Below are 57,671 nucleotides of genomic sequence, written 5' to 3' on the forward strand. Positions count from 1 at the left end.
GGTGGTTATAGCATCGGGGCTCACCTCTTACCATTCCGAACAGAGAAGTTAAGCCCGTTAGCGCCAATGGTACTACAATCGTGGGAGAGTAGGTCGCCGCCTTCCTTGAAACCCTTCATTATATAATGAAGGGTTTTTTTATACCTGAAAATTAACTAGGTTGGTTATTTTTCGTTTTACATCTGATTCATAATAATCAGTTTCTATAATAATTTAGGGGAATTTTACGTTTTTTATTTGACACAAACTTTGAGTGTCTTAATAATGTTCAGAGTAAATAATTCAATTTTTAATTTTTATTATGAAAAATCAACTCTTAAACCTAGGAAAAAGATTAAGTAAAGAAGAGCAAAAAAAAGTTAGTGGAGGAATGCCACGACTAAAACCTTTCGGTCCTTGTGGAGAAACGGGAGGTATGATAGTAGCTAACCATCATTGTGCTTATGATAATTATGGGACTGTTCTTGTAAATGGTGTTTGTTGGGCTTGTTATTAAAAAGTAATTTTTGACCATTTAATATAAAACAGCTAAATAATAATTTATTAGGCTGTTTTATATTAAACTAGTTTCAGTATATGATTGTAGTGTTATGCATATCTGGGATCCTGAATATAATCTTGTTTAATAATTTTAATAATTTCTATACTTAGGAAATTAAACTCTTCTACTACTTTTCCATATATTCGATAAATCCCTTTTCCTCTAAGCCTGTATTTTTGTAATGTTTTAGGGAATAAAACAGTATCAAATACATTTCCAAATTGATCTAAGAATGTCCCGAAAACCATACGTTTTCCTGTAGATGTTTTTGTGTTTTTCATTGTAATTAGATAACCATAGATGTCTATGTACCTATTTATATATTCTTTTAAATGGATTGCACTGTTCTTGTTTTCAGGAATTGAAGTTAATAATTGATAATAGCCGCATAAAGGAAACCCAAAAGATTCAATTTGTTCGAATGCAATTTCTAATTTAGATGTTTTTAGTTGAGGGAGTGTATATTCTGTTCGTTTTCGATTGAATAACAGGATTTGATTTTGATCTTCTGGAAAGGTGTTATTTAATTTTATATGTGCTTCCCATAGTAATTCATGAATGTTTTTATTTGTAAATCGAAAGGCATCAATCTTTATAAGAATACTTAGCTGCTCAATACTTATATGTACTCGGTCGATAAAGTCGTCTAGCGAAGTAAATACACCATTTTGAGTTCGTTCTGATAAAATACTTTCTATAGTTTTATTATGTAGGTTTCTTAATATCATGATCCCTAAACATATTTTTTTACTTTTAATAGTATGTATGTATTCACTTGTGTTGATGCATGGTAGTAGTATTTGTGCTCCTAATATTTTGGCTTCGTGAAGATATATTTCTGGTCGATAGAAACCACCACCATTGTTTAGAGTGGCTACTATATATTCTATTGGAAAATAAGCTTTAAGAAATAAACTTTGGTAACTTTCTACAGCATAAGAAGCAGAATGTCCTTTAGGAAATGCGTACCCAGCAAAACTTGCTATTTGATCCCAAATCTCGAATATTAGTGATTCTTTATAACCTTCATTTCTACAATTAGTAATAAATTTTTGCTGTACTTCTTTAAATTCTTTCCTTGATCTGAATTTACCACTCATACCGCGTCGTAGTACATCGGCTTCATCTAATGTTAGTTTTGCAAAAAAATGTGCTACTTTGATTACATCTTCCTGATATACCATAATACCATGAGTATCTCCCATTAGGTCAAGCATAATTGGATGTGAATTTTTTCTTCTTTCTTGATCATGCTCTCGAAGAATATATTCACGCATCATTCCACTTTTTGCTACTCCAGGACGTATGATAGAACTAGCAGCTACTAATCCTAGATAATTATCTGTTTTTAGCTTACTCAAAAGCATTCTCATGGCTGGAGATTCTACATAAAAACATCCTAAGCATTTTGCTTCTCTTATTAGTGTATTGATTTTAGGATCTTTTTTTAGCTTAGTAATATCGTGGATATCAAAATTTGCACGTTCAGGTTGATTGTATTTGATGATGGCAATTGCATCTTTAATTTTTGCTAATCCTCTCTGTCCTAGGATATCAAATTTATATAACCCTAAATCTTCTGAAATGATCATATCGAATTGTACAGTAGGGAAACCTTTAGGAGGTATATCGGTAGCGGCATAATAATGTAAAGGCTTTTCGCTAATTAATATTCCGCTAGCATGAATACTAAGGTAATTAGGCATTCCTTGAATCAGATCACTATATATGATAACAAGTTTACTGATATCGTCTAATGTGTTTTTATTATAGTCTCCATTACTTAATTTATCAATTTCAAATTTAGGTAGCCCGAATACTTTCCCTAATTCTCTTACAGCTCCTTTATAATGAAAAGTTACATAGGCTCCTAATAAGGCTACATTGTTAAATTCTTTAAAAATAAATCGAGTGATATCTTGTCGGTCTTTCCAGGAAAAATCTATATCAAAATCAGGAGGACTTGTTCGATGTGTATTTATAAAACGTTCGAAGTAAAGGTCTAATTCAATGGGATCTACATCTGTGATTCTAAGTAGATAAGCTACAATGCTATTAGCCCCACTGCCACGACCTACATAATAATATCCTTTATTTCGAGCATAGGTAATGATCCTCCAGTTAATTAGAAAATAGGATACAAAATTCATTTTTGTGATAAGAGATAATTCTTTTTCCAACCGATCATGAACTTCTTGAGAAGGATTTGGATAACGATAAGGAAGTCCTTCTTCACATAATTTATATAATAATTTAGTATCACTTTTGATATTAGCTGTATACGTTTTTTGATTCAATGAAGGTTTATTTTTTGAAAAATCAAAAGTTATATTACAGGCTGATTGTATTGCTTCTGTATTTTTTAGTATAAAATCAAATTCTGAAAATTGAGATTTTATTTCGCGATCTGAAATCATTTTTTCAGAAAAGCATGCTTGTTGTTTTGTTGAGAGACGACTTAATAGAATATTATTATTGATCGCTCTTAATAAGCGATGTGCATTAAAATCTTTTTTATTCCTAAAAGTTACAGGTTGTAATATGACGAGTTTGTCTTTATGTTTATATATTTTAGAAAAACGAAGTTTATTTCTTTCTTTTAGCGATATCCCTACAAATTCGTTACTCTTAAAATTTGTTTTACCCGAAATATTAATGTGTTCTAATGGATATATAATAAACGCATTTTTGAATTCTGGGGCATTTTCAGGAAAACTAATTTGATTATTAGAATGATATGATAAAAAATCATTTAGTTCTTTATATCCTTCATTATTTCTTGCTAGACCAACATATATTGTGTTATTGTTGTTTCTAAAATCAATACCAACAATAGGTTTTATATTATAGTCTGTTGCTTTTCTAATAAAATTAAGGCAAGCAGAAGTGTTGTTAATATCAGTTAATGCAAGACAATTGACATCATTTTTTTTTGCCAATTCTAACAAATCTATTTCAGAAAAGGTTCCAAATCTTAGACTATAATATGAATGACAATTTAGATACATGGTTATTGTTTTCTATGTGCTAATACAATAGGAGGTTGTCCATTAAAAGGGTTTTGCATTCTGCCTATAGTTTTTGATCCCATTGCAGCAGCTCGGATAACACTTCTATCCCCATATCGATCGCGAATATGATCTAAAGCTTTATAAAGGTTAAGTTGTTTTTCACTGTCTTCAAAGAGATTGATCTGATAATTTCCACCAACTAAATGACTAAATCGTATACCTATTAGCCGTACTAATAGTCTTTTTTGATATAATTTTTCAAAGAGTTCCAAGATTTTTGGGATTAAAATATGATCTGCACTCGTATATGGTATTTTAAGTTGTTTAGAGTAGGTATTGAAATCTGAATATCTAATTTTTACAGTAATACAGGCAGAAAGTTTGTTTCCTCGGCGTAGTTGATATGATAAGTTTTCTGTCATTGCTATTAAAATGTTTCTTAGTTTGTACACATCTATAGTATCTCTATCAAATGTTCTTTCTGTAGAGATAGATTTCCGTTCAGAAAACCCAATTACTGGAGCATTATCTATCCCGTTAGCTCTTTTCCAAATAGTTAACCCGTTTACGCCTAGTACACTTTTCATAGCTTCTACAGGCATATCTTGTACAGTTTTAACATAACGAACCCCTAAACTTCTTAAAGTGTGATATGTTTTATCTCCAACCATAGGGATTTTTTTGACAGATAATGGAGCTAGAAAAGATTTTTCTGTGCCAAAGTCAATTTTTAATTGATTATTAGGTTTAGCTTCATTTGTAGCTACTTTAGATACTACTTTGTTTTGGGCAAATCCTAGAGATATGGGTAAACCAGTTTCTGAAATAATTTTTTGCCTAAGTTCTGACGCATATTTATATGCACCAAAAAATTTGTCCATTCCTGATAGGTCTGCATAAAATTCATCAATACTGGATTTTTCGAAGAGAGGAACTTTTTCTTTTATAATTTCTGTTACAACATCAGAGTATTTGCTGTATGTTCCAGCATTACCTTTTATGATAGTAGCTTCTGGGCATAATTCTTTTGCTATCTTCATAGACATTCCTGAATGTACACCAAACGTCCTAGTTTCATAACTGCAAGCAGCTACAACACCACGATCACTAGTGCCCCCAACTAGTAAAGGCTTGTTTTGTAATGTACTATCAATAAGACGTTCTACCGATACATAAAACGTGTCTAAATCAAGATGTAATATAGTTCTCAATAATCAATATTTTGGAATTATTCCAAATTTATGGAATTATTCCAAAATATTGATTGTAAAACTTTTCTATTTATTAACATTGGAGCAAAAAAAAACGGTACCTAAAATAAGATACCGTTTCAAAAAATTTTATTTTGGGGCTACAAAATAAAATTCAATTGTATTAATTTTCTGTATATCCAGCAAATTGCTGCATCGCACTTTTAGTAAGTTCTTTAGCTCTATTTATATAGAAACTTTTTGTATCACTTAGTGTTTCGTTTTGTAATTCGTTTTCACTTCTTAAGTAATCTTTTTGAGATTCAAAGATTGATTTATCATCAAAAGCGATGCTTAAATCTTGAAGAGCACTTTCTAACTTCTGTAATGCTTGCTCTGCTTTTACTTTTACTAATCCTTGTTCTTTTAATTCGGCAGCACGTTGTGCTTCAAATTCTGCTTGTGCTTTTTGTTGTTCTGCAATTTGTTGCTGTAACTTTTTTTGTTCGATTTCTAATTGACGCTTTTGCTCTTCTAACTCTTTTTGTTTTTGAGCTACCTCTTCAGAAGCAATTGCAATAGCTTCTTCTTCAGCACTAACGATATCTTCTGTATAATCACTATTGCCAAGATTAGCTTGACAGTCTGTTAATTGCTCTAATAATTTTGGACCTAGGTCTTTAGCTTGTTTCGCATAATACCTACTACGCTCATAAGTATCTTGATCTAAAGAGCTTACCATATTAGTTTTAGCTTCATATGCTGTTTCATTAGCTTCTTTACAGCCACATTCATCAGAAAGACTTTCTACTTTTTCAAATGCTTCTATAGCTTTGTCAGCATACTCTTGTGTATGAAATACGTTATTTGCACCGTGTGCTTTTTTAGAATGCGAATACGCATAGCTCGCTGCTGTTAATGCATCTTCATAGATGTCTTGAGCATTAATCTGAATAATAAAAAAAGATAGTAGTAAAATAGAAGCTAGTCTTTTCATTTTTTATGGGGCTTTTTAATGAACAGTACAAGTATACAATATTTTTTAAGTAACATCCAAAAATAAACGTCATTAATCGATGAAATACGCACTTTGTCTTGATTTTTATGGCTTAGCCATAAATAAAGTGATAGATGTCCTACTGTTACATGAGGTAATTTCACCATAATGACGTATTGATAACGAGGCTACTTATACTGTATTGTATACATGTTGATATTAATTATAATTTTAACGTTATAGCAAAGTTGTTATGTAAGTTTATTATGTATATTACGACAATATTTTCTATGAAAGAACTTATCATATCTTCGATTAATCATAACCTTAACAGTGCTATTGCTCTATTAGACGCAATAGATTCTAAAACTTACTGTGATACCACTATTGGTCCATATTATTCAAGTATAGGATCTCACATCAGGCATACATTAGATTTTTTTGATTGTATTATTAGTGGATTAGATACCAATGACATTGATCTTACTGCACGTAAAAGAGATGAAATATTATCTACCAATAAAGAAGCTGCAAAAAATCATATGTATTCACTTCAAGAAACATTATTGTCTTATGTTGATGCAAATACGGATTATCTGATTCATGTAACAGATAATATGGGACAAGGAAAAGTTACTGTAAGTTATACATTAGAAAGTATCTTAGCACACGCAAATAGTCATGCCGTACATCATTATGCTACGATAGGTTATATTCTTGATCAATTGGCAATAGAAATAAAAATACCTGGATTTGGTTATAATCCAACTACACCTGTAAATAAGCGAGAAGGAATCTAAGTATAAATCACTGTTTATTCTGCTTTTTGTATACAAGATCCCTACTTATATATTGTATCTATAGTTGTATGTATCTTTTATCTAGGACAAGCTTATCCGAATTAAAATTTATGTATATATTTGAGTATACTCTAAAACCTAGAATATGTTTTCTAAAGCTTGTGAATATGGAATTAAGGCTTCAATTTATATTGCACAACAATCTTTACAAAACAAATGTACCAATCTGAAGACCATAGCAAAGGAGATTGATTCTCCCGAAGCTTTCACAGCTAAAATTCTTCAACAATTAGTGAAAAGTAATATTTTAGATTCTATTAAAGGAGCCAGAGGAGGCTTTTTGATTAAGGCAATACAAGTAGATCAGATAATGTTAGAAGAAATTGTATACGCAATTGATGGAGATTCTATGTATAGCGGTTGTGGACTTGGACTAAAAGAATGCAATGTTCATAAACCTTGTCCTATACATGATAAGATGTTAATTGTTAGAAAAGAATTGAAACACATGTTATCCAATACAAACCTATTAGAATTAGCAATGGGTATAGAAGTAGGAGTAACATATTTGAGTCGATCATAAAACGTGATATAAGATTAGATGGAAAACTATATTTTACTTTTGATATTAAAATAAAAGATATTCAATACTCATAAGCCATATTAACCAACTTATTATGAACACACAAAAACTGTTATTTCTAATTTTCATTTTCTTAATTGGTTTAAATATTCAGTCGCAAACAGAAAAGGAATATTGTGAGGAATGGAAAAAACAGATTAAAACATTTCAAAGTATCGATAGCAAGTTGAAATATAATAAAGAAATACTTTCTAAAGTAGATAGTGTTTGTATGACAGAAATATATTTAAATTCAGCACATCTACTATATTTGGGCTTGCAAAAAACAGATTCTTCATTATATCTTTACGATAAGGCAATAAAATTAGCTAAAGACTTTAAAAAAGAAGATCTTTTGTCGGTAGCTTATACTAATAAGGCGTTGATTTTGACACAAGTCTTAAAGAATGACGAAGCTAATTCGTTACTTGAAAAGGCAAAACTACTACTACTAAATAAACCAAATGATAAATCTTGGGCTGTATATTTTGAGGCTCATTCGGAGATTTCAGATAATAATTCTGAATATGCAAAAGCTATAAAGTTTGCAGATTCTATGACCGAAATATCAATTATTGCCAAAGATACTTTTAGTTTATTTAGTAGCTACCATAATAAAGGATTATATAATTTCAGGTTGTCAAATTATGAGGAAGCGGTACTAAACTTATTGAAAGCACTAAATCTTCAAGAGAATAACGAGAATTTGATAGGGAGAGCACGTACTAACTATCTTTTAGGATTTGGTTATTTAAAATGGGGACATATAGAAACAGCAAAAAAATACTTAAAAAAAGGTATTGCAGAGGCTGAAGAAAAACAAGATAAATTTACGCTATTACTTAGTTACCCATATCTTGCTGAATGCTATAGACGATTGAATGAAAATAATGAAGCTCTAAGCAGTATCAATTATGGTATTAAATTAGCTAATAATAGTAATAATAGTAATCGAATTGCAAGAGCATATACTGAAAAAGGATGGCTTTATTTAGATAATCTAAAGCAATATGATAAATCTGAGGTGTATTTTAAGAAAGCCTATGATGCTGCTAAAAAATCCAATGATGATTTCTATTTACATTTGTCTTTACAGGGATTAATAGAATTGTATTTAAAGAAACAAGAGTATGAAAATGTAAAAAAATATTTACCCAATTTTAGGAAAGTAACTAATAGGATGAATATATTAATTAATACTCAAGAATTACATAAAATCTATAGTGTTTATTATGAAGAAACTCGACAACCTAGTTTAGCACTAAAACATTTAAAAAAGTATCATGCGATAAAGGATTCTATCACAAATGTTGAAGTATCGACTAAAGTGGTGGATCTCGAGAAAAAATATGATACAAAAAAGAAAGAACTTGAAATAGTGCATCTTAATGAAGAAAAAAAGGAACAAGAACAAATTGCAAAACAAGCCAAAGCACAACAAAATTTATATCTATTGGCAGCAGGGTTTTTATTGTTCTTATTAGGAACTGGAGCTTGGGCTTTTAGAAAATTAAGAAAACAACAACAAGAACTTGCATCTACAAATCAAGTAAAGAATCATCTTTTTTCAATTATAGCGCACGATCTAAGAGGTATGATTATACCTTTTCAGCGATCAGGTAAAATACTAAAATATCATATCGATAAAGGAGATTATGAAAAAACAATAGCACTTTCTCAAGCATTAGAACAAAATTCTGAAAGACTTTCTGATACATTAAATAATCTTCTGAATTGGTCTCTGGAACAAATGGAAGGATATAATATAAATCCTGAATCCATATCTGTAGAGAAAGAACTACAAGGAATTATTGAAGGATATAAAGAACAAGCTGCATATAAACACATAAAAATTGATTTGCAATATGAGGAAAATATATTCATTGATTTTGATAAGGGAGCTTTTCATGTAATTTTTAGAAACCTAATTAGCAATGCCTTAAAATATACGGAGAAAGGAAATATTCGAATAGAATTTACCAATAATAATACGATGTTTTTTTGTTCAGTGATCGATACTGGAATTGGTATTTCTTCGGATCAATTACAAAATATTTTTAGTTTAGATGAAAAAAAAATCAACTGTAGGTACACATGGTGAAAAAGGAACAGGGCTGGGACTTAACCTTGTATATCGTTTTATAAAAATGTATAATGGAACTATTAATGTCTCTTCAGAAAAACGAATTGGCACGCGTTTTGACTTAAGCATCCCCATAACCATATCGTTGGCTAAAGAAAAAGGGGCAATTTCTGAGTCTTTGTCAGCGTAAAATATACACAGGTCATGAATATATATATAGTAGAAGATGATATATTTCATCTAGAAGATATTAAGATAACTATAGAAGAACTAGGACACTTTTGTGTGGGGAGTTCTGATGATCCTTTTGAAGCACAAGAGCAGATAGGAATTCTAAAACCAGATGCTGTTATTTTGGATATTCATCTTAATGGTAAAGAATCTGGTATAGAGCTTGGGGAGAAAATTAAAACATTCTATAAAATCCCCGTGTTTTTCGCTACTTCTGATAATGACAAAGATATAATGAGTAAAGCTGCAGATATTAAACCTGCAGCATACCTTACAAAGCCAGTTAAGAAAGATGATTTGCAAGCTGCTTTGATTTTATCAGATAAGCAGGATACTTCTTTAATTAAAAGTAATCAAGAAGAGTCTGAAGATATATTTGTAAAAAGTGGAAACAAATTAGTTAAAGTAAATTTAGATACGATATTGTTTGCACATACGGATTCAAAAAATTATTGTTCTATAGTGACCACAGATAACAAAAAGCTTTCTGTAAGATATTCTATTTTAAAACTTAGTAAACGACTAGAAAGTTTAGAGTTTGTACAGACACATAGATCTTATATCATAAATTGGAATAAAATTGATTCTTTACATGAGTATGATCAGACCATACAGATACAAGAACATCATATCCCAATTGGGCGTACTTTTAAAGAAGAAATCTATAGAAGATTAAAAGTAATCTGACGAAAACCTACTAAATAAAGCTGGTTGTTAATGGTGATGTTTTTGTAGATTGATTGATCGTATCAGTAAGAGCTATCCTCATAAGATAGTATGTATTAGTTGTGGTTGGAGGTGGAGGAAGAATTATTATTGAGCTACCAATAATATGTTTAAATTTATTTAATTAAGTGGTTTTTATCGTATCTAAACCTAGTTTATTTTTAGCTCTTTATCTCCATAGTTAATGATAGATATAATAACATTTTAGAAAGAAGATTATCTATTTTATAAAATAAAAAAACTAGATATCACTTCCCATAGCTCCTGTTTTGGTAGAAGTTATAGTAGTACATGTATAAGTATGACAAGTAAAAGATTGGACATTTATAGGAACACTTGTGGGAACGGGATTACCACCCATTATTGCTCTGGGATTATTTAACTTCGCAACCTTTATTTTATCCAAACTGAGTTTTTTCTTATTTTTCATGAGACGAGTATTTTGTGTTTTATAGTTAAACTTACATATTAGGTTATTTATTATACGTTAGTTATAGTATCGAGGTTTTATTTATTAGATGTCACTACCCATAGCTTTTGTTTTGGTCGAATGACTGGTGCCAAAAGGATCTGTAGGGCAATCTAAACTAGTTCTTGTTGGTGGAGGAATTGTGCCGGTATTAAATCCGCCTATAATGTTTTGAGGATTGTTTAATCTGGCAATTTTTAACTTATCTAAACTGAGTTTTTTTCTATTTTTCATTAAACGTTTTTTTGGTTGTTTTTATAACAAAAAAATATTTTGAAACAATTTTATTTTCTATACCTAATCTAATAGTCTAGTCCAGTATATTAAAATGTTTGTAGTAAAAAAATACCCATTAGATACCACTACCCATAGCTTTTGTTTTGGTAGAATGATCACCACTAGTTTTTTTAAGACATTTTTCACTACTTGTTGGCGGAGGAATTGTACCAGTATTATATCCACCTATAATGTTTTGAAGATTGTTTAATCTGGCAATTTTTAACTTATCTAAACCTAGTTTATTTTTAGCTCTTTTTTTCATTTGAATACTTTATTGTTTGTGTGTGTGACAATCTACAATTTTAGAGGCAACTATACACAGAAAGATGCTTGAAATTTATAAATTTCAAGAGCTAAATAACTCTTTTACTTATTGAAAATCATTTTTTTAGGTGTTTTATAAAGTACGATGGATATATCCCAGTTTTTTTATGAAAAGCAGAAGAAAACGATTGTGCATTTTTAAAACCAACTTCTTCGGCAATCGCTTGTATCGTATAAGACCTAAGAGATTTATTGGTGGTTAGTTGATCTACAGCAAAGTCAATTCTTAAATTATTAAGATAATTAGCAAAATTCACATTTTTATAGACATTAATAATTTTGGACAAATATGCACTATTGGTATTTAATTCTTTTGCTAATGAGTTGAGCGTATAATGTTTTTTTGCAAATTGATTTTTATCTTCAAAATCGAGTAATTTTTCCAACACGGTTTCTATTACTTCAGTAGGAATATCAATATCCTCTTTTTTAAGAAGATCATCATTAATAGTATGTATAAGTTCCGCTTTTTGCGCCTTCTGATTCTTTTGTTGTTCAAGCAATTTTTGAAAGCGTTTTTTGCTCACATAGCTTTTTCTAAATCCATAGATGGTGATTAGAATCAGAATAATAGAAATTACAACGAGTATGGTTATCGTATTATCTTTTAGGAATTTATCTTGCTCCAATTGTTGTATTAACTGTTCTTTTTCTGAAACAAGTTCAGCTGCATCGAATTTTCTAGTTATATTTTTAGTTAAATATATTTGATTCGCATGGCGGATACTGTCCAATCTTAATGCAGTATTTATATATTCTATCTGTAATTGATAGTCGTCTTTTGATTTAGCATAAGCTTTCAAATGAGCATAAGCATCTCTAACTTCAGGAATAACATCTTCTGTTTTTCTAAGGATAGTGTCCACTTTTTTAAAATACTGTATACTTTTTTCGTTTTCTCCAAGCGCTTTATAACAGCGAGCGATATAATAATCACATGTAGCTACTCTAGTTTCTGTAGGATCGAATTTTTTGATAAGATCTTTTCCTTTTTGTAAGCTATCAATTGCTTTGGTATAATTTTTTAATAAATATTGATGTATACCAGAAGTAACGATGATATAAGAATAGGTAGTTGAATCTTTTATCTTTAAAGTACCCTTAATCCCTTTATCTATAGTTGTAGAGGCGAGATTTATTTTTTTTGTATAGACATAAGCATCGGCAAGCGCATAAAGTGCTAAATTATAACTTCTTGGATTTTTATGAATAGGGTTTTGTTCTACAAAATTCAAGTAATCATTAAAAATTACTTGCGCTTCTTCTCGGTCACCAGCCAGGTTTTTTAGTAATCCAATATTAAATTTAGCTTCCAGAAGTGTCTTGGTGTTATTTTTTTCTTTGGCAGATTTAGATGCTTTTATATATAGTTCTAATGCTGCGATATAATCACCAAATTCGTATTTTACGTTGCCTTTTTCTAAGTAAGCTGTTGCTGGGTATCGATGATATCCTTTTTTTTTAGTAATCCTGATAATACTATCAGAATAAGCCTCTTTATCTTTTGGTTTTAGAATAGAAAAGAAATGATATGCGTTCGCTATGTTTAAGGTATCCTGCTGATTAAGAGAGCTACTAAGATGTTCCTGTACAATTTTAATCCTTAAAGAGTTTTCTTTTTCTTTTCGAAGAAGTCCCCTCATTTCTTCAAAATTATCTTGTGCAATCATTTGATAATTAGATGTCGACAGAATAATTGCAGATAGTATAAGTAAATACTTCATCATCATTAACGGGGTACTTTTATGTTTAATAACTTACAATATAGAATTGTACGCATATAATTATGTACGAATGTAAAGATTTAATAGGAATCAAAATAATTAATTTCCTTAATTTATATGTACTTGATATTTATAAATTTCAACTCTTAATTTATAAATATCAATAATATACTCTTGTAATATACTGTATGTCTGAATTAGATTTGGTAAAGTAAATATTATAAAAAAGAGAAGTATGGAACCATTTAAAGTAGAAGAAAAAAGTAGTACGTATTTGGATAAAATGAATATTGACCTTAACGATCTTAAAAATACATCACTAAGTAATTTAGATACTTCTCTTAAAATACAAAAGCAAATAATAAGACATACTTCTGATGGTATTATTATTGGATTTTATATTAAATCCAAGCATGCTGGTTTGGGTTTAAGCAATAAGGTGAATTCATTGTATAAAACTCCAGCTTTATTTTCTTCTTTACAGGAAGCGCAAGAAGAAATTGATGATACAAATATCAAAGATCGATCAACAACCTTATTTATTAAGTGCGGTAATAAACTAATTAAAGTGGCTGTGGATACCATTCTTTATGCGCATACAGATTCTAAAAACTATTGTTCGATTATTACTTCTGATGGGAAAAAACTTTCTGTGAGATATTCTATTACCAGTTTACTTAAAGCATTAGGTCGTAGTTTCTTCACGCAAACACATCGATCTTATATTATAAATTGGCAAAAGATAGATTCTTTTCATGAATATGATCAAACCATAGAAATACAGGGATATCATATTCCAGTAGGAAGAACTTACAAAGAAGATTTATACAAAAAAATGAAGGTTATATAAATAAAAAAAGGAGACATAGAACACGATGGTTCTTTGTCTCCTTTTTAACACAAACAAACTTCCCTTTTTAATCTATTTTGTTTATTTCTTTTTTTTCAATCTATACTTCTTGGATATAGAAAACGATAAAGTTTCCTATTGCTTCACTACTTTATAATCAATTTAATTCCTACACCAACATAAGGAGTAAATTCACCAGCTTCGCTATTAACATGATATAATTCATTCGCTTTTATATGTATGGCAATAACTGGGGAGATGAAAATATCAGCATCCAATCCTACATATGCACCGTAGATAATAGTATTGGTTTCTATTTCTAATTGTAAGTCGTTACCTAAATCTTTATTACCATTATTAATACTTTCATATCCAATAATTCCTCCTGCACCTAACGCTAATCCAAATTTTCTGGAATTGTTTCTTATAACGTCAAAAAAGTAACCAGGATTAAAAGAATAAGAATGTACAGGTATATCGATATTTTGTTGTTCTAATTTTGCAAAAATTCCTAATGCATTGAATTGGATGTAATCAAATTCATTAACCTTATAATCTACAGCTAATGCACCACCAAAACCATCTTGAACAATCCCTCCAGTAAGAGAAAGTGCCACTTTATGGCTTTGAGCAGATGAGATATTAGTATAAAAGAAAAAGAAAACCAACGCTAATACTTTATAAAGTGTTTGCTTTTGTCTGTGCACTATCATATACATCCTGAATACTTTTAATTAAACTTTGTTTTGCTTTTTTGATGGTATATATAAGAACGAATTAAATGTTTATTATAACGCAAAATGATGCTATGAGGATTTTTGTGTGTATTATATGGATAAGTGTATTGTTTTGCGGGTTTTTTGTTCTGGTCAAGACTTAAAAATATTGAAAGAAGAGATATCCATTCATTCATCCACAAAATACAGCCATTAGACCACTTACCAATCTAAATGAGGTTTTTTTCATACATATTTGTTCTGTAAATAGAATGTGTATTTAGATATGTGATTTATGAAAAATTTGTATTTAAAAGTTTTTGTGTTGTGTACAACCGTATTAATTTCATGTTCCAAGGAAATAGATGAAGATGTTATTGTTAGTGTTGCTGAAGACAATTTTGAAGATGTAAACAATGTATTATTAAAAATATTGGAAGACAACCCTAATACTACTTTAAACTGGGATGGTAATCTTGATAATATTAGTAGTTGGGAAGGACTTGTTATAGAAAATAATAAGCTAATAGAGTTGGATATCGAAAACAAAGGAATCATTGTACTTACGCCAACAATTAATTTATTAACTGATCTAAAGGTATTGAAGCTTAGAGGAAATGAACTTACTAGTATTCCTGATGAGTTATTTGATTTAGAAAGTTTAGAACAATTATCAATATCTGGAGCTAATGCTAATGTGCAATCTGATGTGTTTTTATCGGGTTTATTTTCTTTATCTAATTTAAAAGAACTTACAATAGCTCGATTCGAAATTAACGAAATTCAAGGTATAGGGATTTTGACCAAAATGGAGAAATTAATACTTGAAGGCCTTCCATTGGATGCGCTACCTAATGATATAGGTCAGCTTTCGCTTTTAAAAGAAATACAAATTATTAATGGTAATTTTTTTGAAGTCCCTGAAAGTTTCTTTGCGTTAAATAATCTAGAAACGATTGCATTAAATAACAATGAAAACCTTACTACTTTACCTGAAGGTTTTAATTCATTTGAAAGATTAGCTTCATTAACAATTACAGGAAGTAAGGGAATTCAAACTTTTAATAACAGTATTTTTGAAATAAGCACGCTTAGGGAGTTAGATTTATCGAATAATAACATTGGATTTTTGACAATTGAAGATGGTATTATTCCAGATGGAATAGGTATGTTGGCTCAACTAATAGATTTGAATTTAGAAAATAATCATATTAATACAATTAGCCCAAGAACAGGAGATTTAATTAACCTTAAAACGATCAATTTTAGTAACAATAATATCATAGATATTCCCAAAGAGTTAGGAGCACTTACGATTTTGGATGTTCTGGATGTATCTGGAAACCTTCAACTTAACGAGATTCCAGAAGAGGTCTGTAAACTTGAAGATTTAGGAACTACAATTATTAGTGAAGGAGAATGTGGAGATTTAAGAGTTAGTTCTGAATATAGTTTTAATACAACAGAAGTAGGTACTACTTCTCTAATGTTTATAGATGTTGCTTTGAATGCCGTAATAGATCCTATTTTTATCGATGGAGATGGTCCTTTTGATTTGGATTTTGGAGAGATAGGTTTTGAGATTCATGAAGTAAACATTACGGATGTACTAACACGAGAAGATACAGTGGATCAAGTGCTAGTGATTCAAAGTGCAACTCAACAATTTATTAATGGTACTAATACGTTACTATTCGAAATGGTATCACCTTCTATTCCTAATAAAGATTTACCAGAAGGCAGAACATATAGAGTTCGATTATTTAATACAGAATCCAGTACAGTAAAAACATATTTGCCAGCATATGAACTTTCCGTTTTATAAATAATATTCAATTTTATATCATCAGTCAATTATTAAGAAACCCTCATCGATTATAAGTACGATGAGGGTTTTACATTTGTTATTTCCTAATAAGAGAATATAACGAGACGTTTTCTTCTAGTCACAGTTTCTATATGGACATAAAAATTGCATGTCAGAAGTTACTCCGCAATCACATCCGTTAACAGCATAGCCTCCATTAACAGTTTTCTGAATTTCTTTTTTAAGAATTTTTACTCCTTCTATATTTAAAAAGTTATTTTTCATTGTGTAAAATTTTAAGTTTTATAAGTGAATTTATATTATCTCAACGTACATAATTTACCAAATGGTGAGCTTGGAAAAGAAACACATTGATAATTATAACTAGCCGTAAGATCTACACAATCTCGATCATTATGACATGGTAAAAACAATCCGCCGTTAATAGTTTTTTGTTGCGCTTTAGTTAAGGCGGTTCCTAAGCTTGATAAGTTGTTTATCATGATGTAAAAATTTAAGTTAGTTTATTACACGATGTAATAAGTATACTTAAGGTATTACTTGGTAATAGAATAATGTATATATAGTGGGTTTTTGGTCAAAAATTGTGGATCAACTACAGATTGACGTGGAGGTTTATAATGGGTAATAGTCCGTAAATCAGGATTAAGCAATGGAATTTCTAATGCATAGAGCTTACTAAATACTAAAGAGACTATTGTCGTTAGTAGCTGGTTTTGATTTTTTAACTGTATTAGGAGTTGTTTTGATCTTGGATGGAGTAGGAGTTCTATTTTTATTTTCTGAATCCCCTAGTTGAGCTCCCATTACTAAAGAAGGCTCTTTATCTTTTTTTGGATTGGATGAACCTGTTGAAATTGTTGATTTAGGAAGGTTTGTGTCAGAAAGATCGTCAGGATCCTCGCCTTTTAACATCATGTCATCTTCTTTTTTAAATTGAAGCATTTCGTCTAGAGTAAAATGACGTATAGGTACATCGATAAAACCAGGTATATGATCTACATTTCCTTTTTCATAAATTTCTTTAATAATCGCAATACTTTGGTCCTCTGTAGCATAACCTTGTTTATGAATTTTATTAAGTTCTACGGGGCAATCTATTTTCCATTGATCGATTCCTTTCCAGTTAAAAGATATTATATATTTTTTGATGTCTGATTTATATAATTTTATTTCAGAGTCGTGATGTTCAGATAATCCTTGGAAACATTTCAGAATTTCGTTATCATCAACTTTTTTATCAATAATATCGATACACTGTAAACTGTCTATAATTGCTGCTCTCATAGTTTGATATGATTATATAATACTAAAATCAGAATTTGCTGTTTTTTTGTGGAGTTTTATATCGAACTCCGCACTTGATTTTTTATGCGGATTGTTTAAAACTATAAGAGATAACCCGTTTTTTCTCCTTAATTTAAGTAAGCGACCTCTACCCATTAAAACATGTTCAATATTATCAAAATCTATAGGAATCAATTTATACCCTTTGTCAATTAATAAGGTAATATCTTCAATTTTGCATTTTTCATGTTGCTCATTGGTAAGGTATAAAGTTTCTTTTAACAGTCTGTTTTTATCTTCATTAAGCTTAATAAATTGTGGAATCTGTTTATTATTGATAATTGTTTCCAGGTTTTTGAAGAACTTAAATCCTTGAGTTAATAAAGATTGAGGGTTTTGTTTTAGTAAGTTTACTGATTCTGTCCATCCTAACGCTTCGAACGGCAGTATTTTATCCTTATAGACGCCTAGAAGTTCATAACTAGGTAGCCCTTCTAGAGTTTTGACATCTTTAATGTTCAAAGGATTTTCCTCATCTATAGCATTTGGGGTCTTTAGTTCTAATAATCGAAAACTGTTTTTATTGTTAGTTTTGCTTTTTACAGAAAGTTGTAGATGAACGAATGAACTTTCTAATAATGTTTCTTTTCTAAAAGAAGGTGTTATCACAGCCTTTATTTCAAACTCACTTTGTTTGAGAATCAATTGATTAATGGGTATTGTAATTGATAACCCCTGATTTTGTGTTGATAATGGTTTAAACTCAAATAGTATTACATCATTGCACCAAATTTCTGCATTACAATTATTGACGTTAATACTTAAAGTATATATGGGTTGTGTTATGTTCATATATTGGTTTTTATAAAAAAATGAATTAAAATCCTCCACCAGTTATATAACCAGATGATTTTTTATCGGTTAAATAGATCTTAGTTGAGTTAGATACTCCCTCAAAAATTTCTATATCAGCATATTTAGTACTTAGATCTACATCTATAAGATAATCTCCTTTAGTGTCTTTATCTCCATCTATTAAACTTTCATCATTTCCAAATCCGAAAAAATCTTTGATACTATCCACTGCTTCTGCTACAACACCAGTTAGTTTCCAACCTTGAATTTGATAGGTAATAGATCCAGTAAGTTGCATTCCATCAAATTTAGAGTTAAGAGATAGATATATGCTATCTTCGAAATGCAAGGCCGTACTCGCGCTAATTCCTGTAGTTAATGCATTTGTACTTTTGAATACATATTTAAACCCCATTGACGTTGTATTAAGATTTCCTTCCAGCAGTACTTTAACTGATCCAGCACCGCCGCCTTCGATAACAGTATTTTGATTTTCTCCTAAAATTTTTCTGCTTCCTTTAATAAAAAAATGAGCTTTAGCAACAATATTTGCTTTAACAAAGTCTTCTACTCTAGGAAATGGAATAAATTTATCTTCCATATTCAGGTAGTATAGCGCTTTTTTATAAGCTTCTTCAGCTGCGGTGATAAGACCATCAATAAATAGTAATAAAGGGTGTTTTTTTGCAGCTTTAATTAGATCAATTTCTAATTCAAAAGATAACAACTTAGATTGTATCTCAATTTCTCCACTATAGCCTATACCAAAGAAGGGATCGTTGGTTTTTTCTTCTAAACTTCCAGAAGCTTTTACTTCTAAAGTAGGAGGGTCAAATTTAGCAGATACACCTAAATATTTTTTTAAGGGTTTTTGTTTTTTCCCTTTACCGCCATCTCCAATTTCTGTTACTTTCTTAGTGAATTTTGTTAAAATATCTAACGTAGAAAATAATTTTTGAGAGGAATCTTGAATTTTTTTAAAGTTAAATTTTTTAGAAAGATTATGAGATTGTGCTTTATTATCATAAAAAGCTCCAACCGCTATAACTAGATCTGCTCCTTTATTTTCATATTTTAAATCTTTTTGGTTTGGCTTTAAAGAGGCATTTCTTCTATCAAGGCGTGATGCTATATCGGCATATTTATTAAATACGGATTCCTCATGTCCTGTATGTTCAAGGGTTAAAGGATCTTTAGATGAAAGAGATATTAATAAATGCCATTCTGCATCAATATATGCTTTAGCTTGTATTGCTTTAGAAAAATCACATAATTCTATAGGAATATTGTATTCAATAGGTTTCATAGCCCTATATCCCAAAACCATTAAATCAATAAAATCACCAAATAACCCTTCTACTTGATTTGGGTTGTGAAATATTAATACATCCGCTTTATTGTTATTTAGTTGAAGCGTGGAGGCCATACCATCTCTGTAATATTCTTTTGGTTTTTCATGTCCTTGAGTACAGCTACTGCAATCAAGACCTTCAAATTTTAGTGTTAGTTTTTTCTTATTTTTAGTTGTCCCAGCAATAAATATTATTGGGTCGGGTAAGCTTCCTGAAAAAGCAGTTTCGCTCGCATAATTATTCTTAGATAATGTGTATTCGTATGTGTCATTTTTTATGATCTTAATTTCAGTAAGGCTACACTCATCTTCTTTTTTGTCATCATTCGCTTCTTCTGGAGGATTTTCTGGTTTGGTAGGAGGCGGGTTAACAAGAACAGTAGTGTTGGTTTCATTTTCTTCCTTTTTCTCTTCTTCTTTTACATCAGGAGCGTGGGTAATTACATCTCCTGCCGTAAATCCTCCAGCCATAAAACTAGCTCCTTTAAGAGAATCATTTAGGCGAGACATATTCTTGCCTAGTTGGCCCATTACATTTTTATACTTATTAGCGAGCTTCCCTAAATGTTTGGCTGCAATTCCATCAATAAAAGCATTAAAATCTCCTAAAACATCCAAAGCAGCGGCACTTTTATCAATATCTTCCTGAAGTTCACTTGATTCCTTTTGATATTTCTGCATACCTTCTAAGTATCCAATTTCTTTCAGAACTTCATCAATTTCAGCTTGTACTTTGGTATTTAATTCTCCAGTCTCTTCTCCTATAACTGCATTGAGCTCTTCTGTAGAATATTGCCTTGGCTTTTCACTTATAATTCCTGGTGTATCTAAAATAGAAGTTTCTGGTGTATCAAGCATTCTATTTTTAAACTGTGTGCGTTTTTCATTATCTAGTAAATTGGGCAAATTTTCCAGAGCAGCTAAAGCTTTTAGTTGTTCTTTTTTATCATCCGAACTTCCAAGAGATTCGCCATGTTCTTTAAGTATATCATTTGCAGTACTATAATTTCCTTCTACACCTTTAATTGCATTGTCTTTTTCTGTTTCCCAATTATCTTGTATTTGACCGAATCGGTTTTCTGGAAGCGGTATAGAATCATCTATTTCTGAAGGTTTTTGATTTTCTGCGGTAAGGTGACGAGTAGAGGAGTCTTTATCTTCGATTACTTCAAAACTTCTGGGAGTTGTTCCTCCTTCAGAAGATGTTTCAAGTGCATTAATATCTTCATTTATACCGTCTAAAAACTCATTAGCACTTTCTTTATTAGCTTGATCAAAAAAATCTTGATTGTATTTTAATTCTTCTTCTTTACTCTCTTCTTCAGAATCTAAAGGAACTGCCACTAGTACTGGAGATTCTTCAAGTGGTGTGACAGTATCTCCTTCTGGTAAACTATTATCTTTTACCGTCATTAAATCCTGAAGATCTTGTTTTTCTCCAGTGATTAATTGTGTGAGTTCTTTACGTAGATTTTCTAATCGAACGTTTACATTTCCAACTGCAACATCTAGCTCTGCTTTTTTTTGATCGATACCATCTACAAGATTACTAGCATTAGATACCACTCCTTGAAATGATTCATTTTGTATAAAACTTGTTGCTTCTTTTGCAACTCCTGCAATATCTCCAACAGTATCTTTTGCAGCTTGCGCTACTTCGGTTACTTTTTTACTTGCATAATTAGCAGCTTTATTGACCTTGTCTTGTGCTTTATCGACTACATTTTCTGGAGGAGGAGGTGTATCTGTTTTTTTTACAATTTTTATAATGCCTATTCCTAATTGCGCAGTACATTTTAAGGTGCTTTGTTCAATTAAAGGTTTTTGTTTTGTGGCACTTATAGTATCTCTTGGGTTTATCCAGCCTCCTTGAGGCACTAATGTACATACCTTATTTAAGTTCAGAGAACAACTTGCAAAAGGAACAATACTAGATGGCAAAGCATCTTTTTCTGTTACTATCGGTTGTTTTTTTAAATATATGGTTGGATTAATCGCTATCAACGATGACTCCTTAGGACACCCAGTACAGGTAATTTTACTATTACTTGGAATAAAATGCTCTTCTGCCATAATACTACTTTTTTTTCATAAGCTTACTAATTTGTTTCAGCTGATATAAGTCATTTACTTTTACTCCTAACATTATGGTTGCTTTATCCACTTGATTATTTTGATCCAGATCAAGAACTTCTAAATAAGATGCATTAAAGTTTAAAGCATATTCGTGAACTCCGTAGGAACGTATAAAGAGTTCGCTAGCTGATTCTTTATCAAAACGAGCATAATCGATTGCTCCTGATCTCATGAACTGTTTGCCTTTGGTGTCTTTATTAATACCTGTGATAGTGGTTTCAATACGTAATGGAAGTTTCTCTAAATCAAAAAAATTATCAAAGTCTTTTTGTTGTTCAATGGTAATTTCTTCCATTATATTCTGATTATAAATAGGCGAAAACAGAGCACTATAGATTTCAGATTTTTTAATCATACTTACAAAGGATTCATTATCCTCGATAAGTGTATCAATTCCTAGCAGGAATTTTTTAATGTCAGGTATTAAGTGCTTAAACTTTTTTTTGATTCGTTTTGCCAAATCATACCATTCCTCAGCAATCTGACCTCTATTGAGGATTGTAATGATTTCTCCATAATCATTAGTGTATAATGTTATGTTTTTATACAGAAACGCTAACGCTTCTTCAAGCCCGAACATATCATCTATATTACTCTGAGACCTATTATTTATTTTTATATTATATAAATAACCTAAATGATCTTTTTTTACAAAGGTCTTTTCTATGGTAGCGGTAATTTTGTTTTTAGTAGTTTCTTCAGGCGAAATTATCTGTTGCACCATTCCGAAATCATAAGTAATGGTATCTATACTTTCTGAAAGAGATAAACTTTGTTGTTGTAAGGTGACAGACATAGTTTTAATTTATTTCAACTTTACCACCAAGAACTTTTACCTTAGCTCCATTAATTAGATTTTTGGCTGCACCAGTAATATTTAAAACTCCTGCTGTAACAATAGTCATAATTGCACCACTTTGTATATTGGTCATAATCATTCCAGTTATGGATACACGTTTCCCAAAAATAGTGGCACTTTTATCACCTTTAATAGAAGCTTTGGATCCGGCTTTAGCTTTTAGATCTGTACCTGCTTCCATACTTAGATTAGTTCCTGCGCTGGAACTCATATCTTTTGCTGCTGTAGAAGCAATGTTATTCCCCGCATTTACAGTAAGATCATTGCTAGCTTCTATAGCAATATCTGTAGAAGAGAAGGTGATTTTATTAGGAGCATTGATAGTAATTTCTCCGTTTCCACCCATCACAATAGTATTTCCACTAGGATCAGCTATAGTAACACTACCGTCTGCATCATTCAATGTTACTTGATTGCCACTACGTGTTTTGATTGCTTTAAGGTGATTATTACCGCTTTTAAAACTTTCTGGTACAGAAGAAGCGTTCGTGACACTACCTTGAACAATTGGTGATTCTGCATTCCCTCCTTCATGTCCAACGATAACTTCATCACCTTTTTCTGGAACAAAATACATCCCTTGTCCAGGACCACCTGCAAGACTTGCTTGTCTGATCCACGGAGAGGTTTCTCCAGTTTCTTTTTGCCAGGCATATTGTATTTTTACACGACCCATACCTTCAGGATCCACGTTGTCTACCACAACTGCCGTTTGTGATTTACTTTTTGGAAATGCTTTAATCGAAGTTTTTGGATAAATTTCGGTATCTGCTGTTACTGCCTCAAAAGTATTCTCATATCTTCCGCTTTCACCACAGTTATGAGTTACTTTGGTAATTCTGTAATTGCCATAAGAAGAAGAAACATCTCCATCTATGGTAATGACACTACCTACCATTATACTAGGATTACTACTTTTTCCTTGTACTTTTACCTGATTAATTTCATTAGCTTTCTTTTGTAATAGTACTTGATCGTCGATCCTAGATTTCATTTGAGTATCATCATGCGCACTTACAAAAACCTGAGTTTCTTTTTGAAATAACTGATTGCTTTTTTGACTAATTGTAGATATAACCCCTTTAGAACTAGAAGTTAATTCTTTGGTTTTTACTTCGTGAAAAGCATCAGATAAGTAATCATTGGTAAAGTATTTAAAATTATTAGGAATGGTTTCCAGTTGCATGGATAACTCAAAGAGATCATATCCATATCGAAGCTTTACAGGATCTTTATTTTCAGGTTTTCCAAATACCAATTGAGTTCCGTTATAGTAAAACCATTCACCGTATTGAGCAGCTAATCTACTAGTGTATTGAAAAGCACTTTCTTCTTGCTGTACGCTATAGTGTATGGGAGTTAGTTTTTTTGGAGAAAAATTAAATTGTAAAATTCCTTTATCGTATCCACTAAACGTCTTTTCCAAAATTTCTGATATTCCTAGATCTTTATGAGAAGCATAATGAGGGCCATCATCTGCAATGATACTACAGCTCTTTCCGTGGATATGTATAAGATCACCAGTCTTTTGATAGAATCCTTTTACTGTGTTAATAGATGTAACGACACCTTTGAACTCTAATATTTCATCATTAGAAAAACCATTAACAGCTTGTATTTTCAATAAAAAGACAGCTCCTAAAAAATTAATGCTTTCTCCAGAAATGTCTTCAGTAACAGTTTCTAAAACATCTTTTCTACAAACAAGTTCGAAACTGTGATGCGCATCTATTTCTTGATGTAGAGATAAACTTTTAAATGCAGGTATAGATTCACCTCCGATATATATTTGTACTTGAGTATCTGCAGCCATAATCTCATTAGAATTTTAAAACCAAGTTTAAAATACGAAGTATAGAAGGTATTAGTTGTCAAATGAGGACGAATGGTAATTTGATAAGGATGTTTGTAGTAAATTTTGTGGTATTAGAGATAAAACTAATTGCTAGTATATGTGTTTAAGATAGTATATAAAGGTGTTTAATACATTATTAATTTCGATAACTGAAAAAGAACACTACTCCATTTAGATAAGTAGTTTGTCAACAAAATCCTCTCAAATCTCCACACTTATATATTATTAGAGAATAAGAAATTTATGTTTATACCAGATTTAACAATTCATTTTAAATTAGAAAGCAATGAAAATTAAGAACAATCTTTTAAAAAATTTAGGAAAAGTTACATTGGTATTATCTGTAATGTTGATTTCGTCTTGTGGTGACGATGATGCTCAGGATTTATTAAATGATGTGGCTTGTGAAAACCAAACTACAGCATCAAGATTAAGTGTAGAAGGTGCAATTATTGCATATGATGCTAATCAGAATCAAGCAACTTGTGAATCTCTTAGACAACTTATTGAAGCGTATAGAGATTTTGAATGTATTCCTGATGATGTATTTGCGGCCGAATATGATGCTTTGCCTGCTGATTGTGCTGATGCAGGGAATTAATGTATCAATTCTCAAATTAAATATTCAAAAACGCTAATTATATATTGGCAATTTTTCTATCGTAAAGAACAATAAAGTTATTTGAATATCTCTAGGGAAAAGAGTGGTTTTGGGGAAAACCACTCTTTTTTAATGTAACCTTATAAGGTTCTTATTTTTTAAGATTATATATAATTACAAAGACATGAAACATCAACTCATATACAATACAATCCTTTTATCATTTTTTTTCATAATGGTTGTAGGATGTGGTAGTAAAAAATCATTAAAAGCTGAAGTAATAAAACCTCCTTTAGTTTCTCTGGATTCATCTGTGAAAAAAATTGGTATTCTCAATAGAAGTATCCCTTCTGATCAGAATATAGGATTGGATCAAGTAGACAAGATATTATCAATTGAAGGAGAGAAACTTGATAAAGAAGGAGCTGAACAGGCCATAGTTGCTTTAAAAACAGCCCTTCTACAAAATCCAAGGTTTACAGAAGTGATCATTATACCTATAACATTGAAAGAAAATCCTGGAGGAGGAGTTTTTCCTTCTTCGCTAAGCTGGGATCAGGTAGATGATCTATGTACAAAGAATCAAGTAGATGCTATTTTTAGTTTGGCAGTATATGATACAGATGCTAAGGCTGCATATACTGTTAATGAGACTCAGGTAGAAGGTCCTTTGGGGATCAAAATTCCAGCTATTGAACATATAGTAGATATAGAAACTAAAATTAAGACAGGATGGCGTATTTATGATCCTATAAAGAAAAGAATCAGCGATCAACTTACGGTAAATCAAAAAACCAAATCAAAAGGTAAAGGAATTAATCCGATCAAAGCGATAGAAGCGGTAACAAATAGAAAACAATCGGTCTTACAAATAAGCCAAAAAATCGGTAGCGATTATGCATTAAGGTTATTGCCATACAAGGATCACGTATATCGTAATTACTATGTGAAAGCAACTCCTAATTTCGAAATTGCTAAACGAAAAGTAGAAACAGGACAATGGGAAGGTGCTGCTCAACTTTGGGAGAAAGAAACATCGAATCTAGATCCAGAAATTGCAGGACAAGCTTGTTTTAACATGGCTTTTTATAATGAAATCAAAGGAGATTATACCAAAGCCATTGAATGGGCAACAAAATCATATACTGATTATGAAAATAAAAATGCTCTGAGATATATTGATGATCTAAATGAAAGAATAGAGAATCAAAAGATATTAGGTAAAAACTAAGTTGTATTGTTTTTTTCATCCTTTACGAATAGAACAGTAAAACAACTTTAGATACAACACCGCCTAATTTTAATAGTTGTATAAAAATAAATCCCCAAAATAATAACAGTATACCACATAATAGTGTTGTTTGTCCTCAAACAATAAAGGTCACATTCCAATTACTATATATTGAAATGTTGTTGCTGAATTTTTAATTTTTTAAAATATGAAATCTCTGTTTACATTACTTCTGGTTATTTTATCGCAGTCCCTTTTTTCGCAAAGTGGAAGTGTTTTTTATATGGTAAATGGAATTCCACCAGGAGCTTCAAGTATAGATATATTTGTTGATTTTCAAGTCGATAATTTCCCAGATAATGAGGCTCTTGGATCAGTCTTTTTTTCTGTTGAAGAGATTGATGAAGTAAATATTTCTTCACCTATCTATACAGGAACGGTGCTAGGATTTATTGAATTCGTTTTAGAAGAAGGGCAAAGTACATTTTCTGAAACAATTAATCTTAATCCAGGAATTACTTTAACGGATGAATTACCGACAGGAAGAGTATATAGAATTGTTGCAGAAGGAGGTGTCATACAGGATATTAATACCTTTGAAAATTTAGGTGTTATGAGTGCATTGCCTCTATATCAAAAATTAGATGTTGGTGGTAATATTTTTGATTCCAGAATCAATGTGTCTTTTATAGAGAAACCCAAAGAAGTAATTCTTAATGATAACTTTATTATTAAAACTGAGATCAATACAGGTACTTTACCTGAATTTGATTTTGGAGAAATACGTTTTCAGATTCATGAAGTAGATGAGGCAGATGTGTATACATTGGAAGATGTTCCGAATCAAACGTTTATTAGTCAAAGTTCTGCTATTGTGATCAATTCTAGTGGTACTGTTAATCATGACTTTACCTTAGCGGCACCCTCAGTGTTAACCAATAATTTACCATCTGGCAGGGTATATAGAGTTAGAGTTTTAAATACAGGAACTACTAAAACGTATCCTTTCCCTTATAAATTAACCGTATCAACAACATTGACTGTTGATGATTTTAATACAAGCTCTCAAAAGATTGCTTTTTATCCTAATCCAGCCATTGATAGAATCATAATAGATACGAATATTGATACTGATAGTTATAGGGTATATAGTCTATCAGGAAAAATGATAAAAGAAGAAAAAGCAATGGGGACTTTAGAAGTTGGAGATTTAACTACAGGGATTTACTTTTTGGTTACAGATAGTGGTACAACAAAATTTATAAAAAAATAAAGTTATTTTTTCTTTCCAAACATAGAATCCATAATTGTTTTTAACCCTCTAAATGCCATGAATATCGCAAAAGCAGCTCCTATCAATCCTAGAATTAAAATAGGAATATAATATGGATGATCTTGATTCTTAAATGCTGAATGTATAATTACAGGACTAATAAACATAAAAATAAGTGCAATCGCCATTCGTTGTACTCCTTTACCCAATAATTCTTTGTCTGTTCTTTTAGGCTCCATAGTTTTGTATTGCATTACGAACACTACCGTGTTTTTCTAATAATTCCGCGGCTAATGCTCGTTCGATTTTTAATTCTTCCATAATCATTCTGGTCCCTCGATCTACTAGTTTGTTATTGCTAAGCTGCATATCAACCATTTTGTTTCCTTGTACTTTTCCCAGTTGTATCATGGTTGAAGTTGAGATCATGTTTAGTACTAATTTTTGAGCAGTACCTGCTTTCATACGAGAGCTACCAGTAACAAATTCAGGACCAACAGTTACTACAATAGGAAATTGTGCAGTAGAGGCTAATGGACTACCTTCATTACAGGTAATACATCCAGTTATAATATTAGATTCATTACATTTTTTTAATGCTCCTATTACATAAGGCGTAGTTCCAGAAGCGGCTATACCAATCACAACATCTTTTTCCGAAATCTTATAATCTTCAAGATCCTTCCAGCCTTGTGTGGTGCTATCTTCCGCAAACTCAACTGCTTTTCTAATAGCTGGATCTCCACCAGCTATTAAACCAATAACCAGCTCATGAGAAACTCCAAAAGTAGGAGGACACTCACTGGCATCCACAACACCTAATCGACCACTAGTTCCTGCACCCATATAAAAAAGTCTACCACCATTTTTTAGTTTTTCAACGATTTGAGTTACTAATGACTCAATTTGAGGGATAGATTTTGCTACTGCTTCGGGTACGGTTGTATCTTCCTTATTGATGTTGGATAATAATTCAGAAATGGTCATCTTTTCCAGATGATCATAGTTAGAAGCTTGTTCTGTTATTTTGGTAAACGCCATGCTTCAAAAGTACTGATTTTCCTGATTACTCTTGAATAGTAAATTGAAAACGATTTGCTTCTGATAGATTAAAGTATCCTAAAGCAAAATTATCTGGATTTGTAGTATTGATAATGTTTCCTCTAATCTGGGCAGGAGGCGTCTGAAAAGGGTTTCCACCATCTTGCTCACTTTGTTCTATTAAGAGGTTCGAATAGTTATAGTATCGTTCGTCTATACCAAGAATTTTAATAGTCACTTCTTCACCGCCAATCATATCTTCATAAAAATAAGAGAAATTAAAAGCTTCTCCTTGGTAAAATCTATCTTCACTTGGTAAGTATAGATTAAAATCAAAGTCAAATAAATAAAAATTCTCCCTATTACCATCATCTGTAAAGAAAACGATCACTTCGGTTTCATCTCCATCAAATAAGGTGCCTTCTCCTTGTTCTATGTTATCAATAGCAACTGTTGGAATAAGTTGCGCTGTTGCTTTATAAGTTTCACCCTCGTAAATAACGGTAAGTTCATAATCAACATTAAATTCGGGAATAATACTTATATTTTCTGGAATAAAAAATCCAAGTTCTCCCGATTCAACAAAATTGATGATAGAGTTATCAGAAAGGTTAGTTACGAATACAGTTGCATTACTTACTGTAGGGACATTGTCATCAAAAAATGGAGCAGATAATGTAAGCCGTACTCCACCCAAAGCATCTATTGGATTTTCATCTAAATAAATCTCAAAAGATGCATCTATTACTAATCTAGGCTCTCCATTAGGAACCTCTACATCAATAACATCTTCACAGCTGGTACATATGCTAATTCCGATAATGATATATAGTAACTTTTTCATTGTTTTAAAATTTAAAATTATAGGTAACCGCAGGGACAATTCCAAAAATAGAAGTTCTTATCGCTTCATTAACAAATGTTTCCGTATTTTGAGTAAAGGTAATAGAGGCTGCATTTCTACGATTATATACATTATAGATACTAAAAACCCATTCTCCCTGCCATTTTCTGTTTTTGTTCTTTCTTGGTGTTAATGTTGCCGAAAGATCCATACGATGATATGCTGGTAGACGTTGGCCATTACGTAAGCCATCAAAAATGGGGACTACCAACCCTTGAAATTCAAACTGTCCTGATGGGTAATTGGTAGGTTGTCCTGTTTGAAACAGGAAATTAGCATTAAATTTCCACTTTTTATTCAATTCATAACTTCCATTAAAAGAAATATCATGAGTCTTATCGTAGGGAGTATTATACCATTCTCCATTGTTAATACCAATTTCTGTAGGTGTTCTTCCTGGTGTACGTTGTTCTGATTTAGATAAGGTATATGCTAACCATCCTTTAAATTTCCCTTTATTTTTTCGGATTAAAAGTTCTAAACCATACGCTCTGGCTTCACCATTAAGTATTTCTTGTTCGATAGCATCATTTGCTATAAGTTCAGCTCCATCTATATAATCAATACGGTTTTCGATATCTTTATAAAACACTTCTGTTTCTATTGAGTACGCGTCATCCTTAATGCTTTTAAAGAATCCTAATGCATATTGGTTTAATAACTGTGGTTTTATATATTTTCCGCTTGGTGTCCATACATCTAATGGAGTAGGAGAGCTTGTATTTGATAATAAATGTAGGTATTGCGCCATTCTGTTATAACTAGCTTTTATTGAAGTATTATCGTTAAAAACATAGGCTAATGCTACTCTTGGTTCTAGATTGGTGAAATTCTTTATTTGATCACTTCTACTAATTCTTTCTGTACCGATTGGATCTGCAGCTTCATAGATTTGCAATTCCTCATTAAATAATAAGGGATTATCATTCTCATAAATATTTAGTTCATCTTGTCCTAACCTAGTAAAGTTACTGAGGCGAACACCATATTGCAATGATAAATTATTAGAGATTTTATGCTCTGCATCGATATAAACTCCTAGTTCATTGGCATATTTATCAATTAGTTTATCCCGTATAATTCCTGAATCTTCGCTATTAGGTTTGATTTCACCTGGATTGAATCGATAATAGATGTCATTGATCCCATAATTAAGCTGAAAATTATCACTGAGATAATGTTTTAGATCATACTTTAAGTTAAAGTTTCTGATGCCAGAATCCCATTCAAAACCTACAAAATCAAGCTCTAAACCATAAAAATAATCAGAATATATCAATGATAGATTAGAGAATAATTTGTCTGAGAATAAATGATTCCATCGTAAGTTTAAAACTGTATTTCCATAGGTGTTTCTAAAACTTTCACTGATAGAGAAAACGTCTCTACCAAAATACCCTGATAAAAAGAGACTGTTATTCTCGTTAATTTTATAGTTTAATTTAGTGTTGAGGTCATAAAAATAAGCTACGTTATCATTACCATCATCCAATAAAGGTAAGAAAAGGTGTGCATAAGACGCACGACCTCCAACCAGAAATGCTCCTTTGTTTTTTACAATAGGTCCTTCGGCTAATAACCTACTAGCTACTACTCCCAGACCTCCACTAAGATGGTATTCTTTGCTATTTCCTTCTTTTTGATAAATATCTAAAACAGAAGATACACGACCACCATATTTTGCAGGAATTCCTCCTTTGTAAAGTTTAATATCTTTTATAGCATCTGGGTTAAAAACTGAAAAGAATCCAAAAAGATGAGAAGAGTTAAAGATGGTTGCTTCATCCAATAAAATTAGATTTTGATCAGCAGCTCCACCACGAACATTAAACCCAGAAGCACCTTCACCACTACTGGTTACACCAGGTAACAAAATTATGGATTTAATAACATCTGCTTCTCCTAGGACTACTGGTATTTGTTTGATGGTTCCTGCAGTTAGTTTATTAAGACTCATCTGTGGGGTCTTAATATTGACTTTTTCCACGTTTTCAGTAATAATTACTTCATCTAACATTTCGGAAGCTTCAGTTAACTGAAAATTCAATTTCTTATCTTCATCTAAGATGATCTCTTGAACGATGTCTTGAAAACCTAAATAACTAATCTGAAGCTTATAGTTTCCTTTTGGTAAAGTAATAGAGTAAAATCCGTATTCGTTGGTGACTACTCCTTTTCCCATTTCTGGAAAAAGGACATTGACACCAATCAATGTTTCATTACTGGATTGCTCTGTTATGGTGCCACTTATGGTAAATTTTTCCTGAGATATAGCAGATGAGTATACCAGTATGCAAAGCACTACCAGTACTGTTTTAAGAGAGATGTGGTTTTTCAAAAGAAAATGTTTTTCTATAACGCTAATAGAATAGACGTATTAATCTACAATATGTTACGAATTATAGTTTATTATTTCTACTATATTAAAGATTTTAATTAAGATTTCCAGCAAAAACTAACGGGAAACCATTCTCCGGAGTATACAGGATAACTATTTGAGGATTTAACACTGGATTTGCGTTTAAGATATACTTGGTTGTTTTCTGAAAATACATAGTTAGTATCAATTTTTTTGGTTTCTATAATAACTTTAGTTTTCATTTGGGGCTTTGGTAACATTTTTTTCTTGTATTTAATGATAACAACTTTTGTGCCTAAAATTTTATATGCTGGTTTTTTTGATATATAAATCACATAATCCTTTGATTTTTTTCCAAAGGATTATGTTTTATCTATTTGATCAATAGTTTATTATGTTATTTTTTTATAGTTTCAAGAATTTGTTCTTCAGTTTCGCCATCTGGACTACCAGATTCGATAAAAAAGATAAAACTAGCTTTTGTGTTATTTTCGGTAAAGTTCACCTTAAACTCTACAAATATGTCTGGTTGTATTACATCGTCGATTATTGCATTGATTTTATAATTTGATTCATCTACTTTCTCCCATTTGGACATTGCTTCATATGAGTTACAAGTTTCATCGATATCCTTATATTTTCCTTTACTAATAGTATTGCCATTGTTTATAAATGTAATAGATTCACTGTTGCAATCTAGTGATTCTTCCATACCATTGATGGTTATTTTGGTTACTTGCCAAGTGCCTATAATTGGTTCTGAGCTGATAGTGGGATCGGTTATTTCTATAATTATATTGTCATCATCAGACGAACAAGAAGTTTGACTTATTAGGATCAGGACAAAGATTAAAATTAACTTTTTCATTGTGTTTAAAATTTAGTTATTGAATTTTATGTGATATATACTTAGATTTTTCTTTTTAGAATTCGCAGTTGATTGTTACTTATAAATTAAATAGTATGTAAGCGTTAGCTTTTATAGTTTGTAACCTACACCAACTTTTATGAGATGTATATTTGTATTGAATGAGATATCTGGCAAATTATCTTGCGCACCGAGTTTTACAAAATCATATTGAAATTGAACAAAAAACTTTTTATAGATATCATATGCAACCCCAAAGTTTAAGTTAAACCCACTTTGAGTGTCAGTGGATTCGGTGGTATCTGTTCCTGATACATCAAAAAACATGATTGTGTATCCAATACCCACCGAAGGGCGCAATTTTTCAATTGATTCTATGTTTAGTTCTCCAAACAACCTTGGCTGTATGGTGTATGCTGTAGTTTTGAAAATATCAGACTTGTTATTGATTAATATTCCACCATTCAGAGAAGCTCCTATTTTTACAGGACTTAAGTTAACGAACTTATAATCTACACCTGCATCAATAATTCCAGTATAACTTTCTCCGATAAAATTGTCACCTAAAGGGATAGGGTAGTTGAGTTCAAAACTAATTTTTGAGTCTTGAGAAAGTAATTTGAAGCTAATAGTTAATAGTACTATACATAAGATGTTTTTTTTCATGATTACAAAATTTAAGTTAATTGTTAATTAAGGGTATTTTAAGGCAATACTTAGCCTGATCAATAGGTGTTCTCTATTGATTATTGATTATGTCGCTTGAAGCGTATTATGTTATTTGGTAAACTGTTTGGTTAATTGATCGGAGCTTTTTTCTTATATCGATTCTTGCCAAGGTTAAAAACTCCAATCTTAGCTCCGATATTTATAGAAAATCCATTAATATTATCCAGAATATTAGGTATTGGGTCAATTGGGGATGAAAATCGGTATTTTATACCTGCTTCAAATTGTAAGTATTTAGAAAGATTATACAATATGTTAATACCAGGTTCTATAATCAATGTTATATCGGTACTTTTGATTAATGGTCCAGAAGCTTGTACGTATCCAGGTCCCATTAAAAGTGGAAAAGAAAAATTAAATCTTGATGTCCTCAGTACTATGTTTTCTACATGGAGACCTCCGTAAATAACCAATAAGTCAAAATCTCCCCCAAAAGAACGATCTACCGAACTTAGGCCAGAGTATAAAGCTCTTGCAGTAATTCCTAACTCCATCTTTTTATTAGCAACATATGCTAATTTAACTCCTGCATTGGTTGTTTCATTTTTTTTAATTTGACCATATCCAATATCTACACCAAGATAAATACCGTGCAGTATGTTTTTTCTGTCATTAAACTCAATATAATCCGATGTTTCAGTTTCTTGCGAATATCCTATGCTCATTGATATAAACATAAATAACGTCAGTAAGATAGTTGATGCTTTCATTTAGTTTTCTTTTCTATTATGTATTGACAACTAATTTTTTTAAGGGTTGCTTATAAATTATCTTTTTTTCGGTTTTATAATTGTAATTATCGCTCTTGTAGAATAATAATACCTTTTTCACCCTTAATATTTATTTTTCCTTTGTTATTTTCAGATCCGTAAGAAGCTTCTATGTTTCTTAATCTTTTTATCCTATTTATCATTGTGTTTTTTATGTTTTTAAAGGATTTAGGGATTCTCAATAACCCTTGTTCCAGCGATGCATTAAAATCAAAATTAAGTCCCGATATATTGATATTTACCTCCGAAGATTTTTGATTTACGATAATGTTCGTATCAGATTTTGAAATTTTTTTAATTTGTAAATCAGCTACTTCCATTGTAATATTTATGGCTTGTTGTACCTGAAGGAGTTTAACATTAGAGAACTTAAGTTCTCCAGTTATCGTTTTTAATTTTTCAATGGTAACTTTATCTTTATTTGAATATACTTCAAGCTCAGCAACATTTTTAATAGTTATAGTAGATCCACTACTATTTATCTTTAAATCTTTAGAATTTTCCAGGTCAAATTCGCTATTTTTTAATTCTACATTACCATTTGTTATAGATTTGGTTCTTAGTTTACCAAATTTCATTTTGATATTAGCATTGGTAATATCATTATTGATCCAGGTATCTCCATGTTGTAGATTTAACTTTAATTTTCCGTTCCAATCATTAATAATAATATCACCAAATTTATTAGTTACTTGAATTTTTGAATTAATAGGTAAATTGATGGTGTAGTTTATTTGAATATTTCCTTTACCAACATCTAATGGATTAGTTTTGCTAAGCATTCTAGAAAAGAAACCACTGCTTTTTTCTTCAATGTTAGAAAAAATATTGACAAGGCCACCTGATGAGGTTATCGATGGTTTAATCCTATCCAGAAGATCTTTGGCATCAGCTTTCTCTTTTTTGTTAACCAGAATATCAATAGTAATTTCTATTTCTTGTTGGTTCCAACCATTAATTGTAATATTTCCGTATTTGTTATCCAACTGAAGCTCTCCCGAGTTTGTAAACTCATATGATTGCTTTATTGTTTTGGATACTTTTTGCTGAGCGCTTAATGTGTATCCAAAACCGAAAACAGATAGGATGAGTAGTTTATAAAATATATCCTTCATTATCATCAGTTTTTTTTGAATCATTGATTTGCTCCAATAGATTTTCTATTAACTCGATTCTTTTTTTATAGTTGTTTACGATGGCTTCTAATATGTACTCATTGTTGAAATTATTCTCCATTTCCTTTTTTAAAAGCTCATATTCTTTATCTAGTTCATCCATGAATGACAGGAACTCTTCTTTGTCACTTGCTAATAACTTGTCGTTATTATTAACCAATTGCACTTGAAAGGATACCAAACCTTTATAATAGCTGTCTATATCCATTAATTCTTGATTAGCAACGTTACTTGATTGATTTGAAGCAGTGAAAATGCTAGCTAAAGAAAAGACTCCAATCAAAATAATTATGGTAGCAGCTATTTTAATCATTGGTGATTGCCAAAGCTTTACAGTTTTTACTTTAGAAACAGGGTTAAGTTCTGATTCGATGTGTTCCCAGAGCTTATTTTTATCTACTGTATGTTCGTCAAATAGATGTCTGTTTTTACTTATATGTTTTTCAAAATCATCCATGGTATTATATTGTCTTTATAATCTGAATTAGTTTTTTCTTAGCTCTATGATATTGAGATTTTGATGTGGAGCTAGAAATTTTTAGTATCTCCGAAATCTCAACATGATCATATCCTTCAATTAGATATAGATTAATAATTTGTTTATACCCATCAGGAAGCAGCGCAATTCCTTTTTTTATTTTTTCGATATCGGTTATTGGAACTGGTATACTTGTTTCTTCGCTAAGATGATATTCTTGATCTTGAAGCGGAGTGATTGGTATTTTTTTTAATTTCAAATGATTAATACTTTTATTAATGACTATTCTTTTGAGCCAGGAACCAAAAGTACTTTCATACCTGAAAGAAGGTAAATTTCTAAAAGCTTCTACAAAACTCTCCTGCGTTACATCTTCTGCATCCTCTTTTATACCAATCATACGCATACTTACATTGTACATAGCATTCACATATAGCTCATATAGCTGATATTGAGAATTTCTATCACCAGACTTGCTTTTTTCTACAAGGTCTTTATGTGTATAAAGAATATTGGTTTCCAATTATTAATTCTTGGTTGTAAGTTTCTTTTAAAGTTACTCTTCTTTTCTAGTTATTACTATTGACAACTCAAAAAGTAAAGGGTTGCATCTAAGGTTTTTTTAGGATTCATAAAAAAAGCCTGTAGAAATATATCTACAGGCTTTTAGGATTTTTAGTATCGGTTTACTATTATTTATGCACCAATAATTTTATTTAATGTTTCACTAGGTCTCATTGCATTAGCAACTTTAGTAACATTTGGCCAGTAATAACCACCCATATCTACTGTACTTCCTTGAGCATCTATCAACTCTTGTAAAATCTTAGTTTCATTATCAGCAAGTTCTTTTGCTAATCCACTAAACTCCGACTGAAGATCAGCATCCTTATTTTGAGCAGCCAATTCTTTTGCCCAATATAATGCTAAATAGAAATGACTACCTCTATTATCTAATTCGTTTACTTTTCTGGATGGAGATTTTTTATTTTCTAAAAACTCTTCAGTAGCTTTATCTAATGCTTCAGCAATTATTAAAGCTTTTTGGTTGTTATTTACCTCTCCTAAGTGTTCTAAAGATATTGCAAGTGCTAAAAACTCTCCAAGAGAATCCCATCGAAGGTGTCCTTCTTTATTAAATTGTTGTACATGCTTAGGAGCTGATCCACCAGCACCAGTTTCAAATAAACCTCCACCATTCATTAATGGAACGATTGATAACATCTTTGCACTGGTTCCAAGTTCAAGAATAGGGAAGAGGTCAGTATTATAATCACGTAGTACATTTCCAGTTACAGAAATAGTGTCTTTACCATCTTTTATTCTTTCTAAAGAAAATTTAGTAGCTTCTATTGGAGACAGGATTCTGATATCTAATCCATCAGTATCGTGTTCTGGCAGGTATTTGTTTACTTTTTCAATAAGACTGGCATCATGAGCTCTATTTTTATCTAACCAGAATACAGCAGGTGTGTTGGTTGCACGAGCTCTACTTACAGCAAGCTTTACCCAATCTTTTACTGGTGCATCTTTGGTTTGACACATTCTCCAGATATCTCCCTCTTCTACAGCATGTTCAATTAAAACAGTACCAGAAGCATCTACAACGCGAACAGATCCATTTCCTTTAATTTCAAAAGTTTTATCGTGTGATCCGTATTCTTCAGCTTTTTTAGCCATCAGTCCTACGTTTGGAACTGTACCCATGGTTGTTGGATCAAAAGCTCCATGTTTTTTGCAAAAATCGATAGTCTCTTGATATATCCCTGCATAACTACTATCTGGTATAACTGCTTTGGTATCCTGAGTATTACCATTTGCATCCCACATCTGACCAGAAGTTCTAATCATTGCTGGCATAGAAGCATCGATAATCACATCACTAGGAACATGAAGATTTGTAATTCCTTCATCAGAATTTACCATAGCTAATTGTGGACCGTTTTCATAACAAGCTTTAATATCTGCTTCTATTTCGGATCTTTTAGCAGCATCTGGTAATTTTTTTAACTTGTTTACAAGATCACCAAAACCATTATTTACTTCAACACCTATTTCTTCTAATATTTCACCGTGTTTTTGGAAAACATCTTTAAAAAAGACTTCTACAGCATGCCCAAAGATAATAGGGTCAGATACTTTCATCATAGTTGCTTTCATATGTAATGAAAACAATACATTCTTATCCTTAGCATCTGCAATTTGCTGTTCTAGAAAGGAAATCAAAGCCTTTTTGCTCATAACAGAAGCATCAATGATCTCGCTAGCAAGTAATGTAGTCTTTTCTTTTAAAACAGTAGTGTTTCCGCTATGGTCAATAAACTCAATCCTAACATCACCAGCTTTAGATACAGTAACAGATTTTTCATTAGAACGAAAATCTCCACTAGCCATAGTTGCTACATGGGTTTTAGAATCACTGCTCCAAGCACCCATAGAGTGAGGATTTTTTCTTGCATATTGCTTTACTGGTTTAGGAGCTCTACGATCAGAATTACCTTCTCTTAACACTGGATTTACAGCACTACCTTTAATTTTATCATATCTGCCTTTAATTTCTTTTTCGGCATCATTTTCTGGTTCTTCAGGATAATTAGGAATATTAAAACCTTGTAATTGTAATTCAGCAATTGCTGCTTTCAATTGAGGAATTGAAGCACTAATATTAGGAAGTTTGATGATATTAGCTTCTGGTTTTAGCGCAAGCTCACCAAGTTCTGCAAGTGCATTTGCTTGTTTTTGTTTATCAGTAAGATTCTCTGGGAAAATTGCTAAAATTCTTGCTGCAAGAGATATATCTTTGGTCTCTACTTCTATATTGGCAGCTTTTGTGAATTTTTCGACAATTGGTAAAAAAGAATATGTAGCTAATGCAGGTGCTTCATCAGTTTTTGTGTAAACAATTTTTGAGGATTCAATTCCCATATTTTTTTGATTTTGGATAAGATATCTTTTTTGGGATTACAAGCAGGATATCTTATGTATTATACTATGTATTAAGGAAATAATTAGTCGTTTAACTTTTCTTGGACAAACAATATTAATCCTTGTTTTTAATCTGGCGGAATATTTTGCGTATTGCAATATTATTTGCTGTAAGATTTTCCGAGCGCGAAGATACGAATATAGGGCAGTAAATGCAACCTGTATGATGTTAGTTTTGCGTTAAAGCGATTGAATTAGAAATCTTTAAAAAAGAAAGGGAAGAAAAAATGGTAGTCGCAAAAAACTGAACTTGATTTGAGAATAATTTTACAAAATGAAAAGCCATATCATAATACGAATACCTTGATATGGCTTTTGTGCAGAAATAAGAATAATGTCAGCTGTTTTACCCGCTGTGAAATAATAACTTTCGTTAATTTATACCAAAATTGTTATTTCTGTTTTTGAGTAGATTTAAATTGATCTAAGAAAATACCGATGTTAACCTAAATACTACTCGGGTGACTATTGCGAACGCTTGTGTTTCTAAATTACTTTTGTAATTTTTCAGTTTTTCATCCGAATAGTCTAATGCCTCTTAAAATTAAAAAAGTGTCAAAACTTAATTTTTTCCTTTGAATTTCATTTTGAAATGATTTTAAAGAGAACCCTTAAAGTGATTTCAATGATGTACTCAAAAAAATAACTTTCGTTTTATATTTATCCTAATTTTAAGATGGTTTATGTAAATGTTCAAAGAACGTGTTTAGAAAATAATATAATCAGGGAATCCTTGTGTCATCTCTTTGAGTAATTATATAATTTCTTTAATAAAAATAACAAAAATACATCAAGCAGTCAATTTTTTGTATAGTTTTAGTTATCAACTGGTTATAAACCATAGTTATTAACTTTTGTTCATAAAAAAAGGTTGCCCTTTGGCAACCTTTTATATGGTAAAAGAAGTAAGAAATTAGCTTCTTTTTTCTTTAATACGAGCTTTCTTACCAGTAAGTTCTCTAAAGTAGAATATACGTGCTCTACGAACTTTACCTCTTTTGTTAACTTCGATTTTCTGAAGTGCAGGTAAGTTTACTGGGAAAATACGTTCTACACCTACTGTTCCAGACATTTTTCTGATTGTAAAAGTTTCACTAGAACCAGAACCTCTTCTTTGGATAACAACTCCTCTAAAGAACTGTGTACGTGTTTTGTTTCCTTCTTTAATTTCGTAATATACTGTGATTGTATCACCTGCTGAAAACTCAGGTAAATCTTTTCTTGTAACAAATTCGTCTTGTACGAATTTTACTAAATCTTCCATTTTTGAGATAGTTTACTTATGTTTATTAAAGCAACATGCACGATTCTCGCCAGAGGTTATTTCAATTAGGCTGCAAAAATAATTATTATTTAATGATTTGCAAGTATTTATAGTATTAATTATTCATTTTCATTTAGTAAATCGGGTCTTCTTTCCTTAGTTCTTTGGTAAGCTTGTTCTTCTCGCCATGCTTCAATTTTTGGAAAATTTCCAGATGTAAGTACTTCTGGTACCTTCCATCCTTTATATTCGGCAGGTCTTGTATATATAGGAGGTGCTAATAGATCATCCTGAAATGAATCAGTAAGTGCAGAAGTTTCGTTGCCTAATACACCAGGAATTAACCGTATAATCGCATCACAAACAATTAAGGCACCAAGTTCTCCTCCTGACAACACATAATCTCCAACAGATATTTCTTTTGTGATAAAATGGTCTCGAACTCTTTGATCTACACCTTTATAATGACCGCAAAGAATGATTAAGTTTCCTTTTAATGATAGTTGATTAGCGATTCCTTGATTTAAAGTTTCCCCATCTGGTGTCATGTAGATAACTTCGTCATATTCTCTTTCTGCTTTTAATCCCGAAATACATTTGTCGATAGGTTCTACCATCATTACCATACCTGCACCACCACCAAATTGATAATCATCTACTTGTTTGTAGTTATCAGTTGTGTAGTCTCTTAAGTTATGTAAATGTACTTCTACAAGTCCTTTTTCTATAGATCGCTTCATAATTGAAGCTTCAAAAGGGCTTTTAAGAATATCCGGTACAACGGTTATTATGTCTATTCGCATCTTGTATAGTTAAGAGCTGCAAAGATGCAAAAGAATATAGTAAAAATCCAGATAATTATAATTACTTGGCTCCAGCTTTACGTTGTTTGTTTATTTCATCCTGAAGTTTACGCATTACTTTTTGTTCTCTTTCTAATGCTCTACGTCTGTGATCTTCAAATTCAGCTTCAGTTTCTGCTAAAGCCTTTTTGGCTTGTATTGTAACAGAATTACTATTCTTGAATTTAAAAACAAAGAACGCTAATAATGCTAAAAGTGCTCCAACGATTGTCCACATCATAGTTTTGTAACTACCTTTTGTAAAAGATATTCCTAAAAATGACATGCTATCTTTTTCTTCTGTAACCGAAGTGAGGTTTTCATTGGTTTTTGCCAGAGATGCTTCTAGATTAGCTATAGAAGTCTGCTGTTGTGTGATTTTTTGATTAGAACTAGTTAATTTAGATTCAAGGGTTTTTAAAGAATCAATCGTGTTCGCTTTCAATTTATTTAACCAAACTCGTTTTACAACTTTGTATTCTTGGTACTTTCCAGATTTTTTTATCACAACATCAAATTGGTTTTCAATGTTTTCTTGTTGCAATGCCTGTTCTGCAGTAAGGTTCTCTTCTTGTGCCTGAATGGTTTCAAAGATAGGGAATAGAGCTATTAAAACTAATAGGTACTTTGGTAATTTCATGTGTGAATTTTTGATGTTTTTAATGGTCATATGAAGCCTTCTGAGTACTGTGATATCTCTTATTTAATATGGTTTAAGAAATATTTACGGGTCGTATTGGTTTCATTCTCGTTTTACGTTAGTCTTTAATTAACTTTAACGGTAATAAATATACGATATTGTAGATAATTTAAAAGATTTAATGCTCATATCTTACATCTGCATTCTTTGTGTTTTGTTTTTTGTTAGATAGATGATTGCTTTCTATATGTGGTTACTTACTTGGAAATTTCAACCTTTTATTTTGATTCATAATATTAGTGAAGTATAGTTGCTTTTGATATATAGGTATGTATTGTATGACTAGATGAGAGATAAAAGTAAAAAGTCGCTACATAACATATCGACTTTTTTGGATTATTTATGTACTTATTGATTTCTAGTAATAAGTGAAACGTCTTACCTTGGCAATATATTTAGATAATCTTATTACCTGGTGACTATATCCATATTCATTATCATACCAAACATAAAGAACAGCATTATTACCTTTAGCATCCACAATAGTTGCATTGCTATCGTAAATTGATGGTGCAGAAGAACCAACAATATCACTAGAAACTAATTCGTTGTCTAAAGAGTATTTAATTTGTTCTACTAGATTTCCTTCTAAAGCATATTTCTTGATAATCGCATTCATACTTTCTTTAGAGGTGTTCTTATCTAAGTTAAGATTAAGAATTGCTAAAGATCCGTTAGGTACAGGTACTCTAATTGCATTAGAAGTTAATTTTCCTTCAAAACTAGGTAATGCTTTTGAAACTGCTTTTCCTGCTCCAGTTTCTGTAATAACCATATTTAAGGCAGCAGCGCGACCTCTACGGTATTTTTTATGCATATTATCTACTAAGTTCTGGTCATTTGTATATGCGTGAATTGTTTCTAAATGTCCATTTACAACTCCAAAACTTTCGTCTACTGCTTGCAAGATTGGTGTAATTGCATTGGTAGTACAAGATGCAGCAGAAAATATGTTTACTTTATCAGGATCGTGTTCTTTGTGATTTACACCGTGAACGATGTTAGGAACTCCTTTTCCTGGTGCTGTAAGTAAGACTTTGTCTATACCCTTAGCAACCAGATGTCTGCTTAATGCTTCTTTGTCTCTAAACGCTCCAGTATTATCTATTAATAAAGCATTGTCAATTCCAAAAGAAGTATAATCAATATCCTCTGGGTTATTAGCACTAATTACTTTTACTGTTGTTCCATTGATGATTAACGCACTGTTTGCAATATCGGTTTCAACCAAGCCTGCAAAATCTCCATGAACAGAATCATTTCTTAATAAAGAAGCTCTTTTTTCTAAAATATCTTCTGTAATAGCTCCTCTGGTCACAATCGCTCTTAATCGCAATTGGCTTCCTTTCCCAGTAATGGTCATTAATTCTCTTGCAACAAGTCGTCCAATACGTCCAAAACCATATAGAACAACATCTTTAGGAGAAATGTTTTTAAATTCTTTAGCATCCTTTAGTTTGTTCATTACAAAACCAGTTGCAGAATCAAACTCATTGCCTGCTAAGTGATATTCATAGGTAAGTTTACCTATATCTAATTTAGCAGGAGGTAAGTCCATTAATTTAATGGCTTGCGCTATTTCTACTGAGTCAAAAATCGAAATTGGTTTTTGAACAAACTCACCTGCGTATTCATGTAAGTTAAGAATTTCACTTACATTTTTATCAATTAACTGATTACGAAATAATACAAGTTCGATAGAATTGTCGTACCATAAATCGCTTACAGTTTTAATAAAAGCCACAGTAGCGCGGCGTCTGTCTGCCTGAAAGGCAAGTTCTTTTTCATAAACTTCGTTAGAGCTCATAATGTGTTGTGTTTTACAATCTTGAAATTTCGCGCAAAAGTATGAATTTCAATCGTTTTCGTAAAGCCTTTTTTAATAAAAAAATCCTATTATTTTATTAAATAATAGGATTGTTGATTTTATATGATGTTTTAATTAATCCTGAAAAACAAATTCACGTTTTTCTCCATTCTGATCAATCAAGCTAATAGTGATATCTTCGTCAACATATTTGCTTTCTATAATCTGTTTTACTTCTAAAACATTTTTCACTTTTTTGCCATCAATTTCGCTTATAATTAACCCTTCTAGATTATATCGCTTCATTTTGGGATTTAGTGCTTTACTGATAACAACTCCATGATCCAGGTTGAATTGTTTTAGATATTTGATATTAGGATTGGCAACTTCGACACCTACATCTTTAATCTCATATCGTTGAATCACATATTTTGATAAAGTAACGGGTAAACTTAATTCTCTATTTTGTCTTATTACTTTAACATTGATAATATCATTTGGACTTTTGCTGTTAACATACCCAGTAAGATCAGAAAACTTTCGAATTGGTAAGCCGTCAATTTCACTAATTACATCTCCTTTCTTTAGACCAGCTTTTTTTGCACCACTATCCTCTTCAACTTTTTTAATTAAGACTCCTTGGGATACTGATATATCAAATTCCTTTATGGTTTTTTCATTAATAATTCCTCCTTGTATTCCTAAAATACCACGTTGAACATCTCCAAACTCCAGAATGTCTTCTACTATTTTACGGGCATTGTTAGAAGGGACTGCAAAGGCATACCCTACATAAGTACCTGTTTGAGATGTAATAGCAGTATTTATTCCAATCAGTTCTCCTTTAGTATTTACCAATGCGCCACCACTATTTCCTGGATTGATTGCAGCATCGGTTTGTATAAATGATTGGTTGTTTCCGTCATATTCATTAAGGTCTCTTGATTTAGCACTTATGATACCAGCAGTAACCGTAGAAGTTAGGTTAAATGGATTACCAACCGCTAATACCCATTCTCCGATTTTTGCAGTGTTAGAATCACCAAAAGGTATATAACTTAGTTTTTCGTTTGTATCAATCTTAAGTAATGCAATATCATATTGTGCTGCAGTTCCGATTACTTCTGCTTTATATGATTTGTTATTGTTTAGGGTTACTTCTAGATCAGTCGCACCATCAATTACATGGTTGTTCGTTACGATATATCCGTCTTCAGTAATGATTACTCCAGAACCTGCTCCTTGAATTCTTCTTTCGGTAGTGCCACCATTTCTAAAATACTCCATCAGGTTTCTAGGAGTTTTACTAATTCCATATTGTTTTACGTGAACAACAGCATTTAATGTCTTCTCTGCGGCTAACGTAAAATCTACGCCAGAATTTGCAGGATTTAGATTAGAGTTATTATATGCAGTAGGAATTATACTTGTTTGAGGTGTGACTTCAGTTTTGGTAATAACAACAGTATCTGGTTCTAAAAAAACCTTATACGCTCCTAACGTTATTATACCTGCTAAAATAGCGACAACCAATAAGCTTAAAAATCTTTTCATCTTCTTTTCTTTTTTCGTTTAATTTGACTAGTACTATATGTATAGACTGTGTATAACTATTAAAATTACAATTATAGTATTATTTTTTTTGATATTTAACGCACCATTAACAGTGATATTATGTTGGCATTCTTTGTACCTTTGCCCTTATATAATTGAATAAAAATAATGAACATTACTTTTTACAAATACCAAGGAACGGGTAATGATTTTGTAATCATTGATAATAGGCAGTCAATTTTGTCCAAAAATAATACCAAACTTTTTGCGAAGCTTTGTGATAGAAAATTTGGGATAGGAGCAGATGGGTTGATGTTGCTAGAGCTTCCTGAAAATGAAGAAGATGATTTTACAATGGTGTATTTTAATGCTGATGGAAATGAGAGTTCTATGTGTGGTAATGGAGGGAGATGTTTAGTGGCATTTGCGGCATTTCTTGGGGTTATAGAGGATAAGGCAACTTTCACTGCTATTGATGGAAAGCATAATGCAGTAATTAAAGACAAGCTTGTTTATTTGCAGATGCAAGATGTTTCGATAATAGAACATCATGATTCACATTTATTTTTAGATACAGGTTCTCCGCATCATGTAACTATGGTAGATGATTTAATGAGCTATGATGTTGTGAATGTTGGGCGCCAAATTAGAAACGGAGCACCTTATTTCGAAACTGGAAGTAATGTTAATTTTGTGGAGAAAGAAAAGAATGATGTTTTTGCTGTTAGAACGTATGAACGAGGAGTAGAGGATGAAACGTTATCTTGCGGAACGGGAGTTACGGCAGTGGCATTGTCAATGTATTCTAACAGATTGACGGATAAAGAAGAGATAAGTGTTAAAACTCCTGGAGGAACTTTAAAAGTGACTTTTAAAAAAACTGAGAAAGGGTATACGGATATATTTCTAATAGGCCCTGCAGAACAAGTATTTAAAGGAGAAATAGAATGTTAACGCTTAAAGGTGAACATATTTATCTGCGTGCTCTTGAGCCAGAAGATCTTGATTTTGTTTATGTCATTGAAAATGATGAAAGCATTTGGGAAATGAGTACTACACAGACTCCATATTCAAGATTTTTAATTAAGCAATATTTAGAAAATGCACATCAGGATATTTATGAAGCAAAACAATTAAGGCTTGTTATATGTGCTAATGATGGTGCTGCGCTAGGATTGATTGATTTGTTTGATTTTAATCCTATTCATAATAGAGTAGGAGTTGGAATCCTTATTGCTGAAAAAGAATCTCGTGGAAAAGGATACGGAAAAGAGGCACTGAAACTTATAATAAATTACGGAAAAACACATCTTCGCTTGCATCAATTATATGCTAATATTGCAGAAGATAATTTTGCAAGTGTAAAATTGTTTGAAGGACAAGGATTTCAGAAAATAGGAATAAAAAAAGAATGGAACCTTGTTGCAGGTAAGTACAAGGACGAACTTTTATATCAACTTATATATGTACATTAAAAGAATTTTATTGATAATAGCTCTAATAGGTTTAATAGGGGGTGGTGTGTTTGCATATTATGTGTATCAAGCTGTTTTTTCTCCAAACACTAATTTTGAAACTGAAACAGTTACTATATATATACCTTCTGGAACAACATATCCAGAATTAAGAAAAATAATTCATCCTTTAGTAAAGAATTCTTCGAGTTTTGATAAGATTGCTGCTAAAAAGGGGTATGCTAAAAAGGTGAAAGCAGGGAGGTATATTATAAAAAAAGGTTTAAATAATAATGAACTTGTTGATTTGTTGAGAAGTAAGAATACTCCGATTCAATTGAGTTATAATAATCAAGAAAGGTTAGAAAACCTGGCAGGCAGGGTTGCTCAGCAAATAGAAGCAGATAGTTTGTCATTACTTAAGGCTTTTAAAGATGATGCGTTTATAAATGCTCATGGTTTTACAATTGATAATGCTTTGTCCATGTATGTTCCTAATAAGTATGAATTTTTTTGGAATACATCTGCCAAACAATTTAGAGATCGAATGTGGAAAGAATATAATCGTTTCTGGAATGATCGTAGAAAAGAAAAAGCAAAGGGCATCGGTCTTACTTTAAATCAGGTTGTTATTGTTGCTTCTATAGTGCAGAAAGAAACGGCAAAGGTAGACGAACGACCTAGAGTAGCGGGTGTGTATCTGAATCGATACAAAAATGGATGGAAGCTGGATGCAGACCCTACTGTCATTTATGCAATTAAGAAACATAGAGGTGATTGGAACGCAGTTATTAAAAGAGTTTTATATAAAGATCTTGAACTTGATAGTCCATATAATACATATAAATATAAAAACTTACCTCCAGGACCAATTACAATGCCAGATATATCTTCTATTGATGCAGTTCTAAATTACGAAAAGCATGAATACTACTTCTTTGTGTCTAATGTAGAGAATTTTGGATATCATAAATTTGCAAAGACCATTGCGCAACATAATAGGAACAAAAAACAGTACGTAAATTGGATCAATAAACAAGGGATAAAACGATAAGAATAGCAAGGCTGATTTTGTAGGAGAAAAATGATTTTTTTTCTTGACTCTGTCCAATTTATCTAAAATTTATTAACAATAACGTTTGATTTTTTGTGAATTACTCTCAAAGTAGGCTGTTCATTTTTTATCGATAAAAGTTCCTTATTTGATGTTTAAGTGCGTTTTTTGAGTCCTTTTTTAGGTTTTTTTGCTTTTTTTTAAGATGTTTTTTTGTGTAAATAGCTGTTTTTCAGTGTTGTAAATAAATTAACGCTTTGTTCTTTATATCTTATAAAAAAATTGTATATTTGCACCGCAAAAATTTAAGTAGAGGGGAACATCTTTTAGGTGTCTACTTAGAAATTTTTTATATGATAAAGAGGATAATTGGATTATCAGTAATTCTTACAATTGGAGGGGTTGTATTAGTAAGTTTTACGCCAAAAAACCACATAGATTTAAGCTCATACAGTACTGAGGGGTTGGATTTGTATTATATTGCTCCTAACTTTAACGAGATAGAAGATAATATACCTGAAAATTTCATATCACCAGAACTCGGCAAATCATATGTAGGTTTTAAAGAAGCTGTTGCTTTTAAAGAATCTCGTGGAGATTATGGTGTGGTGAATCAATTTGGGTATCTGGGGAAGTACCAGTTTGGTATGGGTACACTTGCTTTAATTGGTATTAAAAATAAAAACACCTTTCTAAATAGCCCAGAACTACAAGAAAAAGCTTTTTATGCGAATCTTTCTAGAAACAAGTGGATTTTAAGAAGGGATCTTAAGTGGTTTGTTGGTAAGAGGATGAACGGTGTTTTGGTTACTGAATCTGGTGTATTGGCAGCTGCACATCTTGCAGGCCCTGGATCTGTTAAAAAATATCTTCGTAGTGGAGGTGTTGAGGGTTTTGCAGATGCATTCGGTACAACAATTCGTTATTATATGAAACGATTTTCAGGGTACGACACTTCTTATGTAATTCCTGAAAGAAAAGCTAAAGCCGAATCTGCATTTTAATAATCTCTCTGGATAATAAAGATTGTAGGTTTTTTATGTAAATCTGTTGCAGTATTTTTCCATTCTTCGATCGTTTTAGTGACGATGTATTCTGTTGTTAATGTGATATCGCTGGCAATACATAATCTCGTATTAGGGTTAAGAATTGCAATAAGATCTGCAAGCATTTTATCATTTCTATAGGGAGTCTCTATAAATAGTTGAGCTTGATTTTTTTCTAAAGAATTTTTCTCAAGACTTTTAATAGTGGATTTTCTTTCACTTTTGTCGATTGGTAAATAACCATTAAAGCAAAAATTCTGTCCATTCATACCACTACTCATCATTGCAAGTAATATAGAAGAAGGACCTACTAAAGGAGTTACTTGTATTCCTTTTTCATGAGCGAGCCTTACTACTTCTGCACCTGGATCTGCAATGCCAGGACAACCTGCATCAGATAATAGTCCGATAGACTGACCATTAAGGCAAGGAGTCAGGTAGTTTGGTATTTCTGAAGCATCTGTGTATTTGTTTACAGAATGTATGATAAGTGAACGCTGTGATTTGCTAGGACTCACCTTTTTTATAAATCTTCTAGCAGGTTTTTCGTTTTCAACAATGTAGTGGTTTACTTGTTCTAAAACCTTTTTTATAGATATAGGTAGTACTTCTAGAGGGACATCGTCACCTAGTCTAGTTGGTATTAAGTATAGTTTTCCTTTTGGATCTAGGGGTTTGGACTCCATAGTTTATTTGATCACTAATTTTTGGTTAAGTTCGTTTTGATTTATGTCTTTTATCTTAAAAATGTATAATCCTGCTGGTAATGAGCTGATGTCGTATGTACGCATGCTTTCTTGGTTAAGTAGTTTTTGTTGAACTACCTTGCCTTTTAGATCATATATTGCAATACTACTAATTTTTTTGCTAAAGTCAATATTGATATAGGTGTCAGCAGGGTTTGGATATAAGGTAGCTGAGTTTGATTGGTTTTCTGTGATTCCTAATACATTGCTATCAACTATTTGGTAGATTGTTCCATTGTCTCTTCCAGCAATGTATAATTCGTTGTTTATATCTTCTCCAAAAGCAGCAAATCCAGCATTGTTGATTCCTGTAAAATATGTTATTGTTCCACCGCTGTTTTCAATCATTCCAATCTCATTGCTACAGTAATCCGCAAATAAGTACTTTCCTTGTATGTCTGAAAATTTAGTCCCTCGGTATACATAACCTCCAGTAATAGAACATTTAAAAGCTCCGCTTGTGGTATGTGTGTATTCTGAAACGGGGAAAGTAAGGTCGTTATTGTTGGCAGGGCAGTTTCCTGTGCTGTTAAAGCTTATGGATCCTTCGAAACATCTCCAGCCATAATTTATTTCTTTAGGATTTCCGGATACTTTATTGATTTCTTCAATGTTTGTTTGACCTACATCTGCAATCCATAAATCATCTGTTTGGCTATCAAAGGAAAATTTCCAAGGATTACGTAATCCATATGCCCAAATTTCGTCAGCTCCATTAGTCCCAACAAATGGATTATCGGATGGGGTATAAGGAGGCGCAATATCTACATCTAGGCGAAGTATCTTGCCGAGAAGAAGGTTTATGTTTTGCGCACGATCTCCTGGATCCCCTCCATCACCACCATCACCACTTCCGATGTATAATTTATTATCAGGTCCAAAAATTATGTTGCCTCCATTGTGATTTGTAAAAGGTTGAGAGAATTCTAGGATTTTTAGCTCTGTAGTGTTGTCACCTAAATCACTATTGGTGGCGTCTCGCTCAAATCTTGATATTACAGAATTACCATTAGGAGCGATATAATACACATAGAAAAAACGATTATTAGAATAATTAGGGTGGAAAGCGAGTCCTAAAAGTCCTTGCTCGTTTTGTCTATTGGGTTCTTGTATGATTAGGTTAGAAAGATCTAAAAAAGGAGTGGCATTTGTAGTGCCGTTAGTGTTTAGGATTTTTATTAATCCCCCTTGTTCTACTATGAATAACCTGCTATCTCCAGCATTGGTTATTGTTAAAGGTCTGGTAAAACCTGTTGCGAAAGATTCGAGACTTATACTTTGGCAATTTCCAGAGTAGTATAGGAAGGATATACAAAAAATGATGATTTTTTTCATGAAATTGTATATTTAAGTGGGTTAATGGTTATTAAATATACAAAAACTTTGTTTTTTAACTCTTGATAGTTTTCTTATAGCTTTCTTGCTATAGTATCACAAGCGCTTTGTAGCATTTTAAAAACGTCTTCAAAACCTTGTTCGCCACCGTAATATGGATCTGGAACATCTAGTCCTGCGTTTGGTTGTAGCTCGTCTAAAATGAGCTTTACCTTTTGCTTGTCGGTTTCGTTTCTAGAAAGTTGGATAATATTGTTGTAGTTAGAATTATCCATAGGGTAAATGAAATCGTAGGTGTCAAAGTCACTAATTTTAAATTGAGCGGCTCTTTGGTTGGTGATATCTATATCATATTTTTTAGCGATTTCTATGGATCTTCTGTCTGGTTTTTCTCCAATATGATAACTGCTAGTTCCGCAGGAGTCTACCTGGAACCTTTCTGGGTCAAGTTTAGATTGTAAAATTCCTTCTGCTAATGGTGACCTGCAAATGTTTCCGAGGCAAACCATTAGTATCTTGACAGTCATTTTAATATAGAGTTATAGGGTAAGTTTTTTGCCAAGATCTTCAACATACTTTCTAAACTGCTTGTCGGTAGAAGAAAGGTTGTCTACTGTTTTACAGGCATGTAATACTGTAGCGTGATCTCTTTTTCCTATTTGTGTGCCAATACTTGCTAGTGAAGCTTTGGTTAGCTTTTTTGCAAAGAACATTGCTAATTGACGAGCTTGTACGATATGACGTTTACGTGTTTTGGATTGAAGTGTTTCTACATCCATTTGGAAATAATCGCTTACAACTTTTTGGATGTAATCAATAGATACTTCACGTTTGGTGTTTTTAACGTAATTATCCACAATTGCTTTTGCAAGATCAATTGTAATATCCTTTTTGTTGAAAGAGGAGTGTGCTATTAAAGAAATAATAGCTCCTTCTAACTCGCGGATATTTGTTTTAATGTTATTAGCTAAAAACTCTACAATATCTTCTGGCATCTCAACACCATCACGATACAGTTTGTTTTTTATGATTGAAATTCTAGTTTCGAAATCTGGTTGATGCAATTCTGCAGATAGTCCCCATTTGAAACGAGAAAGTAATCTTTGTTCTATGTCTTGCATATCAACAGGTGCCTTGTCACTTGTTAAGATTACTTGTTTGCCGTTTTGATGCAAATGGTTAAATATATGGAAGAAAACATCTTGTGTTCCTGCTTTTCCTGATAATAGCTGAATATCGTCTACAATTAATACATCTATAATTTGATAAAAATGTATGAAATCATTTCGGTTATTCTTTTTTACAGATTCTATATATTGTTGCGTGAATTTTTCTGCAGATATATATAATACGGTTTTCTCAGGATAATTGTCTTTTATATTTACACCTATCGCATGAGCTAAGTGTGTCTTTCCTAATCCAACTCCTCCAAATATTAAAAGTGGGTTAAAAGAAGTCCCTCCAGGTTTGTTGGCTACTGCCATACCAGCAGATCGAGCCAATCTATTAGAATCTCCTTCTAAGAAATTTTCAAAATTATAACTTGGATTTAATTGAGATTCAATTTTTACATTTCGAATCCCAGGAATCACAAATGGGTTTTTAAGTTCTGGATTTTTACTTTTGATAGGAACATCTACTTCTTGAGAGCTTACCGCGGTTCTATTAGAGCTTGGTATCTTTTCAGTAAATGGTTTTTTGTTACCGTAGGTGTTTTCCATCTTAATGATGTACACTAATTTGGCAGTTTCTCCTAATTCTCGAGTAAGGGATACTTTAAGAAGATTTACATAATGTTCTTCTAGCCACTCATAGAAAAATTTACTAGGTACTTGAATGCTTAATGCGCTATCCGTAAGCTTTACAGCTTTAATAGGTTCAAACCAGGTTTTAAAAGCTTGAGGGGTAATGTTGTCCTCTATAAAAGACAGGCAATTATCCCAAACTGATTGCGCAGTTATATTCATTAGAGTGGTTAGATTACTTTTATTTGGTTATTAAAGGAAAATTGTTGAAAATATTCCTACTTCTTTTGTTTGACAAATATGTGAACAAAAAATGTAAAAAAAAAACGATTTAGGGGTTGAATTTTAATTATTTTTTTCGCATACTTTAATAAATGTAATTTTACATAATTTATAGTTTTTTAAGTTAAAATATGTCAATCATTTCTGAAACTTCAATAAAAGTTAGATATTCCGAAACAGATCAAATGGGAGTCGTTCATCACGGTAATTATGCGCAATATTTAGAGTTATCCCGAATCGACTGGCTATCCAGATTAGGTGTTTCTTATAAATCTATGGAAGAAAGCGGTATTATGCTTCCCGTTTTTAAAATAGATTTTAAATTTAAGCAATCTGCTTTCTTTGACGATGAATTAACTGTTAAAACTTCGCTTAAGAAAATTCCTGCTGCGCGAATTGTTTTTGATTATGAAATTTATAATCAAAAACAAGAATTATTAACAATAGCTTCTACAACATTAGTTTTTGTTGATTCAGAAACCAGAAAACCAATTTTATGCCCTTCTTATTTATTAAAAATAATAGAAAAAGAATTAGTCATCTAATCTTTTAATTTCTATTTCGTACAACGCAGAGAAAAGATCATTTATTTCATCAGCAAGCTTTTTTCTTACAGAAATAAATAATTTACAATCTAATTCTAGCTTTTGATTAGTAATAATGAGTTGGCGTTCTTTAATTATTCGCATCACCTTATTCATGTTTTTATATTCAAAAGCGATACAGAAATTAATGTTAATAGTTTTTTCTATAATATCAGAAGATGTTATTGCTAATTGAGCAGCGGTTCTATATGCATTAATCAATCCGCCTACTCCAAGTTTTACTCCTCCAAAATAACGAACCACTACGACCAGAACATTGGTGATTTTATAAGATAGGATTTGACCATAAATAGGCTGTCCTGCAGAATTAGAAGGTTCTCCATCATCATTACTACGATATCTAATGTTCTCTGTGCCTAGTTGCCAAGCATAACACCAATGTCTTGCTGCATGATGTTGTTTTTTTAAACCATCAAGAATTGGTTTTACTTCTTCTTCTGAAGTAATAGGAAAAGCATACCCAAAGAATTTACTATTCTTGTCTTTGAACAATGCCTCATCTCCTTTTGTAGCAATGGTTTTGTATGTGTCTGTAGTGCTCAAAGCTGTTATAGGTTTATAGAAAAAGTGACAAGTAATATACTTATTATTGCAAGTATGATTCCTATCCAATTTTTTAAAATTAGTTTTTCACTAAAAAAAATGATGCCTACAAGAGTAGAAACCAATAGGATAGCTACATTGTTAATTATAAATACCGTTGAGCTATCCATACTTTCGTTTCTTAAAGCCTGAATAAGAAAGTAAATAGAAAAATAGTTTGGTACACCCAAACATATTCCTGCAATGATATTTTTTGAAGATATTTTGATAGTTCCTTGCACAGTTTTATATACTAAAATAAGAATACCTACAATTGCTGCAAACCCGAAAATAGTAGCCGAAAAAATAGGAACGTCTAGATTGGCTACATAATTAGTTTCCATAAATTTTATGCTCGTATCTATAATACCTCCTCCTAAAAAAACAGATAAAGGATATATTAGATTTTCTTTTTTTATTGAAATCCCATCAGTAGTCTTGATAGAAGTCATATATACCGCAATGAGCGCAATAAGAATCCCTATGATTTTAAGTATTCCTGTACTTTCTTTATATACAACAATGCCAAATACAACGGGTATCACTACACTCATTTTACTGGCTACGGCTGCAACAGAGAGTCCATTTTTCTGAGTGGTAATTGCCATTAAGTTAAAAACAAGAATAAAAATAAACCCTAAAATTATTGTCCCAAAAAACCAATCTGATTTTATAACACTATAGATTTTGATGGGTTGGGAATATGCGATTATTCCAGAAATAGAGGCTACGATGTAATTAACAACAATTGCTTGTAGCGTATCTACATTATATTTTACAAATAGCTTGAATGTAATTAAAATCAAACTTGAGGCAAGTATACTTAAAAGAAGATATATCAAAACAAGTCAGATTTTATGGTGAAAAGGGTAGAGATATCATCAGTTTTAGGGTCATTGTTCCAAGTGTTAATCCCTAATTGTTTAGCAGCATTTGTGTTTACTGCTGTGTCATCAATAAAAAGGGTTTCCGATGGATTTATTTTATGATTGTCTAAAACAAATTGAAAAATATCAATATTAGGTTTTCGTAAGTTGATTTCATGTGATAAATAAAAGGCATCAAAACAAGATTTAAAAATAGTATAGAATGAAATATTTTCCTTGATCCAATTGATGTGTAACTCGTTTGTGTTGCTCAATAAAATGAGCTGATATTTTTTTTCGTTTGCTAATTTTAGGAGAAACTCAAGACGATGCTCTGGGAAATCTTTTAAAATTGCATTCCATATGTTGGTTATCTGTTTTTTTGAAATGTTAGGTAATAATCTTTGATAATAACTGATAAATTCATTAGTCGTGATTTTACCTGTTTCATAAGATTCGTTTATCGACTCTGTTTCTTTACTGATAATTCTAAGACCTAACTTAGAAAGTTCTTTTTGTGTAGCAGTCTTGTCGAGATTAATAAAAACATCTCCAAAATCAAAAATAATAGTTTTAATCATTTCGATATATAATTAAAGTGTCTTCCATAATTTTTTCCTCAGAAATTGGTTGAGCTTTAAGTATCGGAGCACAAATTCCTTTTTTAAAAGTATTTAAACCTGTAAAAACTCTTGCCTCATCCCAAAGGTTTTTGTCTATAAAAGATTGAATAGTATAACTTCCTCCTTCTATAATAACCGATTGGATATCGTGCTTATGTAAAATATTACAGATCTCCTCAGTAACATTTTCTCTAGAAGTGATACCTTCATATATAATGTTGTTACTGCTCTTTCTGGTATCACGTGCTAATGTGATTATAATCGTTTTTGTAGTTTGATCTAAAACAGCTGAGTCATTAGGAATATTATTCGATACATCAATTACTATTCTTACTGGATTTGCTCCAGACCAATCTCTGGTAGTAAGCTTTGGGTTATCTTTGATCACAGTTTTGTTGCCAATTAAAATAGCTTGTTCTTCTGCGCGCCATTTATGCACTAACTGTCTGGAATATGTGTTAGTGATCCAAACAGGTTCTCTTTTGTTCGTGTTTTCTGGTGCAATAAAACCATCTGATGTTTGTGCCCATTTCAGAATAATATAAGGACGTTTTTTATTATGAAAAGTAAAAAAGCGTTTATGATGTTCTTGGCATTCATTTTCTAGAACACCAAGAATTACATTACATCCTGCATTTTGTAGTTTTTCGATTCCTTTTCCTGCAACCTTACTATGAGTATCGATTGTTCCTACTACAATAGTTGGAATATTATGTTTAATGATCAGATCACTACAAGGAGGTGTTTTTCCATAATGTGAACAGGGTTCTAAAGTGACATAAATAGTGGCTTCTTTTAAAAGAGCTTTATCCTTTACAGAGTTTATGGCGTTTACTTCTGCATGATTTCCACCATATCCACTAGTATATCCTTCTCCAATAATAATATCATTATGTGTAATGACACTACCAACCATAGGATTTGGTCTTGCACTACCCAAAGCATTTTTTGCGATTTGAATACAGCGCCTTATATGTTTTTCATGTATGCTCACTATATGCTATTTCAGACTTACTTTTTGCTCTTTGTCTATTTTATACGGGTAAGAAAAACTTCCTAAATGATATCTGATATTGCCTTTGTATTGGATAAGTAAAGAATCCGTTTGGACCATCTTTAATACACTGCCTAGAAGATTGTTTTTATTCTCTTTGTATATCTTAGAAAGAGAAAAGGTTCCTTCTAATGGAATTGTAAATGTTCCTTGTGCAGGAACATCAAATTCTTGAGAAGAAATCATACCTACATCAATGTTATCAACAAAAACATGTATATCATCTACAGATAGAGTTCCTTTTAAGCTGTTGGGATTGTTAAAGACTGCGTCTGCGATTAGAGTTACATTACGCATACTGACATTTTTAACCTCGATATTGGCAATATGTTTAAACTCTGGTTTTTTGGATACAGAACAACTTACTATAAAGACTAAGATTGTTGATAATAATAAAAGCTTCTTCATTGATTACTGTATAGATTTAATGTATATTTCATCTGGTTAAAAATATTAGACATAGTGATATTATATGTCGTTTTTGAGAGTAACAAAAGTAGTATTTATAAATCATAATGAGTACAATAAAAATCAGATCAGTTTCTTCTAAGGATAATAAGGCTTTAGCTCAAGTAATAAGGGATGTTTTAATCGAGATGGGAGTGCCTAAAGTAGGTACTGCCTATGAAGATGAAGCTTTGGACATGATGTATGAAACCTATGATGCACCTAGGAAGATGTATTATGTGGTTGAAGAAGACGGTAAAATCATTGGAGGTGCAGGGATTGCGCAATTAGAGAAAGAAGCATCAGAAATATGTGAACTTCAAAAAATGTATTTCCTTCCTGAGGCGAGAGGAAGAGGACTAGGATCTAAAATGATGAACACCTGTCTGGATTTTGCAAGAGAGCAAGGGTTTACTAAATGTTATCTGGAAACAATGCCTTATATGAAAGATGCCAGGAAATTATATGGTAAAGTAGGATTTAAGTCGCTCGACAAACCAATGGGAGATACAGGGCA

The 57,671-nt window shown here is 31.6% G+C and carries 57 protein-coding genes and 1 rRNA gene (1 of these 58 running past the window's edge); 18 read left to right on the plus strand and 40 right to left on the minus strand.

The window, feature by feature from the left end; all coding sequences use genetic code 11:
- A 5S ribosomal RNA gene (gene rrf, locus QBK95_RS21405) occupies positions 1–105 on the plus strand; the annotation flags it as partial.
- A gap of 196 nt (positions 106–301) precedes the next feature.
- A complete protein-coding gene (locus tag QBK95_RS21410) occupies positions 302–496 on the plus strand; it encodes a hypothetical protein (RefSeq protein ID WP_280936608.1) in 195 nt (64 codons plus the stop codon).
- 92 nt (positions 497–588) lie between these two features.
- On the opposite strand, the gene QBK95_RS21415 is transcribed toward QBK95_RS21410, so the two are convergent.
- The 3 genes from QBK95_RS21415 to QBK95_RS21425 form a co-directional block, all read right to left on the minus strand.
- Positions 589–3,549 carry a DNA polymerase III subunit alpha gene (locus QBK95_RS21415; RefSeq protein WP_280936609.1) on the minus strand — a complete coding sequence of 987 codons (2,961 nt, stop codon included), beginning with the start codon at positions 3,547–3,549 and terminating at the stop codon, positions 589–591.
- 2 nt (positions 3,550–3,551) lie between these two features.
- A complete protein-coding gene (dinB, locus tag QBK95_RS21420; RefSeq protein ID WP_280936610.1) occupies positions 3,552–4,763 on the minus strand; it encodes a DNA polymerase IV in 1,212 nt (403 codons plus the stop codon).
- Positions 4,764–4,926: 163 nt separating this feature from the next.
- Positions 4,927–5,739, minus strand: coding sequence for a hypothetical protein (locus QBK95_RS21425; RefSeq protein ID WP_280936611.1), 813 nt, complete (start codon positions 5,737–5,739; stop codon positions 4,927–4,929).
- Between the two features lie 290 nt (positions 5,740–6,029).
- Here QBK95_RS21425 and QBK95_RS21430 point away from each other — a divergent pair, with 290 nt between their 5' ends.
- The 5 genes from QBK95_RS21430 to QBK95_RS21450 all read left to right on the plus strand — a co-directional run bounded on the left by QBK95_RS21430 (position 6,030) and on the right by QBK95_RS21450 (position 10,162).
- Positions 6,030–6,539, plus strand: a complete 510-nt coding sequence (locus QBK95_RS21430; RefSeq protein ID WP_280936612.1) for a DinB family protein — start codon at positions 6,030–6,032, stop codon at positions 6,537–6,539.
- A 145-nt stretch (positions 6,540–6,684) separates the two neighbouring features.
- Positions 6,685–7,122, plus strand: a complete 438-nt coding sequence (locus tag QBK95_RS21435; RefSeq protein WP_280936613.1) for an RrF2 family transcriptional regulator — start codon at positions 6,685–6,687, stop codon at positions 7,120–7,122.
- 94 nt (positions 7,123–7,216) lie between these two features.
- Positions 7,217–9,262: a tetratricopeptide repeat-containing sensor histidine kinase gene (locus QBK95_RS21440; RefSeq protein ID WP_280936614.1), complete on the plus strand. Its 2,046-nt coding sequence runs from the start codon at positions 7,217–7,219 to the stop codon at positions 9,260–9,262.
- Positions 9,228–9,434, plus strand: a complete 207-nt coding sequence (locus QBK95_RS21445) for an ATP-binding protein (protein WP_280936615.1) — start codon at positions 9,228–9,230, stop codon at positions 9,432–9,434. Before QBK95_RS21440 ends, QBK95_RS21445 begins: the two co-directional genes overlap by 35 nt.
- Before the next feature lie 14 nt (positions 9,435–9,448).
- The gene (locus QBK95_RS21450; RefSeq protein ID WP_280936616.1) at positions 9,449–10,162 is read left to right on the plus strand and encodes a LytR/AlgR family response regulator transcription factor; all 714 of its coding nucleotides are present in this window, start codon (positions 9,449–9,451) and stop codon (positions 10,160–10,162) included.
- Between the two features lie 280 nt (positions 10,163–10,442).
- On the opposite strand, the gene QBK95_RS21455 is transcribed toward QBK95_RS21450, so the two are convergent.
- The 4 genes from QBK95_RS21455 to QBK95_RS21470 form a co-directional block, all read right to left on the minus strand.
- Positions 10,443–10,631: a hypothetical protein gene (locus tag QBK95_RS21455; protein WP_280936617.1), complete on the minus strand. Its 189-nt coding sequence runs from the start codon at positions 10,629–10,631 to the stop codon at positions 10,443–10,445.
- An 84-nt stretch (positions 10,632–10,715) separates the two neighbouring features.
- Positions 10,716–10,904, minus strand: coding sequence for a hypothetical protein (locus QBK95_RS21460; RefSeq protein WP_280936618.1), 189 nt, complete (start codon positions 10,902–10,904; stop codon positions 10,716–10,718).
- A gap of 118 nt (positions 10,905–11,022) precedes the next feature.
- On the minus strand, positions 11,023–11,211 hold the full coding sequence (locus QBK95_RS21465) for a hypothetical protein (RefSeq protein WP_280936619.1): 189 nt from the start codon (positions 11,209–11,211) through the stop codon (positions 11,023–11,025).
- 118 nt (positions 11,212–11,329) lie between these two features.
- Positions 11,330–12,997 (minus strand): helix-turn-helix domain-containing protein, encoded by a 1,668-nt coding sequence (locus QBK95_RS21470; protein WP_280936620.1) that lies wholly within the window; start codon positions 12,995–12,997, stop codon positions 11,330–11,332.
- Positions 12,998–13,232: 235 nt separating this feature from the next.
- On the opposite strand from QBK95_RS21470, the gene QBK95_RS21475 reads away from it, so the two are divergent.
- The gene (locus tag QBK95_RS21475) at positions 13,233–13,847 is read left to right on the plus strand and encodes a LytR/AlgR family response regulator transcription factor (RefSeq protein WP_280936621.1); all 615 of its coding nucleotides are present in this window, start codon (positions 13,233–13,235) and stop codon (positions 13,845–13,847) included.
- Positions 13,848–13,993: 146 nt separating this feature from the next.
- Here the strand turns inward: QBK95_RS21475 and QBK95_RS21480 are convergent, their stop codons facing one another.
- A complete protein-coding gene (locus QBK95_RS21480; RefSeq protein ID WP_280936622.1) occupies positions 13,994–14,560 on the minus strand; it encodes a conjugal transfer protein TraO in 567 nt (188 codons plus the stop codon).
- Between the two features lie 298 nt (positions 14,561–14,858).
- Here QBK95_RS21480 and QBK95_RS21485 point away from each other — a divergent pair, with 298 nt between their 5' ends.
- Complete coding sequence (locus tag QBK95_RS21485; RefSeq protein WP_280936623.1) at positions 14,859–16,388, plus strand: leucine-rich repeat domain-containing protein; 1,530 nt, start codon at positions 14,859–14,861, stop codon at positions 16,386–16,388.
- A 117-nt stretch (positions 16,389–16,505) separates the two neighbouring features.
- Here QBK95_RS21485 and QBK95_RS21490 read toward each other — a convergent pair whose 3' ends face one another.
- From QBK95_RS21490 to QBK95_RS21520, 7 genes are all read right to left on the minus strand, one after another.
- Positions 16,506–16,655, minus strand: coding sequence for a hypothetical protein (locus QBK95_RS21490; protein ID WP_280936624.1), 150 nt, complete (start codon positions 16,653–16,655; stop codon positions 16,506–16,508).
- A gap of 35 nt (positions 16,656–16,690) precedes the next feature.
- Entirely contained in the window at positions 16,691–16,873 is a 183-nt protein-coding gene (locus QBK95_RS21495) for a hypothetical protein (RefSeq protein WP_280936625.1), read from the minus strand.
- Between the two features lie 196 nt (positions 16,874–17,069).
- Positions 17,070–17,678, minus strand: a complete 609-nt coding sequence (locus QBK95_RS21500; RefSeq protein WP_280936626.1) for a hypothetical protein — start codon at positions 17,676–17,678, stop codon at positions 17,070–17,072.
- A 12-nt stretch (positions 17,679–17,690) separates the two neighbouring features.
- Positions 17,691–18,530, minus strand: coding sequence for a hypothetical protein (locus QBK95_RS21505; protein ID WP_280936627.1), 840 nt, complete (start codon positions 18,528–18,530; stop codon positions 17,691–17,693).
- 25 nt (positions 18,531–18,555) lie between these two features.
- Complete coding sequence (locus QBK95_RS21510) at positions 18,556–21,957, minus strand: PAAR-like protein (RefSeq protein WP_280936628.1); 3,402 nt, start codon at positions 21,955–21,957, stop codon at positions 18,556–18,558.
- Positions 21,958–21,961: 4 nt separating this feature from the next.
- Positions 21,962–22,816, minus strand: a complete 855-nt coding sequence (locus tag QBK95_RS21515; RefSeq protein ID WP_280936629.1) for a hypothetical protein — start codon at positions 22,814–22,816, stop codon at positions 21,962–21,964.
- Between the two features lie 4 nt (positions 22,817–22,820).
- Complete coding sequence (locus QBK95_RS21520; protein ID WP_280936630.1) at positions 22,821–24,692, minus strand: type VI secretion system Vgr family protein; 1,872 nt, start codon at positions 24,690–24,692, stop codon at positions 22,821–22,823.
- 328 nt (positions 24,693–25,020) lie between these two features.
- Here QBK95_RS21520 and QBK95_RS21525 point away from each other — a divergent pair, with 328 nt between their 5' ends.
- The 3 genes from QBK95_RS21525 to QBK95_RS21535 all read left to right on the plus strand — a co-directional run bounded on the left by QBK95_RS21525 (position 25,021) and on the right by QBK95_RS21535 (position 27,839).
- The gene (locus QBK95_RS21525; RefSeq protein ID WP_280936631.1) at positions 25,021–25,335 is read left to right on the plus strand and encodes a hypothetical protein; all 315 of its coding nucleotides are present in this window, start codon (positions 25,021–25,023) and stop codon (positions 25,333–25,335) included.
- Between the two features lie 184 nt (positions 25,336–25,519).
- Positions 25,520–26,566 carry a DUF6340 family protein gene (locus QBK95_RS21530; protein WP_280936632.1) on the plus strand — a complete coding sequence of 349 codons (1,047 nt, stop codon included), beginning with the start codon at positions 25,520–25,522 and terminating at the stop codon, positions 26,564–26,566.
- A gap of 208 nt (positions 26,567–26,774) precedes the next feature.
- Positions 26,775–27,839 carry a T9SS type A sorting domain-containing protein gene (locus QBK95_RS21535; protein WP_280936633.1) on the plus strand — a complete coding sequence of 355 codons (1,065 nt, stop codon included), beginning with the start codon at positions 26,775–26,777 and terminating at the stop codon, positions 27,837–27,839.
- A 2-nt stretch (positions 27,840–27,841) separates the two neighbouring features.
- Here QBK95_RS21535 and QBK95_RS21540 read toward each other — a convergent pair whose 3' ends face one another.
- The 16 genes from QBK95_RS21540 to QBK95_RS21615 all read right to left on the minus strand — a co-directional run bounded on the left by QBK95_RS21540 (position 27,842) and on the right by QBK95_RS21615 (position 45,315).
- The gene (locus tag QBK95_RS21540; RefSeq protein WP_280936634.1) at positions 27,842–28,078 is read right to left on the minus strand and encodes a DUF6095 family protein; all 237 of its coding nucleotides are present in this window, start codon (positions 28,076–28,078) and stop codon (positions 27,842–27,844) included.
- Positions 28,068–28,880: an N-acetylmuramic acid 6-phosphate etherase gene (gene murQ, locus QBK95_RS21545; protein WP_280936635.1), complete on the minus strand. Its 813-nt coding sequence runs from the start codon at positions 28,878–28,880 to the stop codon at positions 28,068–28,070. Before murQ ends, QBK95_RS21540 begins: the two co-directional genes overlap by 11 nt.
- Before the next feature lie 25 nt (positions 28,881–28,905).
- On the minus strand, positions 28,906–29,724 hold the full coding sequence (locus QBK95_RS21550; protein ID WP_280936636.1) for a DUF4249 family protein: 819 nt from the start codon (positions 29,722–29,724) through the stop codon (positions 28,906–28,908).
- Positions 29,725–29,728: 4 nt separating this feature from the next.
- Positions 29,729–32,110 (minus strand): TonB-dependent receptor, encoded by a 2,382-nt coding sequence (locus QBK95_RS21555; protein ID WP_445012643.1) that lies wholly within the window; start codon positions 32,108–32,110, stop codon positions 29,729–29,731.
- A 430-nt stretch (positions 32,111–32,540) separates the two neighbouring features.
- Positions 32,541–33,011, minus strand: coding sequence for a hypothetical protein (locus QBK95_RS21560; protein WP_280936637.1), 471 nt, complete (start codon positions 33,009–33,011; stop codon positions 32,541–32,543).
- Between the two features lie 111 nt (positions 33,012–33,122).
- Entirely contained in the window at positions 33,123–33,677 is a 555-nt protein-coding gene (locus QBK95_RS21565; protein WP_280936638.1) for an outer membrane protein, read from the minus strand.
- A 131-nt stretch (positions 33,678–33,808) separates the two neighbouring features.
- Entirely contained in the window at positions 33,809–34,450 is a 642-nt protein-coding gene (locus tag QBK95_RS21570) for a hypothetical protein (RefSeq protein ID WP_280936639.1), read from the minus strand.
- 86 nt (positions 34,451–34,536) lie between these two features.
- Entirely contained in the window at positions 34,537–35,625 is a 1,089-nt protein-coding gene (locus tag QBK95_RS21575; RefSeq protein WP_280936640.1) for a hypothetical protein, read from the minus strand.
- A complete protein-coding gene (locus QBK95_RS21580; RefSeq protein WP_280936641.1) occupies positions 35,606–36,142 on the minus strand; it encodes a hypothetical protein in 537 nt (178 codons plus the stop codon). Before QBK95_RS21580 ends, QBK95_RS21575 begins: the two co-directional genes overlap by 20 nt.
- A gap of 4 nt (positions 36,143–36,146) precedes the next feature.
- A complete protein-coding gene (locus QBK95_RS21585; RefSeq protein WP_280936642.1) occupies positions 36,147–36,686 on the minus strand; it encodes an RNA polymerase sigma factor in 540 nt (179 codons plus the stop codon).
- Positions 36,687–36,859: 173 nt separating this feature from the next.
- Positions 36,860–39,088, minus strand: a complete 2,229-nt coding sequence (locus tag QBK95_RS21590; RefSeq protein WP_280936643.1) for an NADP-dependent isocitrate dehydrogenase — start codon at positions 39,086–39,088, stop codon at positions 36,860–36,862.
- A 973-nt stretch (positions 39,089–40,061) separates the two neighbouring features.
- Positions 40,062–40,412, minus strand: coding sequence for a 50S ribosomal protein L19 (rplS, locus tag QBK95_RS21595; RefSeq protein WP_280936644.1), 351 nt, complete (start codon positions 40,410–40,412; stop codon positions 40,062–40,064).
- Between the two features lie 119 nt (positions 40,413–40,531).
- Positions 40,532–41,215, minus strand: a complete 684-nt coding sequence (gene trmD / locus QBK95_RS21600) for a tRNA (guanosine(37)-N1)-methyltransferase TrmD (RefSeq protein ID WP_280936645.1) — start codon at positions 41,213–41,215, stop codon at positions 40,532–40,534.
- Positions 41,216–41,276: 61 nt separating this feature from the next.
- On the minus strand, positions 41,277–41,894 hold the full coding sequence (locus QBK95_RS21605; protein WP_280936646.1) for a tRNA (guanine-N1)-methyltransferase: 618 nt from the start codon (positions 41,892–41,894) through the stop codon (positions 41,277–41,279).
- A gap of 418 nt (positions 41,895–42,312) precedes the next feature.
- Complete coding sequence (locus QBK95_RS21610; RefSeq protein ID WP_280936647.1) at positions 42,313–43,761, minus strand: glyceraldehyde-3-phosphate dehydrogenase; 1,449 nt, start codon at positions 43,759–43,761, stop codon at positions 42,313–42,315.
- 135 nt (positions 43,762–43,896) lie between these two features.
- The gene (locus QBK95_RS21615) at positions 43,897–45,315 is read right to left on the minus strand and encodes a trypsin-like peptidase domain-containing protein (RefSeq protein ID WP_280936648.1); all 1,419 of its coding nucleotides are present in this window, start codon (positions 45,313–45,315) and stop codon (positions 43,897–43,899) included.
- Positions 45,316–45,483: 168 nt separating this feature from the next.
- Here QBK95_RS21615 and dapF point away from each other — a divergent pair, with 168 nt between their 5' ends.
- The 4 genes from dapF to QBK95_RS21635 all read left to right on the plus strand — a co-directional run bounded on the left by dapF (position 45,484) and on the right by QBK95_RS21635 (position 48,827).
- Positions 45,484–46,269, plus strand: a complete 786-nt coding sequence (dapF, locus tag QBK95_RS21620; protein WP_280936649.1) for a diaminopimelate epimerase — start codon at positions 45,484–45,486, stop codon at positions 46,267–46,269.
- Entirely contained in the window at positions 46,263–46,790 is a 528-nt protein-coding gene (locus QBK95_RS21625) for a GNAT family N-acetyltransferase (RefSeq protein ID WP_280936650.1), read from the plus strand. The genes dapF and QBK95_RS21625 overlap by 7 nt, the downstream gene beginning before the upstream one ends.
- Positions 46,780–47,823, plus strand: coding sequence for an endolytic transglycosylase MltG (mltG, locus tag QBK95_RS21630; RefSeq protein WP_280936651.1), 1,044 nt, complete (start codon positions 46,780–46,782; stop codon positions 47,821–47,823). The genes QBK95_RS21625 and mltG overlap by 11 nt, the downstream gene beginning before the upstream one ends.
- A gap of 353 nt (positions 47,824–48,176) precedes the next feature.
- A complete protein-coding gene (locus tag QBK95_RS21635) occupies positions 48,177–48,827 on the plus strand; it encodes a peptidoglycan-binding protein LysM (RefSeq protein ID WP_280936652.1) in 651 nt (216 codons plus the stop codon).
- Here QBK95_RS21635 and QBK95_RS21640 read toward each other — a convergent pair.
- The 4 genes from QBK95_RS21640 to dnaA form a co-directional block, all read right to left on the minus strand.
- Positions 48,824–49,555: an SAM-dependent methyltransferase gene (locus QBK95_RS21640; RefSeq protein ID WP_280936653.1), complete on the minus strand. Its 732-nt coding sequence runs from the start codon at positions 49,553–49,555 to the stop codon at positions 48,824–48,826. The genes QBK95_RS21635 and QBK95_RS21640 overlap by 4 nt on opposite strands.
- A gap of 3 nt (positions 49,556–49,558) precedes the next feature.
- On the minus strand, positions 49,559–50,950 hold the full coding sequence (locus tag QBK95_RS21645; protein ID WP_280936654.1) for a PQQ-dependent sugar dehydrogenase: 1,392 nt from the start codon (positions 50,948–50,950) through the stop codon (positions 49,559–49,561).
- A gap of 74 nt (positions 50,951–51,024) precedes the next feature.
- Positions 51,025–51,477 (minus strand): low molecular weight protein-tyrosine-phosphatase, encoded by a 453-nt coding sequence (locus tag QBK95_RS21650; protein WP_280936655.1) that lies wholly within the window; start codon positions 51,475–51,477, stop codon positions 51,025–51,027.
- 12 nt (positions 51,478–51,489) lie between these two features.
- Complete coding sequence (dnaA, locus tag QBK95_RS21655; protein ID WP_280936656.1) at positions 51,490–52,917, minus strand: chromosomal replication initiator protein DnaA; 1,428 nt, start codon at positions 52,915–52,917, stop codon at positions 51,490–51,492.
- Between the two features lie 191 nt (positions 52,918–53,108).
- Here dnaA and QBK95_RS21660 point away from each other — a divergent pair, with 191 nt between their 5' ends.
- Positions 53,109–53,522: an acyl-CoA thioesterase gene (locus QBK95_RS21660; protein ID WP_280936657.1), complete on the plus strand. Its 414-nt coding sequence runs from the start codon at positions 53,109–53,111 to the stop codon at positions 53,520–53,522.
- Here QBK95_RS21660 and QBK95_RS21665 read toward each other — a convergent pair.
- The 5 genes from QBK95_RS21665 to QBK95_RS21685 are packed head-to-tail and all read right to left on the minus strand — an operon-like array spanning position 53,511 to position 57,115.
- Positions 53,511–54,125 (minus strand): IMPACT family protein, encoded by a 615-nt coding sequence (locus QBK95_RS21665; protein ID WP_280936658.1) that lies wholly within the window; start codon positions 54,123–54,125, stop codon positions 53,511–53,513. The genes QBK95_RS21660 and QBK95_RS21665 overlap by 12 nt on opposite strands.
- A 5-nt stretch (positions 54,126–54,130) precedes the next feature.
- Positions 54,131–55,006, minus strand: coding sequence for an EamA family transporter (locus QBK95_RS21670; protein ID WP_280936659.1), 876 nt, complete (start codon positions 55,004–55,006; stop codon positions 54,131–54,133).
- Complete coding sequence (locus tag QBK95_RS21675) at positions 55,003–55,611, minus strand: HAD family hydrolase (protein WP_280936660.1); 609 nt, start codon at positions 55,609–55,611, stop codon at positions 55,003–55,005. The genes QBK95_RS21670 and QBK95_RS21675 overlap by 4 nt, the downstream gene beginning before the upstream one ends.
- Positions 55,604–56,647: a bifunctional diaminohydroxyphosphoribosylaminopyrimidine deaminase/5-amino-6-(5-phosphoribosylamino)uracil reductase RibD gene (gene ribD, locus QBK95_RS21680; protein ID WP_280936661.1), complete on the minus strand. Its 1,044-nt coding sequence runs from the start codon at positions 56,645–56,647 to the stop codon at positions 55,604–55,606. Before ribD ends, QBK95_RS21675 begins: the two co-directional genes overlap by 8 nt.
- Before the next feature lie 6 nt (positions 56,648–56,653).
- Positions 56,654–57,115 (minus strand): hypothetical protein, encoded by a 462-nt coding sequence (locus QBK95_RS21685; RefSeq protein WP_280936662.1) that lies wholly within the window; start codon positions 57,113–57,115, stop codon positions 56,654–56,656.
- Positions 57,116–57,222: 107 nt separating this feature from the next.
- On the opposite strand from QBK95_RS21685, the gene QBK95_RS21690 reads away from it, so the two are divergent.
- Positions 57,223–57,671, plus strand: partial view of a GNAT family N-acetyltransferase gene (locus tag QBK95_RS21690; protein WP_280936663.1) — the 5' portion only. Its footprint extends 37 nt past the window's final position; 449 of the gene's 486 nt are visible here — the first part of the coding sequence; its start codon is at positions 57,223–57,225; the stop codon falls past the right edge of the window.

The sequence above is a fragment of the Aquimarina mycalae genome (assembly GCF_029906345.1).
In the GTDB taxonomy this organism is placed as follows: Bacteria; Bacteroidota; Bacteroidia; order Flavobacteriales; family Flavobacteriaceae; genus Aquimarina.

Bases quoted from the DNA above. Each gene is read 5' to 3' on its own strand.
- QBK95_RS21535 (WP_280936633.1), top strand. From the start codon at position 26,775: ATGAAATCTCTGTTTACATTACTTCTGGTTATTTTATCGCAGTCCCTT.
- QBK95_RS21495 (WP_280936625.1), bottom strand. From the start codon at position 16,873: ATGATAAACAACTTATCAAGCTTAGGAACCGCCTTAACTAAAGCGCAA.
- murQ (WP_280936635.1), bottom strand. From the start codon at position 28,880: ATGGCGTTTACCAAAATAACAGAACAAGCTTCTAACTATGATCATCTG.
- QBK95_RS21530 (WP_280936632.1), top strand. From the start codon at position 25,520: ATGAAACATCAACTCATATACAATACAATCCTTTTATCATTTTTTTTC.
- QBK95_RS21580 (WP_280936641.1), bottom strand. From the start codon at position 36,142: ATGGATGATTTTGAAAAACATATAAGTAAAAACAGACATCTATTTGAC.
- QBK95_RS21570 (WP_280936639.1), bottom strand. From the start codon at position 34,450: ATGAAAGCATCAACTATCTTACTGACGTTATTTATGTTTATATCAATG.
- QBK95_RS21610 (WP_280936647.1), bottom strand. From the start codon at position 43,761: ATGAGCTCTAACGAAGTTTATGAAAAAGAACTTGCCTTTCAGGCAGAC.
- QBK95_RS21460 (WP_280936618.1), bottom strand. From the start codon at position 10,904: ATGAAAAATAGAAAAAAACTCAGTTTAGATAAGTTAAAAATTGCCAGA.
- QBK95_RS21520 (WP_280936630.1), bottom strand. From the start codon at position 24,692: ATGGCTGCAGATACTCAAGTACAAATATATATCGGAGGTGAATCTATA.
- QBK95_RS21590 (WP_280936643.1), bottom strand. From the start codon at position 39,088: ATGGGAATTGAATCCTCAAAAATTGTTTACACAAAAACTGATGAAGCA.
- QBK95_RS21475 (WP_280936621.1), top strand. From the start codon at position 13,233: ATGGAACCATTTAAAGTAGAAGAAAAAAGTAGTACGTATTTGGATAAA.
- QBK95_RS21650 (WP_280936655.1), bottom strand. From the start codon at position 51,477: ATGACTGTCAAGATACTAATGGTTTGCCTCGGAAACATTTGCAGGTCA.
- QBK95_RS21440 (WP_280936614.1), top strand. From the start codon at position 7,217: ATGAACACACAAAAACTGTTATTTCTAATTTTCATTTTCTTAATTGGT.
- dapF (WP_280936649.1), top strand. From the start codon at position 45,484: ATGAACATTACTTTTTACAAATACCAAGGAACGGGTAATGATTTTGTA.
- QBK95_RS21685 (WP_280936662.1), bottom strand. From the start codon at position 57,115: ATGAAGAAGCTTTTATTATTATCAACAATCTTAGTCTTTATAGTAAGT.
- dnaA (WP_280936656.1), bottom strand. From the start codon at position 52,917: ATGAATATAACTGCGCAATCAGTTTGGGATAATTGCCTGTCTTTTATA.
- QBK95_RS21415 (WP_280936609.1), bottom strand. From the start codon at position 3,549: ATGTATCTAAATTGTCATTCATATTATAGTCTAAGATTTGGAACCTTT.
- QBK95_RS21540 (WP_280936634.1), bottom strand. From the start codon at position 28,078: ATGGAGCCTAAAAGAACAGACAAAGAATTATTGGGTAAAGGAGTACAA.
- QBK95_RS21525 (WP_280936631.1), top strand. From the start codon at position 25,021: ATGAAAATTAAGAACAATCTTTTAAAAAATTTAGGAAAAGTTACATTG.
- QBK95_RS21565 (WP_280936638.1), bottom strand. From the start codon at position 33,677: ATGAAAAAAAACATCTTATGTATAGTACTATTAACTATTAGCTTCAAA.
- QBK95_RS21515 (WP_280936629.1), bottom strand. From the start codon at position 22,816: ATGTCTGTCACCTTACAACAACAAAGTTTATCTCTTTCAGAAAGTATA.
- QBK95_RS21455 (WP_280936617.1), bottom strand. From the start codon at position 10,631: ATGAAAAATAAGAAAAAACTCAGTTTGGATAAAATAAAGGTTGCGAAG.
- rplS (WP_280936644.1), bottom strand. From the start codon at position 40,412: ATGGAAGATTTAGTAAAATTCGTACAAGACGAATTTGTTACAAGAAAA.
- QBK95_RS21435 (WP_280936613.1), top strand. From the start codon at position 6,685: ATGTTTTCTAAAGCTTGTGAATATGGAATTAAGGCTTCAATTTATATT.
- QBK95_RS21430 (WP_280936612.1), top strand. From the start codon at position 6,030: ATGAAAGAACTTATCATATCTTCGATTAATCATAACCTTAACAGTGCT.
- QBK95_RS21635 (WP_280936652.1), top strand. From the start codon at position 48,177: ATGATAAAGAGGATAATTGGATTATCAGTAATTCTTACAATTGGAGGG.
- QBK95_RS21480 (WP_280936622.1), bottom strand. From the start codon at position 14,560: ATGATAGTGCACAGACAAAAGCAAACACTTTATAAAGTATTAGCGTTG.
- QBK95_RS21605 (WP_280936646.1), bottom strand. From the start codon at position 41,894: ATGAAATTACCAAAGTACCTATTAGTTTTAATAGCTCTATTCCCTATC.
- QBK95_RS21465 (WP_280936619.1), bottom strand. From the start codon at position 11,211: ATGAAAAAAAGAGCTAAAAATAAACTAGGTTTAGATAAGTTAAAAATT.
- QBK95_RS21490 (WP_280936624.1), bottom strand. From the start codon at position 16,655: ATGAAAAATAACTTTTTAAATATAGAAGGAGTAAAAATTCTTAAAAAA.
- QBK95_RS21675 (WP_280936660.1), bottom strand. From the start codon at position 55,611: ATGATTAAAACTATTATTTTTGATTTTGGAGATGTTTTTATTAATCTC.
- mltG (WP_280936651.1), top strand. From the start codon at position 46,780: ATGTACATTAAAAGAATTTTATTGATAATAGCTCTAATAGGTTTAATA.
- QBK95_RS21510 (WP_280936628.1), bottom strand. From the start codon at position 21,957: ATGGCAGAAGAGCATTTTATTCCAAGTAATAGTAAAATTACCTGTACT.
- QBK95_RS21560 (WP_280936637.1), bottom strand. From the start codon at position 33,011: ATGAAAAAGTTAATTTTAATCTTTGTCCTGATCCTAATAAGTCAAACT.
- QBK95_RS21550 (WP_280936636.1), bottom strand. From the start codon at position 29,724: ATGAAAAAGTTACTATATATCATTATCGGAATTAGCATATGTACCAGC.
- QBK95_RS21615 (WP_280936648.1), bottom strand. From the start codon at position 45,315: ATGAAAAGATTTTTAAGCTTATTGGTTGTCGCTATTTTAGCAGGTATA.
- QBK95_RS21500 (WP_280936626.1), bottom strand. From the start codon at position 17,678: ATGAGAGCAGCAATTATAGACAGTTTACAGTGTATCGATATTATTGAT.
- QBK95_RS21575 (WP_280936640.1), bottom strand. From the start codon at position 35,625: ATGAAGGATATATTTTATAAACTACTCATCCTATCTGTTTTCGGTTTT.
- QBK95_RS21470 (WP_280936620.1), bottom strand. From the start codon at position 12,997: ATGAAGTATTTACTTATACTATCTGCAATTATTCTGTCGACATCTAAT.
- QBK95_RS21450 (WP_280936616.1), top strand. From the start codon at position 9,449: ATGAATATATATATAGTAGAAGATGATATATTTCATCTAGAAGATATT.
- QBK95_RS21645 (WP_280936654.1), bottom strand. From the start codon at position 50,950: ATGAAAAAAATCATCATTTTTTGTATATCCTTCCTATACTACTCTGGA.
- trmD (WP_280936645.1), bottom strand. From the start codon at position 41,215: ATGCGAATAGACATAATAACCGTTGTACCGGATATTCTTAAAAGCCCT.
- QBK95_RS21505 (WP_280936627.1), bottom strand. From the start codon at position 18,530: ATGAACATAACACAACCCATATATACTTTAAGTATTAACGTCAATAAT.
- QBK95_RS21660 (WP_280936657.1), top strand. From the start codon at position 53,109: ATGTCAATCATTTCTGAAACTTCAATAAAAGTTAGATATTCCGAAACA.
- QBK95_RS21410 (WP_280936608.1), top strand. From the start codon at position 302: ATGAAAAATCAACTCTTAAACCTAGGAAAAAGATTAAGTAAAGAAGAG.
- QBK95_RS21640 (WP_280936653.1), bottom strand. From the start codon at position 49,555: ATGGAGTCCAAACCCCTAGATCCAAAAGGAAAACTATACTTAATACCA.
- QBK95_RS21425 (WP_280936611.1), bottom strand. From the start codon at position 5,739: ATGAAAAGACTAGCTTCTATTTTACTACTATCTTTTTTTATTATTCAG.
- QBK95_RS21445 (WP_280936615.1), top strand. From the start codon at position 9,228: ATGAAAAAAAAATCAACTGTAGGTACACATGGTGAAAAAGGAACAGGG.
- QBK95_RS21625 (WP_280936650.1), top strand. From the start codon at position 46,263: ATGTTAACGCTTAAAGGTGAACATATTTATCTGCGTGCTCTTGAGCCA.
- QBK95_RS21485 (WP_280936623.1), top strand. From the start codon at position 14,859: ATGAAAAATTTGTATTTAAAAGTTTTTGTGTTGTGTACAACCGTATTA.